This window comes from Streptomyces sp. DI166, assembly GCF_900091315.1.
GTDB lineage: Bacteria > Actinomycetota > Actinomycetes > Streptomycetales > Streptomycetaceae > Streptomyces > Streptomyces fuscus.
Genome location: NZ_FLSP01000017.1, coordinates 57672 through 107306, shown reverse-complemented (window position 1 = coordinate 107306; position 49635 = coordinate 57672). Strand labels below are relative to the sequence as shown.

Here is a 49635-nt window from a genome sequence, read left to right as displayed (position 1 = left end):
ACCGCATGACCCCCGAGCCCACCGGACGCCTCGTCCCCACTGCCACTGGCCACGACCTGATCCTCGCCCGCACCTACAAGGCCTCCGCCGACGACGTCTGGGCGAGTGTCACCGAGCCGGAGCGCACCGCCCGCTGGTTCGGCCCCTGGCGCGGCGAGGCGGCGCCCGGCAACACCATTGAAGTGCAGATGCTGTTCGAGGAGTCGGAACCCTGGTTCGCCGTGCGGATCGAGGCGTGCGAACCGCCCCGCAGACTCGCTGTCGTGACGCAGGACGAGGCGGGGGGCTGGTTCCTGGAACTGCTGCTCACCGAGACCGACGGCACCACCGAACTGCGCCTGGTCCAGCACCTCACCTCCACGGAGCAGCTCGGCGAGATCGGCCCGGGCTGGGAGTACTACCTGGACCTGCTCACCACCTCACGCACGGGCGGTCCCCGGCCCGCCTTCGAGGACTACTACCCGGCACAGCAGGCGTACTTCGAATCCCTGGCCTGAGCCCGTCGAGCACGAATGTCAGTGCCCCCTGGCATGGTTGCGATCATGCTCGACGGACTTCACGACATCGACTGGGCGTCGATGGACCACGCGTACGGATCGGCCGAGGAAGTACCGGCCCTCCTGGCGGCGATGCGCTCCCCGGACGCGGCGGAGCGCCGCGCGGCCTTCGACCGTTACTACAGCGCCGTTCACCACCAAGGCAGCGTGTACCCGCCCACCGCGGCCAGCCTGCCCTTCCTCTTCGAACTGGTCGCCGACCGGGCCACGCCCGACCGGGCCGCCGTCGTCACGCTGCTGGTCAGCATCGGACGCGAGACCATGGAGTGGGCCTTCGAGGACGAGGACGAGGACGGCAACGAGATCGAGTACTGCCCGCCCATGGGGTACGGACAGGCCAGGACGTTCCTGCGTGAGCGGGGCGGGACCTTCGTCGAACTCGTCCGCGACCCGGACCCGGACGTACGCCTGGCCGCTATCCCCGGGCTCGGACTCTTCCTCGACGACGCCGACCGGGCCGCCGAGGTGCTCCGTGAACGGCTGACCGCCGAGCGCGGCACCCTGGCACGGCTGTGGATCGCGGACACGGCCGCCACCTTGGCACTGCGCCTGCCCGAAGCCGCGCAGCCCGTCAGAGCCTGGCTGGCCGGGATCGCGGCGGACCCCGCCCAGGACCCGACGACCCGCCTCGCGGCCCTGGTGCAGCAGTCCCGCTGCGCCCCGGACGACATCGGCGAGGACGTCGTACCCACCGCCGTCGCCCTTCTGCGCGCGACCTTCCGCGCCCTACCCGCGACGCCGATCCGGACCGTCCCGAGCCACCACTCGACCACGGCCTCCAACGACACGGTCCCACCTCAGATCATCGCCGCGTTCGAAGACCTCGACCGGCACAGTCGGGTCTACGCACTGACCCCGACGCTGCTGCGCACGTTCCACGAAGCACTGGGAGCACGGGTTCCCGAGCGCACCACAGTGCTGGCCGAGCAACTGCGCAGCCCTGACCCCGGCACGCGCCTGGACGCGGTCCGCATGAGCGGCGAGCTGATACGGGCCTGGCGAGGAGACCACACCCGCCTCCTCCTTCTGGTCGCCGACCAACTCGCCCTGGACGAGGAGGAAGTCGCCGCCGAAGCCGCGGCCGTCCTGGAGTCCTGCCACCTCGTCGCCGCCCCGGCCCGCGAAGCACTCGCCACACTGACGGCCGCCCAACGCGCGGCCCACGGCCCCGATGTCTGGGCGGCTCCGGACGCACGCCTGCGCAGATGCCACCAGCAGGCGGTCCGAGCCCTGGCACGCCTCGGTGACGCACGCGCCCTGCCGAGCCTGCTCACGGCGCTGGACAGCGGCGTGGACGCCTGGCGTGCGGTGGAGGTCGTGCGGCATCTGCCGCAGGCGGCGGACCAGTTGACGCCGCGGCTCAACGATCACCTGCGCCGTGTCGACCTGTCCCAGGAGCGGGACGAGATGAGCGCCAACGCCCTCCTGTCCGCGCTGGCCGGGCTGGGCGATCCGGCCGCGATACCGGTGGTGCTGGACACGCTCCGAGCTGCCGTGCTCCACAACCGGCACGGCGTCACACGGTCGGCCCTCCAGGCGCTGCGGGCGTTCGGTCCGGCGGCGGCCGACGCGCGGGACACGATCCGGGCGCTGACCACCAGCACCGACGCGCAGGTAGGACCCGCCGCCGTCGCCGCGCTCTGGGCCGTGGGCGGAGACCGGGCCGAAGCCATGCCCCATTTGCTCCGCATGCTCGACGACTGCATCACCTTCCATGTCAGCGACGCGGCGGACCTGCTGGCCGAGATGGGCCCGCCCGCCTCCGCCGCCCTGCCACGCCTGCGTGAACTCCTGACGCACACCTACGAATGGGTGCGGGTGCATTGCGCGTCAGCGCTCTGGGCCATCGGCGGCGAGACCGAGGCTTCGGCCGTCCTCGAAACCCTCCTCCAAGCCATGACCCAGAACCCCGCGACGGCGAACCACGTCGTGAACTGCCTGGCCCGCATGGGCACCCACGCGGCACCCGCCCTACCCGTGCTCCACGAAGCCATGGCCCAGCCCCGCCGCGGCGGCAGGTTCCAGAACATCGAACACGACGAGGAACTTCAGCGCGTCAGCCGTACGTTGATCACCCGGCTCGACCCATCGGTGTCGGGCTGAGCCGGAGCACAGGTCTCAGTCCTCCGCGGGCATGACGCGAGTCACGTTGCCCTTCAGATCGGCGTCCAGGTAGCCGGTGTCGTGTTCGTCGCCCAGGTACACGGCCAGTCCCAGAGGGGTGTCGAACGTTTCCGAGGCCGCGCGGACCAGGACGTATCGCGAAGTCGGCTTGTCGACGTTGAGTTCCTTCTCCGCCTTCCTCAGGAGGGCGGGGACGACGTCCCAGTCGAAGTCGTCGAAGGTGAACGGCCGGTTGCCGGAGAAGATCGTGCTGCTGATGATGCCCTTCTCGACGCCACGACCGAGGCGGTAGGTGTAGCTGTCGTACTTCGTGTCACTGCCCTCGACCATGAGCTGCACGTTCACGTAGTCGGGATAGATCGTGAGGTCTCCCGCACGGTTCCGGCCGGTCTCCTCCTCGATCGCCGCCAGCGCCATGCGGATGCCGTCCGGCGTGAGCAGTCCGTTCTTCGCGTCGATCTTGTCGGCCGAAGCGGAGCGGCTCGCGTCGGGCTTCGCCGTGGACGTGGGGGACGAGCCCGACGTCGTGGGGGAGGAGGACTTGCGTGCGTCGGGCGTGGACGTCCCGGGTGAGCCCGCCGAGGAGTTGTCGGCCTTGCCGTTGTCGTCGGGGAGGAAGTTCCACACCAGCGTTCCGACCAGCAGCACGCCCGCGGCGGACGAGGCGACCGCGAGTCCGCGCTTGCCCCGCCCACCGGGTCGCGGTGCCGTGGGCTGGACGGTCGTCGTGCCCGGACTCGGCGTCCAGCCGCCGGGGGTGACGGTCTGCGCGGGCGGCCCGAAACCGGTGGGCGGCGGTCCGAACCCGGCAGGCGTGGCAGGCGTCACCGGCGCGGAGGGGCCGGGCGGCGGAGCCAGAGGGTACGACGTCGCCGGGTGCCCCGCCTGCGGGCCCGTGGCCTCGGCGGCGGCCGCGAGCATCCGGTCCGCCGTCTCGGTGTCCGGCCGCCGCGCCGGGTCCTTGGCGAGCATGGCGTTGAGGAACGGCGTCAGCGGTCCCGAACGCTGGGGCGGGGGCAACTCCTCGCTCAGCAGGGCCGCCAGCGTCGCCAGCGTGGTTCCCCTGCGCAGCGGGTGGTGCCCCTCGACGGCGACGTACAGCATCATCGCCAGCGACCACAGGTCGGAGCCCGGGCCGCCCTCGCCGCCCGAGATACGTTCGGGCGCCATGTAGTCGGGCGTGCCGATGAGGGAGCCGGTCATGGTCAGGACCGTGGACTCCCTGATCGCCGCGATGCCGAAGTCGGTCAGGACGGGACGCCCGTCGGGCCGCAGGAGCACGTTGGCGGGCTTCACATCGCGGTGCTGGATACCGACGTCGTGCGCGGCGCGCAGCGCGGCCAGCACCTCGCGGCCGATACGCGCCGCCTCGACGGGCGTCAATGGGCCCTGTTCGAGCCGGTCCTGGAGGGAGCCCCCGGTGACCAGTTCCATGACGATCCAGGGGTAGGCGTGGTCCCCTCCGTCGACCACGTGGTGGATGGTCACCACGTTGGGATGGTCGACGCGGGCCAGCGCCCTGGCCTCGCGCAGCACGCGGGCCCGGAGCGTGGCCGCGGCCTGCGGATCGTACTCGGCCAGCCCCGGATCCGAGGGCCGTACCTCCTTGAGTGCCACGGCCCGGTCCAGTACCAGGTCGCGCGCCCGCCACACCATGCCCATACCGCCGCCACCGAGCCGCGCCTCCAGCTCGAAGCGCCCGTCGATGACCCGTCTGCCGGATACCCCGTCGTTCATGGCGAGGAGCCTACGAGACACCGGTGACAGGCGCTCGGGTGAGGGGGCTTTAACGTCTCCCTGGAGAGCCACGGGGAGGGGTATGTGCGCATGGCCTACGTTCTGCAGGCTGTGATCGCCGCCGACCGGGTGCTGCGCACCGCCGCCCGGGATCTGCCGGCCGCCCGCCCGGCACCACTGGCCCAGGGCCTGTCGCTGATGCCCCTGACGGACGCCCTCCGGGATGCCCTGGCGGGCGGGGACAACGCGGGCACGGAAGGGTTTTGGCGGCTGCCGGCCGGTCTCGCCGGGGCTGCCTCCGCGTGGTCCGCCACGGGGCCGGTGGCCTACGTGGAAGCCGAGTATTTCGGCGGCACCGGTGAGCAGCACGCCGTCGTATGGGACCGCGGAGCCCTCGCCCTGGGACCGCTCCACGTGGAGGAGGGGCAGTCGACGCCCGCCGTCGGGAGTCCGATCTCCCAGGCCTTGCGACGGCTGGGGGTGGTGGTGGGCGGGGGCGATGAGGACGAGTTCGCGGCCGTCGGACTGGGACGGCGCCGGAGTACCTCCGCCTGGCTCGCCTGACGGCGGCTACCGGCCCGCACGTATCCGGGCGATCCGCCCGCAGAGGGCCTCAACCCGGCACCCCCGCCCGTGAATTGGTCCAGACCTGACTGGTCTACACCCTTGACTGGTACAGACCAAAGCGGTTGAGTGGTGTGGCACAACCCCCCACCACGGCCGCCCCCACGCCGTGTCCGGTCAACCGGTGCGTGCGGTGCGGGCTCGCTGCGTGCTGCCCCGAGGAGCGGCCGTGCCCCGCAAAGGAGTTGATTCAGTGTCGAGACGTCGTGTCTCCGCCGTCGTGGCCGTCCTCGCCCTCGCCGGCGCCGCCCCGGTGCTGCTTCCCGCCACGAACGCCGCCGCCGCGGCGTGCTCCAGCTACCCCGGCTGGGTCGCCGGCCAGTGGTACAACGCCGGTGACATCGTTCGCTACACCGACGGCAAGGCGTACGTGGCCGAGCACGCCAACCCGGGTTACGACCCGACCGTCAGCACCTGGTACTGGGAGCCGTACGCCTGCGACAACGGGCCGGGCAACCCCGACGCGCGCTTCGTCGTGTCGGAGGCGCAGTTCAACCAGATGTTCCCGAACCGGAACTCCTTCTACACCTACAGCGGCCTCACCGCGGCCCTGAACGCCTACCCCGGTTTCGCCAACACCGGCAGCGACACGGTGAAGAAGCAGGAGGCCGCCGCCTTCCTGGCCAACGTCAGCCACGAGACCGGCGGACTGGTCCACGTGGTGGAGCAGAACCAGGCCAACTACCCGCACTACTGCGACTGGAGCCGGCCCTACGGCTGTCCCGCGGGACAGGCCGCCTACTACGGCCGCGGCCCGATCCAGCTGTCCTGGAACTTCAACTACAAGGCCGCGGGCGACGCGCTCGGCATCGACCTGCTCAACAACCCCTGGCTGGTGCAGAACGACGCGGCCGTCGCCTGGAAGACGGCGCTGTGGTACTGGAACACCCAGACCGGCCCCGGCTCCATGACCCCGCACAACGCCATGGTCAACGGCGCCGGATTCGGCCAGACCATCCGCTCCATCAACGGCTCCCTGGAGTGCGACGGCAAGAACCCGGCGCAGGTGCAGAGCCGCGTGAACACCTACCAGCGGTTCACGCAGATCCTCGGTGTGTCCCCCGGCGGCAACCTGTACTGCTGACGGCGGAACCCGAGCACGGCGGCACGTGGAGTGTCATGCCCCTGACCGGCAGGTAGGCATCCCGCGTGCCGCCACCCCAAGGCGCGGCAAGGTTCAGCGGCTCCCGCGCCGCGCCCGGACGCTCAGCGCGACGACGGATACCAGGAACCAGAAGGCACCGAAGGCCGAGTACCCGGCCACGGTGGACAGCGCGCTCGCCGCCGAGCCGGACGTGCCCGCGATGACGGCCCCGGCGAGCACGGACTGCCCGCCGCTGACGATCATGGGCCACTGGGCGCCGACGGTCCGGCGGCGCCGCAGCGCCACGACGAGCTGCACGGCCCCGGCGAGCAGGGCCCAGACCCCGAACACGAGCAGGGCCGCCCTGACGGTGGAGAAGGCGGCCACGGCCATCCCTGCCGCGGTGGCGAGCCCGAGCCCCACATTGACGGCGCCGACACGGTCCAGGGACCCGGTTCCGGCCAGCCGGCGCTCCAGGATCGTGGACCCGGCATCCCACAGCGGGTAGACGACGAGCAGCACGCCCGCGATCGCCGTGACCCTGTCCGGTGACTCCAGCGAGGCGGACGTGGTGAGCACGAGCGCCACCCAGACGAGGGAGAACGCCACTCGGACGAGGTGGAGCGAACGGAGCCCGGAGGACGTCGTACCGGCAGTGGACGCGGCCGTGGACGCGGCAGTCGGATGTGCGGCAGCGGTCTGAGTCATCGCATGTCCCAAAGTGATCGTTTCGGAGTGAGACGGTCGCCTCGGTCAGGAGTCTCATCGGCCGGGGGCGGGGCCGCGTACTACGTTCGAAGTACGTCGTCGCCGCAGGTCTGGACGAGAATCGGGCCATGGTCAAGGCACAGAACAGTCCCGACGGGCCCGCGGTCCCGCTGTGGGTCCGCCGCCCCGAGGCGCTGAACCTCGCCGCCTACGCGGTGGCCGCGCTGGTGTTCACCGGCCAGATCGTGGCCGTGGTCCTGCGCGGCTCCGACTGGCCCACGGCCCTCTCCGTGCTCCTCGCCGGCGGCGGTGTCGCGCTGTCGTGGTGGCGGCCGTGGGCGGGACTGTTCGTGGCGAGCGCGGCGTCCTTCGCCGTCACAGCCGTGGGCCACGACCCGCTGTCGGTGTGGATGATGGCGGTGCTCGTCCTGTTCTCGGCCACGCTGAGGGGCAGACAGCCGGTGGCCGCGACCGCCCTGGTCGCCGCGTTCTTCCTCGGGGCGTTCATGACGCTGGGCGGATTCCGGGGCGGCGCGATCACGGGCGCCGCCGCGCTCTTCTCGGCCATCGCGGGAGGCGCGACCGGGGCCGCCCTGCGCATCCACCGGGAGCACTGGCTCATCCTGGAGGAACGCGCCGAGACCGCCCTCGCCACCCGCGAGATCGAAGCCACCCGCCGGGTGACCGAGGAACGGCTCCGCATCGCCCGGGACCTGCACGACGTCATCGGCCACCAGGTCGCCTTGCTGAGCATGCACCTCGGCGCCGCGGAGATCGGCCTGCCCGAGGACGCCGACGACTCCCGGCAGGCCCTCGTCTCGGCGCGCTCCAGCGCCCGCACCGTCGTCGTCGAGACTCAGCGCATCCTGGAGCTCCTGCGCCTGCGGGACACCGTCACCGACGACGAGGCCCTGCGGCCGACCCCGGCTCTCAGCGGTCTGGAAGCCCTGGTCGCCTCCTTCGAGAGCATCGGCCTCGACGTACGGCCCACGCTCGACCTGCCCGCCGGTTTCGTGGAGCCGAGCGTCGGCGTGACGGTCTACCGGGTCGTGCAGGAGGCGCTCACCAACGCCTACCGGCACGGCGAGGGACCGGCGACGGTGGAGGTGCGCGAGTACGGGGGAAGGATCCGCGTCACCGTGGAGAACCGTGTCGCCGACACGTCCCCGGACTCCGGACCGGGCTCCGGCCTCGGCCTGGTGGGGATGCGCGAGCGCGTCGAGTCCTCCCACGGGCGGCTGACGATCGACACGCACGACGGCCGATTCCGGGTCCGCGCGGAGTTCAGCCCCCTGGGAGCGGCCGTATGACGCCACGGACCAGGATCCTGATCGTCGACGACGAGCCCGGGATCCGGGCCGGTATCAGGGCGATGCTCCGCCTCGACCCCGGCCTGGTCGTCGTGGGCGACCTCGCCGATGGGCTCCAGGTCGCCCCCTTCCTCCGCGAGCACCCCGTCGACCTGGTCCTGATGGACATCCGCATGCCCGGCATCGACGGCGTGGAGGCCACCCGCCGGATCCGCGCGGAGCACCCGCCGGAGAAGCTGCGGGTGATCGTGCTGACCACCTTCGACCAGGACGACATCGTTCTCGGCGCCCTGCGCGCCGGCGCCAACGGCTTCCTGAGCAAGACCGTCAGCCCCGCCGAACTCGTCGCCGGAATCACCGAGGTCATGGGCGGAGGCGGCGCCCTGTCGGCCGCCGCGACGGCCGCGCTCATCGGACACGTGGCCGACAGCCGGACCCCGGTCGTCGACCGCGAACTCCTGCGCCGCTTCGACGCCCTGACCCCCAGGGAGCGGGATGTGGTCGTCCTCGTCGCGAGCGGACTCGGCAACGACGAGATCGCGGCCCGGATGTCGGTGTCCCCGTTCACCGTGAAGACCCATGCGGTACGCGCCATGACCAAGGTCGGCGCACGCGACCGTGCCCAACTGGTCTCGTTCGCCTTCCGCGCCGGGCTCTACCCCTGAACTCCCGCACCGCGAAGCGGTGATGAGCGCCCCGCCGAAGCCCGTCAGGGCAGCCGGTCATTGTCAGTGGCTGATGGCAGGATCACCGCATGGCTATCGTACGGACCACTCCACCGCGGCCGGTCGACGTGCCCGCGGTCTTTCCAGAACTCGCCTCGCTGGCGCGCCCCGCGATCCGGCTGCACCCTCGCCCCGGTGAACCCTCGGTCAAGGAGAGTTCCGTCGGGGGACCCCTGCTGTGGCCGGCGGACGAGCCGTGGCCGCACTGCGAAGGCCCCCACGTGGACGCCGGGTTCCGCAGGCCGCCGGCCGAAGTGCGGATGGAAAGGCGCAGACGGGCGCGGCTGCACCGTGACCCCGAAGGCCCCGCCTGCACACCCGAGGAAGCGGCCGTCAAGGAGCAGGCCGCCGCAAGGCTGAGCGAGCGACTCGACTCCGCACTCCCGCGGCCTGCGGACAGCCCGGTCCCCATGCTGCCCGTGGCCCAACTGTATGTACGCGACATACCGCTGCTGCGTCCGCCGGGCCAGGCCGACCTGCTCCAGATCCTTTGGTGCGCCTACGACCACGAACCGAACTACAAACCCGCGACGGCCCTGTTCTGGCGCTCCGCCGCCGAGGTGGTCGACATCCTCGACGCACCGCCGGAACCGTACGAGGCGGAGTACGACGGCTACGTTCCCCAGCCCTGCCTGTTGGCACCGGAAACCGTCACCGAATACCCCAACAGCCTCGATCTCGGCCCGGAGTTGAGCCGGGTGGTGGGGGACTGGAGCCGATGGCAGGCGGCCGGCGCAGCCGTGGACGACGCGTACGCGGAGTACCCGGCGGAGTTCTACGACAGCGACCTGGCCGATTCCCCGGGCTGGAAGGTCGGTGGCTGGCCTCCGTGGGGCCGCACCGACCCGCACCCGTGCTACTGCACCGTGTGCGAGGCACGGATGGTCCCGCTGCTGACCATCGCATCCTTCGAATGGGACGGCGAGACGGACGGCTGGGTACCCTACGAGGACCGGGCCGCGGCCGCATCCGACTACCCCGCCGGCCTGAGCCCCGCCCAGCCGACGGGAGTCGAGGTCGGCAGCACGGACAACATGCAGCTCTATGTCTGCCCGGAGTCGCCGGAGCACCCGCATACCGACTTGATCCAGTGAGCCGTCGCTGAATCCGGATCGTCCAGGGGGACGAGGACACTGCCCGTGCGGGCGCGGACGACCTCGGCGACGCCGTCTGTGCGTGGGGGTTCGTGGTGGGGGAGTGGCACGCCGCTGCGGCGGCGACGCGGGACCGGAAGCGGGACACGAGCTGTGAGCGCCAGATCGGCTGGGAGGTGGCCGCGAAGGCAGCCGTGCGCGCCGGTCGGCCGGTGATCGAGGGGCCGGCCTCCTCCGTGCGGCCGGAAGAGGCCGGGCCCGCCCGGGAGTTGCTGCGGGTGATGGACGGGACGCCGCCGTTCCCCGAGCTGTGAGCCGTCATCACGCAGACACGAACGGCTCCGACAAGTGCGGTGTCGCCAGATGCAGCGTGGTGGCGGCCGGGCGGTCGAGCATGCGCTGCCTTGAGAGCCTGGCCGTCTCGGCGTCGGCCTCGTGTGCGTAGGCGAGTCGGGGATGCAGGAGCTGGAGCGCGTGGACGAGGAGGTCGCCCGTGACGAGGGCCTGTTCCCGTCCGTCGGCGATCAACACGCTCTGGTGGCCCGGCGTGTGACCCGGCGTGGCGACCACCCGGCCCGTGCGCAGCGGCGTGTCACCGTCGAGGAGCCGGAGTTGGCCGGTGGCCGCGAGCACATCGGTCAGCGTCTCGCGAAGCTGCGGGTTGAGGGCGTCGAGCGCGTCGAACTCGGCCCGCTGAAGCAGGTATTCGGCGTGGGGGAAGTAGGGGCGACGGCCGCTGCCGGTCCCGCCCGCCTCGGTCACGACCGCCCATCCGACGTGATCGGTGTGCAGATGCGTGAGCACCACGGTGTCGACCTCGCCCGGCTCGATCCCCGCCGCGGCGAGCGAGTCGGGCAGTACGCCCGGCACCGGCGCCCACGCCGCGGCGGGACTGTCCGCGGGACCGATTCCGGCGTCCACGAGGGTGACGCCGTGGTCGTCCCGGATCGCGAACGCCCGGAACCGCAGCAGCCAGCGCCCCTCGGCGTCCACGGCGCCGGGGTCGTAGGCATCGGCCTCCGCCCACTGGGCGGCGGTGGCCCCGGGGAACGCCTCGGCGCGCGGGGTGAAGAACGGGCCCTCACCGTCGGGGAGGGCGATGATCTCGGTCGAACCGATCCGGAGACGGGGAAGGCTGGGTGACATGGCCGTGATCCTTCCACGTGGGGCGGGATCAAGGGCCTGTTCAGGGTGCCGAGTTGCAGACCCGCGCCACGGCAGACCCACGGGGCCGACAGCGGTTACGCGCCGTCGGCCCCGCGTCCCGAGGGATCAGCAGCAGCGGCTCATGGGCTGACCCTCCCGCTGCCTGGCCTGCTGCTCGTCGAACTCCCGCCGGGTGGGCGCCGGAAGGTGGGGGTGCAGTTCGCGGTGCCGGGCGCAGTAGCGCTCGTACTGCGCCTCACCAGTGAGCTCCCGGAGATACCAGCGCACGGTGCGCAGCATCCGTACGGCCCGCGTCCTCATGACCGGGTCCCCACCAGCGCCTCGTCGGAGGTCTCCGGCGCGTCGAGGCGGGACTCGACGTACGGCACCTCCGAGGTCGGCAGCGGTTCCGGCGTACGGACCGCGCGGACGCACACCACCGCGCAGTTGACCAGGACGATGAGGACCAGCAGGAGGAAGATCGCCATGAGTACGCCGTCGACGGTGTTGTTGAGGACGATGGTGTGCATGTCGTCCATGTTCGCGGCGCCGGGCAGCAGTTCGCCCTCGTCGATGGCCTGGGAGTACTTGTCGCGGAGGGCGAAGAAGCCGATCTTCGGGTCGTCGGAGAAGATCTTCTGCCAGCCCGCGGTGAAGGTGACGGCCACGTCCCAGGCGAGCGGGATGCCGGTGACCCAGGCCCAGCGCAGCTTGCCGTGCTTGACGAGGATCGTGGTGGTGATGGCCAGGGCGACCGCGGCCAGGAGCTGGTTGGCGATGCCGAACAGCGGGAAGAGCTGCTTGATCCCGCCGAGCGGGTCGGTGACGCCGGCGTAGAGGAAGTAGCCCCAGGCGCCGACGACCAGGGCGCTGGTGATCCAGATGCCGGGCTTCCAGGTGACGCGGCCGATGGGCTTCCAGACGTTGCCGAGCATGTCCTGGAGCATGAACCGGCCCACGCGGGTACCGGCGTCGACCGTGGTGAGGATGAACAGCGCCTCGAACATGATCGCGAAGTGGTACCAGAACGCCTTCATCCCGGCGCCGCCGAACACCCCGGAGAAGATCTCCGACATGCCCACGGCCAGGGTCGGCGCACCGCCGGAGCGGCCCACCAGCGTCTCCTCCTCGACCGCCTTGGCGGCGGCGGTGAGCTGGTCGGGGGTGATGGTGAAGCCGATGTTCTTGACCGCTTCCGCCGCCGTGTCCACCGTCGGGCCGAGCAGGGCGGCGGGGGCGTTCATGGCGTAGAACAGGCCGGGTTCGAGCACGCAGGCGGCGATCAGCGCCATGACGGCCACGAAGGACTCCGTGAGCATGGAGCCGTAGCCGATGAGGCGGACCTGGGACTCCTTCCGGATCAGCTTCGGGGTCGTGCCGGAGGAGACCAGGGCGTGGAAGCCGGACAGGGCGCCGCAGGCGATGGTGATGAACAGGAAGGGGAAGAGGGAGCCGGAGAAGACGGGACCCTCGCCGTTGGAGGCGAAGTCGGTGACCGACTCGGCCTTGAGGTTCGGGGCGGCGACGAGCACGCCCACCGCCATCAGCGCGATGGTGCCGACCTTCATGAAGGTGGACAGGTAGTCACGGGGCGCCAGCAGCAACCACACCGGCAGGACGGAGGCGACGAAGCCGTAGCCGATCAGGCAGAAGACCAGGGTCTCCGGGCTCCAGATGAAGTGCTCGGCGAGGGAGGAGTCCTGGACCCAGCCGCCGCCGACGATGGCGAGCAGCAGCAGGGCCACGCCGATGAGGCTGGTCTCCACGACCTGGCCGGGGCGCAGGTAGCGCAGGTAGAAGCCCATGAAGAGGGCGATCGGGATGGTCATGGTGACCGAGAAGGTGCCCCAGGCGGACTCGGCGAGGGCGTTGACGACGACCATGGCGAGCACCGCGAGCAGGATGATCATGATGGCGAAGACGCCGAGCAGCGCGGCGGCTCCGCCCACCCTGCCGATCTCGTCGCGGGCCATCTGGCCGAGGCTCTTGCCGTCGCGGCGCATGGAGAGGAACAGGACGATCATGTCCTGGACCGCGCCGGCGAAGATCACGCCCGCGATGATCCAGATCGTGCCCGGCAGATAGCCCATCTGCGCGGCCAGGACCGGGCCGACCAGCGGGCCGGCGCCGGCGATCGCCGCGAAGTGGTGGCCGAAGAGCACCCGCTTGTCGGTGGGGTGGAAGTCGACGCCGTCCTCCAGCCGCTCGGCGGGCGTGGCGCGGGTGTCGTCCACCTCCAGGACGCGGCGCGCGATGAACCGCGAGTAGAAGCGGTAAGCGATGGCGTACGAGCCGAGCGCGGCCACGACCAGCCAGACGGCCGAGATCTCCTCGCCCCGGGACAGGGCGAGCACGGCCCAGGCGATCGCTCCGACGAGTGCGACGGCGCTCCAGATGGCGACGGACTTGGGCGACATCCGTGAGGTGCCTGGAGCCTTGCCGTCGGATACGGGCGGGGCTGATGTGGGCATGACGACTCCCGATCTCAAAAGGTGAGCAACGAGGCGAATCAGTACGGGGAACTGCGGCTCAGCGATGTCGGTGCGTCAGTACGTACGCGGCCAGCAGACACAGGCAGCACCCCGGCACCCAGGCGAGCTGGTACCAGTAGAAGAAGGGCGTGCCCGCCAGCCGCGGATCGGCACCGGCGTACAGCGGAACCCCCAGCAGACCGGCCGCGGGTGCGAGCAGCAGGGCGGGTATCACGACGCGCCGTAGCCGGTTGTCACCCCTGCGTGCCATGACCTGCCCTCCCCTCCCGTCAGCTGTGGGTTTGTGCAAGAGTTGCCGACCGACCGGAGACGGTTGACAGCGTATGTCGAGAAAATGTCGCGGAAATTTCCCGCCGTCTCCTGTCCTCCGAACGAGGGACTCGCGCAACTGCGTGAGTGAGGGCACTTGCACACCAAGGACGGTGAACCATGGCGGACGGCGCCATGACCACGACGTTCCTCGCCGTGATCGGCGGAGCGTCGCTGCTCGCCGTCACCGCCCGCCGCCTGCGCCCGACCGACCGGCTCCCCTCCTTGGAGGGCTGGGCGCTCGCCGACCGCAGCCTCGGCCCGGTCTGGACCTGGCTGCTGCTCGGCGGCACGATCTTCACCGCGTACACCTTCGCCGCCGTCCCCGGCCTCGCCTACGGCAACGGCGCGCCCGCCTTCTTCGCCGTGCCGTACACGGTGATCGTCTGCCCCCTGGCCTTCGTCCTGCTCGCCCGCCTGTGGACCGTCGCGAACCGGCACGGCTACGTCACGGCGGCCGACTTCGTGCGCGGCCGGTACGGCTCGGCGCCGCTCGCCCTGGTGGTCGCGCTCACCGGCATCCTCGCGACCATGCCGTACCTCGCGCTGCAACTGCTCGGCATACGGGCCGTGCTGGCGGCGGGCGGCCTGTACCCGGGCGGCGTGACCGGGGACGCGCTGATGGTGGCCCTCTTCGCGGGCCTGGCCATCGCCACCTACCGGCACGGACTGCGCGCCCCGACCGTCATCTCGGCCCTCAAGGCCATCGCCGTGTTCGTCTCCCTCACCGCGGTGACCTGGCTGGTCCTCGACCGCCTCGGCGGCCCCGGCCCCGTCTTCGACGGCGCGGCCGAACGCCTCGGAGGCCCGGCCCTCCTCCTCACTCCGGAACAGCAGCCGGCCTACGCCACCCTCGCCCTCGGCTCGGCCCTCGCCCTGCTGATGTACCCGCATGTGCTGACCGCGGGCTTCGCCGCCGACGGCCCGGAGACCCTGCGCAAGGTCTCGGTGGCCCTGCCCGCCTGGACCGGACTGCTCGCCCTCTTCGGCTTCCTCGGCATCGCGGCCCTCGCGACCGGCGTGCAGGCCCCCGAGGGCGGCGCCGAGGCAGCAGTGCCGATGCTGGTGGACCGCCTGATGCCGTCCCCGCTGGCGGGCCTGGTCTTCGGCGCGATCACCGTAGGAGCGCTGGTCCCCGCGGCGGTGATGTCCATCGCGGCCGCCACCAGCTTCGTACGCAATGTGTACGTCGAGTACGTCCATCCCACGGCCACGCCCAAGCGCCAGGTACGGGTCGCCAAGCTCGTCTCCCTCACCGCCAAGGTCGGCGCGGTGGCGTTCGTGTTCGGGCTGCGCGACCAGGACGCGATCAACCTCCAGCTCCTCGGCGGGGTCTGGATCCTGCAGATCTTCCCGGCCGTCGCCGTGGGCCTGTACACCGGCTGGCTGCACCCGCGGGCGCTGCTGGCCGGATGGGGCGTGGGCATGCTCGCGGGCACCGCCATGGTCGTCCGGGGCGGGTTCTCCTCGATCGTGCCGCTCGGCTCCGGCCCCGAGATCTACGCCGGACTGGCCGCCCTGCTCCTCAACATGACCGTGGCTGTGGCCGGCACCTTCGTGCTGAGCCGCCTCGGCGTCCCGCGCGGCGCCGACCTGACCGACCTGCCGTCACGCCTGCTCGCCAGGCGGCACCCCGAGACGGGAGCCAACAACGCATGAGACAGCATGTGAGACCCGAGCGCGGCACGGCGGTGTCCGCCGTGCCCCTGCCTCCCGCGGCGAGCGACCCGGCGGACGCGGAGCGCGAGGCCGGGGTGGCCCGCCTGTTCGAGGCGCACTACTCGTCGATGCTGCGTCTCGCCGTCCTGCTCGGCGCCGACGACCCGGAGAACGTGGTCGCGGAGGCGTACTACCAGATCTACCGCAAGTGGCGCCGCCTGAAGGACACCGCCGCCGCGGAGGCCTACCTGCGTTCCACCGTCTGCAACCTGACCCGCATGCGGATACGGCACCTGCAGGTGGTCCGCAAGCACGTGGAGAAGCCCGCCGACGAACTCGTCGCCTCCGCCGAGAGCACGGCGATTCTCCGCGACGACCAGCGCGTCCTCATGGACGCGCTCCAGCAGTTGCCCGCCCGCCAGCGCGAGGCCCTCGTGCTGCGCCACTGGCTCGGACTGAAGGAGAGCGAGATCGCCGCCGCGATGGGCATCTCCTGCGGCTCCGTCAAGACCCACACCTCACGCGGCCTCGCCGCCCTGACCCAGGCGATGGAGGCCCGGCGATGAACAACACCGGTGCGGACCGCACGGAACAGGAACTCCGCGAGGCGCTTGCCGCCCTCGCCGACGGCGTCCAGGCCGCTCCCGACCCCGACGTCTACCGCACGGCACGCGGCGAATGGCGCCGCCGCGAACGACGCCGCCGCCTCGTCCTCGCGGTCCTGATCGCGGTCGTCTTCACCCTGGCGACCCTGCTGGGCCTGTGGGTCCTGAACCAGGCCCCCGAGAAGCCGGGCGTGATCTTCTCGGGGAACGGGACGGTCGTGGGGATGTCGACGGAGGCGCCGCCGGCCGGGGACGACTAACCGGGCGTCGCGACGATGTCAGTGGGTCCTGCGAGGCTGTCCGTCGTGGACGAACTCGTGGAACGCGTCGACGCGGCAGACCGGGTACTCGGGGTGGTCAGCCGGAGGCAGGCTGTCAGAGAGAACTGGCTGCACCGGATCGGCGTGACGGTGTGCCGCGACGAGCACGCCCGCTACCTGGTCCATCGACGTGCCGATCAACTGTCCCGCTTCCCAGGCCACTACGAACTCGGGATCGGGGGAGCGGCGGGTGTCGGCGAGTCCTACGAGCAGGCCGCCGCGCGCGAACTGGCCGAGGAGCTGGGGATGTCGGCGCCGGTGCGCTTCCGGTTCAAGTTCCTCAACCGGCGCGGGCTGAGCCCGCATTGGCTCGGCGTGTGCGATGCCGAGCTTTCGCAGACCGGCACCCCCGACCCCGGTGAGGTGTCCTGGCACGGCTGGCTGACCGAGCCCGAGCTGCGACGGGCTCTGGGCCAGTGGACCTTCACTCCTGACAGCCAGGAGATATTCGATCGGTACCGTCACTGACTGCCCGTTACAGTGCTCGGATGTGCGTCTACGCCATGGCCTCCTACAAGCTGCATTACGCCTGCCTGTCGTGCCGTGTCAGCTTCAAGCGGCATGCCGATCCGCGGCGGGAGCACATGTGCCCCAATTGTTCCGGCCCCCTCACCTGCGCAGGCCACGACTTCGCTCCGCCGCGCAGGCGTGATGTCCGTAAGTGGGCGGCCGTGGCAGCGGTGTTGGGGGAGGGGCTGCGTTACGAAGGGCGGACGGCGTGCGGGTGCGGCAAGGAGCCCAAGTACCGCCCGCGGACACGAGCCGAAGTCCGGGTACGCCGGACGGTCGCCGCGAGGGAGGGACTCGCGCTGTCCGAGGCGCTGTCCAGGCCGGATCCGCTGACTCCGCTGATGGATTGACCGCTGCCATGAACCGCCTGCTGCACCTCGACCGCACGCTCGACGAACTCGACCCGCCCCGCTGGGAGGAGTCGGCCGCCTCGGAGGCAACCCCCTTGGTGCGCAAGGTGCATGCGCTGCGGCGGATGCGCCTCGGGGAGCTCACACCGGCGGATCTGCGCACCCTCGTGTCGCAGCAGGTAGGTCTGCCGTTCGTGCTTCCCCTCGCGGTGCGCCTGCTGCTCGACGAGCCCTTGCTCGATGCCTACTTCTACGAGGGTGACCTGTTGTTCGCCGTGGTGAGCGTTCCGGAGTCGTCCTGGGCCGTGTTCCCGGACCTTGCGGGCTCATTGCGCACCGTCATCCTGGCCCTGCCGGACAACGCGGTGGACAGCATGCCCCCCGGCGCCGCCGAGCAACTCGCCCGCTTCGCCCACCGCCAAGTGGGCCACTGAACCCGACCCGTCCTCCGTGACTTCACCTCCCGGAGGAGGAGGCCAATGTCAGACCCCTCGCCTAGGCTGGCGCACAGATTCGATCAAGGAGTGGGAATCGTGCGGATTGAGCGTCACCAGGTGGGCGAGGCGGCCGTGTCGGCGGCACGTGAGGACTTCGCCAATCGCATCGGACGTCTGGTGAGGTCCATGTCGAGGGCGGACCGGATGGCCGTGTACGAATGGCAGTCGATAGCCGAGGAGTTCCTCGGCTACTTGGGCGCCCTGTCCGTCGCGACACCCGACCTCGACACGGCGGAGGCCAGAGCCGTCCTCAAGGACGCCTCCGAAGCGGCGGCCGGTGCGGTCGCCTACGCCGCGTACCACCCGCACTGCAGCTTCCAAGTCACGTTGGACTACGTGAACTTCGGCATGGGCTACGACCCCGGCTCGGACGCCCCGGAGGACAGGGTCACGCCCGGCGAGTGGATCGACGCGCTGTGTCTGACCGTCCTGCGGGACAAGGCGAAGTGGCACGGCGAGGCCTTCCACTTCGCGCGGGAGAAGTTCGCCGAGGGGGCGCAGGGGACGCCGGCCGGGGAACTCGCCACGGGGTTCATGGCCGTAGTCCTGGACGACACCGGCGACGACGAGGAGTATCCGCCGAACGCCCAGGCCAAGATCGCCGCCGTCGACGCGGCCCTGGGCCGGATCCAAGCCCGTGCTCAGGAGATCGGGGAGCCCCTCCTGGACCGCCCTCACAGCGTGGCCCTGCAGACACTGCGGGCCCTGGCCGCAGAGGACCGCAAGGGCTTCGACGACGGGCTGGCCGACCTCCTCGACCGGCACCGGACGCTGCACGGTTCGTCGGCCGACCCGCGTCATCTCCTGCCGTTGGTCCCCCTTGCCCTGACCGCGCTCGCGTACCGGACGCTCGGCTGGGAGCCGGCCGTGCGCACCGAGTATCTGCCGCACGCGCTGATCAGCGGATTCGAGTCCCGCGGTCCGCGGGTCGGCCCGTTCGGCCGGAACCGGCGGCGCGACGCGGTCGCCGCTATTGCCGCAGGCCCCGTCGTCGTGGAACGCCCGTCCCGCGAGTGGCAGGAGAGCGAGGAACTCGACGCGCGGGACCAGAAGCGCGTCATGGAGGCGCTCACCCCCGTCGACGGTGAGCCGCTCAGCGTGCGGGCGCTCAGTGATGTCATGGCTCACCAGGCCCATCTCTTCACCTGGCGGTCCGCGGTCTCCTCGGACGTGACAGACGCCCAGCTCGGGCACCTCCGCCTGGGCTCCCAGGCCGCGGGCGCCCTGTTCCGTATCGCCATGGCCGAGCCCGGCACCGAGGTCGAGGTGACGGTCGACGGCCGCGAGCTCCGCTACACGGCCGTGCGGAACGACGCGGCGGGCGCCTACGCCTGGCACATCGGTACGAACCTCGCCCTCATCACCGGCGTACGCGAGGACCTGGCGCCGCTGGTGCTCGCCGGTCCCAACCACGCCGACGCGGACGGTTCCGCGTTCACCCAGTACCGGCAGGCCCTGCACGCCTACCTGAAGGGCGATGACCCCGAAGGCGCCGCGGAGCGTGCGCTGCAGCAGGCGGAGCGGGCCAAGGACTGGGGCTTCGCCATGCCGCCCGCCGTACTGCTCTCGCAGCTGGTGGAGGGCGACGAGGAGAGCTTCAACCTCGCCCTGCTGGACGCGCTGGAGGCCCACCGTGACTACTACAGCGTCGCCGACCGCGTCGACGACGCGGACGGCTCCCTCGACCTGAACATCCTCGCCCTGACCTGCCACGCCCGCCGACGGGGCTGGGACATACGCGTCGAGTCCCCGTACCTTCCGCCGAGCCTCCTGGCGGCCGCCGAGCGGATCTAGTGCGGCCCCGCAGGAGCGGGGTGCCCCTCCGGCACCGCCCCATAAGGTGTGCCCCATGCCTGCGAAAGTGAGTGCGGCGAAGTCTCGTGCCGCGTTGCACATATCGGCGCGTGTGTGCGCCGAGTTGCTGTTGGTTTTGGTCGCGGTCGCCGTGGCTCTCTGGCTGCTCGACAGGATGTGGTCGGTGGTGTGGCCGCTGACCCTCGGTCTGTTGCTGACCACGTTGACCTGGCCGCCGACGCGGTTCCTGCGGAGGCGAGGGTGGCCGCCGGCCCTCGCCGCGGGGCTGGTGACCGTCCTGTTCCTGCTCGTCGCCGCAGGCGTCGTGGCGTTGATCGCGGTTCCGGTGGCGTCGCAGTCGGGGGAGCTGACCGACGGCGTGGTCGAGGGTGTGCAGCGGCTTCGGGAGTGGGCCGCGGGCCCGCCGCTGAACATCGGTCACGCCGAGATCGACCGGGCCTTCGACAGTGGGGTGGACCGGGCGCAGGAGGGGCTGGGGAGTGCCGTCAGCGCCCTGGTGTCGGGAGTGAACACTGTCGTCAACGGCGTGATCACCGCCGTACTGGCCCTGTTCCTGATGTTCTTCTTCCTCAAGGACGGGCCGCGGTTCCTGCCCTGGCTCTCCCGTCAGCTGCCCGGCCGCCTCGCCACCGACATCCCCACCGTCGCCGCGCGCGGTTGGAACACCCTGGGCTCGTTCGTCCGCTCCCAGGCCGCCGTCGGCCTCATCGACGCCGTGCTGATCGGGATCGGCCTGTGGATCCTCGACGTGCCGCTGGTGCTGCCGCTCGCGGTGCTGACGTTCGTCACCGCGTTCGTACCGATCGTGGGCGCGCTGTTCGCCGGTCTCGTCGCGGTCCTCATCGCCCTGGTGTCCAACGGCCTGACCGACGCGCTGATCGTGCTCGCCATCATCGTGGTCGTGCAGCAACTGGAGGGCAATGTGTTCCAGCCCATGATCCAGAGCCGGGGTCTCGGCCTGCACGCCGCCGTGATCCTCCTGGCGGTGACGCTCGGCGGCAACATGGCCGGCATCGTCGGCAGCCTCCTCGCCGTCCCGGTCACGGCCCTGATCGCGGTGGTCTGGGGCTACGTACGCGAGCAACTCGCCGAGCCACCGGCGGAGCCGGAGGACGACGGCGAACCGGAGGACGACGGCGAGCCGATGCCCGGTGCCGCCCTGCCGTCGTAGTGCCGTCGCTACGCCGCGCGCCGCGGTGACCGGAGCCCGTCCTAGTGCCGTTGCTAGCCGTGCGCTGCGGTGACCGGAGCCCGTCGTAGTGCCGTCGCTACGCCGCGCGCCGCGGTGACCGGAGCACGAGCAGGGTGATCTCGCTGGGGGCGAAGACCCGGAAGGGCGGGCCCCAGAAACCGGTGCCGCGGCTCGTGTAGAGGAGGGTGCGATCGCCGTGGCGGGTCAGTCCCGCGAGCGCGGGCTGGTCCAGCCGCACCAGGTAGTGGAAGGGCCAGATCTGGCCGCCGTGCGTGTGGCCGGAGAGCTGGAGGTCCACGCCGCCTGCCGCCGCCTCGTCGACGAACTTGGGCTGGTGCGCCAGGAGGAGTACGGGGTGGTCGGCGTCGGCGCCCCGCAGGGCCCCGGCGAGGTGCGCGCCGTGTCCGGCCAGCCCGGAGGACTCGGCGGTGACGTCGTCCACACCGGCGACCACCAGGGTGTCGCCGCCGCGTTCGAGCAGCAGGTGCCGGTTGCGCAGGGGCTCCCAGCCCAGCTCGTCCATCAGGTCGACCCAGCCCTGGGCCTCGCTGTAGTACTCGTGGTTTCCGGTGACGTAGACCCGCGCGTGGGTGGCCCGCACGGTGCCGAGCGGGGCGGCCTGGGCGCGGCGGCGTTCGGCCGTACCGTCCGCGATGTCGCCGGTGTGGCAGACCAGGTCGGCGTCGAGGGCGTTCACCTTCTCGCACACCCGGGCCGACCACCGCGCGCGGTCCAGCGGGCCATAGTGCGTGTCGGTGATGAGGGCGACGCGCAGTCCGTCCAACCCGGCGCCCAGGCGCGGAAGTCGCACCTCGACTCGGCGGACCCGGGGGACGCGGCGGGCCTCGGCGTACCCCCAGGCGAGCAGCAGGGCCGTTACGGCGAGGACGGCCCAGGTGACGATGCGCGCGCGGTCCTGGCCTTCCCCCACACCGGCCACGGTCAGGGCGATGCGCGCCGGAACGCCGAGCAGAACCGTCCAGGTGAACAGGACCCAGCTCCCGCCCAGCAGGGTGTCACCGATGATCGCCGACCGGTCCTCCTGCCGTCGGCCGTGCCCGCGCATCATGGCGTACGGCATACCGACGAGGCCGAGGGCGAACAGGACCGTGCCGATGAGCGTGACCGGCAGCGGCCAGTCCTGGCCGGTGTGGAGGAGCATCCCGCACGGCACCGCCCACAGCAGGACGGGTGTGATCAGCGGGAGGTAGCGCATCAGGCGGAGCACCCGGCTGCGTGGGCGTGGGGCTTGGGCCGCCGCGCCGTCGGCGGGTCGGGTGTCGCTGGTGTCGGTCACGCTACCCCTCACAAGCCAGGCTGCCGTCCCTGGCACTGTAACCGCTCGCCGACGCGAGGGGCCCCTGGGGCGGGTGGCCCCGGTTCCGGTCAGAGTGGAGCGGCGGCCCGCTCGGCCCGGCGGGTGCCGCGGGTCATCAGCAGCCCCCCGAGGGCGGCGACGGGGTTCATGAGGACGCCGTAGACGGCGGCCGGAACGGCCAGGCTGACGCTGCCGAGCACGCTGATGGCCAGCGTCATGGCGATGGCGCTGTTGTGCACGCCGATCTCCATGGAGCAGGCGATGGACTGGCGCTTGTCCAGCCGCGCCATCCGCGGTACCGCGTACCCGATGGCAAGGCTCAGCGCGCAGAACACCACCGCCGTCGGCCCCACGTCCGTGACGTAGCCGCCGATGTTGTCCCGCTCGGCCACCACCGCCCCGGTGATGATCAGGACGAGCACGGCGACCGACAGGATCCGGACCGGGCGGTCCGTGCGCCCCGCGAAATCGGGCGAGCGGCGGCGCACGGTGAGCCCGATCGCCACCGGCACCAGAACCAGGGCGAACACCTGCAGAACCTTGCCGAACTGCAACCCCATGCTCTTCTCCCCGATGTCCGGTTCGAAGTAGTCGAGGGCGAGGTTCGTGATGATCGGCAGCGTCACCACGGCCAGGAGCGCGTTGACCGCCGTGAGCGTGACGTTCAACGCCACGTCGCCGCCGAAGAGATGGCTGTACAGGTTGGCCGTCGTCCCGCCGGGCGACGCGGCCAGCAGCATCATGCCGACCGCGAGCACGGGGGAGAGACCGAAGGCGAGGACGAGCCCCAGGCACGCGCCGGGCAGGAGAAGGAGCTGGCAGGACATCGCCACGACAACGGCCCGGGGGTGGCGCCGCACCCGCCGGAAGTCGTCCACCGTCAGGGACAGCCCCAGGCCGAACATGATGACGGCGAGGGCGAGCGGGAGGAACACGGTGGCGAGAGGAGTGTCCATGCGCGGCTCCGTCTTCGGCGGCAGGGGTGGCGCGGCGGTGCAGAGTCGCGGCCAGAGGACACCCGTAGACGCATTTGCGTGCGCATGCAGAGGTGTTGTCCGCATCGCGCACAGTAGAGGCGGGTGTGAGCACGGTCAACACGGCCTGTTCGGCACCGATTTGATATGGCCCGGGTGGCAACGGGCCATGCGGCCCCGCATGTCCGCGCAGGTCGGGAACCGCTCCGTGACCTTCGGCGTCACTTGGACGAAGCGTTCTTGGGGTGCGGAGGGGAGCCATGGAGTCCGGCGGGCGCATCACGGAGCTGACTGCCGCGCAGGAAGCCATGGCCGTCCACGAGGGCGCGACCGCGTACATCCTGCACCCCGAGCACGGCGCCATGGGCCACGCCCCGGGGACGTACCTGGTACGCCGCCAGGTGGAGCTCGACGACCGGATCGTCCTGGACTGAACGGCTCGCGGTCAGCCGAGCAACTCCAGGAGCCGCACCGCCTGCTTCTCGGCCGTGCCGACCGGGTTTCGCGGATGGTCGGGATCGTCCTGCGCCAGCAGAAACAGCCAGACCAGTGCCAGCAGACGTCGACACTCGCGCAGCCGTGCCGTCTCCGCGGGGGAAAGCTCGAAGCGAGCCAGAAACCCGGCCACATCGACGGGCTGCTCGACCCAACTGCCGACGTGTTCGGTGATCTCCGCAAGCTCGTAGGCGCGGTCGCTGCGGCCCGAGTCCTCGAAGTCGACGACTTGGACGCGGGAGCCGTCCCACAGGTAGTTGGCGAGATTCCCGTCGCCGGGGCCGAACACATCCGGGAAGTCCTGCGGGTCTTCCGCGTGGAGCCGAGTGCCGGCCAGCCAGCGCAGCCCTGTGTCCATGGCCTGCCCGACGGGCCCACCGGTGCGCGACGACGGGCCGTCGACCGCCCACGCGTTGATCAGGCGGACGAGGTCGGGTGGGAGGACCGGCCGTGACGGGACTGTGCGGAGCGCATGGGGTGGTACGGCGTTGTGGAGTGCGGTCACGGCCTCGGCGAGCGCGTCGAGTTGCTGGTTCCCCATGACGGTGCCACGCAGAGGTTCGCCGGTGAGTCGGGACATCACCACGAAGGGCCTCTCGGCCGCCAGATCCGCTTCGTACGGTTCCGGAGCGAGCCCCGGAGCATGGGCGGCGAGGAGTGTCAGTCCTCGCCATTCGCGTGCGGCTCGGCCGTCGCTGCCGGACGCGAACCGTTTGATCACGCGATGCGCAGTCATGTCGATCCCATGGGTGCCCCAGTGGCGCGAACTCATGAGAAGAGATCCTGCCCCAGCGTGCTGTCAGTGGTGGGATCTAGGGTGCTTGCCGTGGCTGACATCTATGAACTCATGCTTGCTTTCGACCTCCGTGACGAAGTGTCGGAAGCCGAAGTCGCAGAGCTTCAGTGGCATTTGGGGCTGGGGCCCCAGCCGGCAGAGCTGAGGATCGTGACCGGGTTTCCGTTGGTGGTGGAGGTGGAGGGCGAGGCGGTCGAGGTCGAGGAGATGCCCGAGCCTCTGCTGAGTTGTCAGGGCGAGGCGTACAAGGTGGGGGGTGCGCTGTGCTCGGTCCTGCTGCGCAAGGAGAACGCGTGGCGCAGTGGCTGGGCCCTGACCGGTCGGCAGGAGATACACCCGGACGACTTCGACCGCATCGGCGTACTCCTGACCTGGTTGGCGGACAGGGCGCACGATGTCCATCGCGGGGCGGACGGGAGCGTAACCGTCGGGTGGACCCGGTTCTACGAAGACGTGCGGCCCGAGCCGTTGGTGGTGCGGGACGGCCTGGTCGTCTGGCCCTCGTAGCACGGCGGGTGCGCCCACGCCGCCCGTGAAAGTTCGGCAGCCCCGGTAATCGCCGTGCCGCGTCGGACACAAACAGTCCGCGAGCATCATCGGAAGGGGAGGCCGTGTGGGGGAGAGCGCAGACGACTGGTCTCGGTTCGAGGCGGAGTACCGCGACTCGTACCAGGCAGTGAGCAGGTACTTGAGACGCAGGTTGCCGCCGGACTTGGTCGACGACGCGGTCTCGGAGGTCTTCACGATCGCCTTGGAACGCTGGTCGACACGGCAGGGCGCCGCCCTGCCGTGGCTGTACGGCATCGCCCGGCGGGTCGCCGCGAACGCGCGCCGGTCGCTGGGGCGGGCGGACCGGCTGGCAGGCCGGTTGCGCGACGAAGAGGACCCCCTGGGCGGCGAACCCGGCGCGGACACCGAGGTCCTGGACCGCATGGGGGCCGCTCGCGTACTCGAACGGCTGCCGGAGCGCGACCGCGAGGTGCTGATGCTGGTGTCGTGGGACGGCCTGGATCCGCAGGAGGCCGCCCAGGCGCTCGGGTGCGGCAAGGCCACCTTCGCCGTACGGCTGCACCGCGCCCGCCGAAGGCTGGAGCGTGAACTCGCAAGGGAAATAACGGCGGTTGCCGACCAGGGCTCTATGACGGAGAGGACGGCGACGTGAAGCGAGACACGGAACGCGTACGAGCACTGCTCACCGCGGCCAACGATCCGGCCGGTGATCCGGGAGAGGGCACGGGCTCCCTGCTGACGCCTCATGCGCAGCGCACACTCCAGGCGTTGCGCGAGGCCCGACCTCCGCGGCGGGTCCGCCCGCGCCCGGCACGGCGCCAAGTGCTCCTGGGGGCGGGCCTCGTCACAGTCGGAGTCGCGGTGGTGGCCGTACGCGGCGACCTCGTCCAGGGCGACGCCGGGGCGCCGGTCGCCTACACCCCGCCCGTGCTGTCCCTCCACCCGGTCGAAGGGAAGTCGGCGTACGCGTATCTCCAGGCGTTCGCGCGGCGCGTCGAACGGCTCGAACCCGAGCCCGCGCACGGCACTTACCAGTACTCGAAGACTTGGGGATGGTGGCTGCACACCGCAGGCGACGTCCCCGGGGGTGTGGCGAACGCCGCCGTCCCGACGGTGACCGAGTCGTGGGTCGCCGAGGACGGATCCGGACGACAGCGCAGCGCCTACGGGGAACCCCTCTACCCCAACCCGGAGCAGCGCAAGGACGCCCAGGACGCCGGGCTGGTGGCGGACGCGGGGGTGAAGGACCGGAACTTCGGGCCCGGGGAGTTCCCCGCCCCGGAAGGCGACGACTGGGGCGGCGTGGCACCCTTCTCGACCGACCCGCGAGTCCTCGCACGACAGCTGACCGAGGTCAATTGGGAGGGCGGAATGATCGTCTACGGGGTGTACGACATGCTCACCTATGCGGGCAGGACCGGCCCCGTCGATCCGCGTCTGCGGGCGGCCGCCCTGCGCGTACTGGCCGACCGCACCGGCGTGACCGTGGCGACCACCACGACCTGGAACGGCCGCTCCGCGATCGCGGTGTCGCAGAGCGAGACGTACGACGGCAGCAGGCAACGGGAGACCGTGCTGTTCGACCCGGAGACGGGCTACCCGGTCGGTACGGAGTCGGCCCTGTTCGGGCACGCCCGGCGCCTCAATGTCTCCGTACCCGCCACCCTCACCGTGACCGAGACCCTCGGACGGGGCCGCGTGTCCACCACCCGTGAAAGGCCGTGAGATGGCCGAAGGCGCGGCGGAAGACGTCTAGGAAGGTGCTGGCGGAGGACCGGATGGCTGAGGGAGCCGTAGATGCCTCACATGTACGCGAAGTACCGGTCGTGCTGGGCCGACCAAGACCCGTCGCGTTCGCCGGGACATCGATGGCACCGTAGAACTGGCGTCCTGAGCCAGCGCGGAGTGGGACGGCCCGAAGCGTTTCTCCAGGGCACTCACCAGCCGGGCGAAACACTCCCGCGAAGTGTCCAGATCGAAATCCGCCGGACGTTCCAGGTGTTGAGGGTCGTCGTACGCCAACAGGAGAGCCCGGACCTGGTCCGCGGGGCAGTTGGTCCCTGCCGAGGACAGTGGCGCCGTGGAGTAGGGCGGGTTGTGTCCCGCTTGGGCCGCCCGGCGTTCGAGGTGGCGGTAGCCGAGACCCGACCACACCTTCAGTCGGTGGAGCGCGGCGACGAAGGCGGCGGCGTCGGTGCCCGCGGTTCGGGTGGCGCGACGGCCATGGCTTCCCCCTTGTTGATCTGGTCGTACAGAGCCTCGCACAACCTCGAACACCCCACGGCTTGAGACACGGTGAGGAACCTCCAACCTCGGTGCGCATTACCGAGGTTGGAGGTTCCTCACATGCATGCGACAAGCCACTGCCGCATTACTTCCCTCGCCGCCGCTGCTCTCCTGCTGCTGGGCGGATGTGATGCCGAGTCCCGGGGCGAGGAGCCCTCCGCGCGGGCCCCGAAGGCCAAACCCCCGCGCCCGGGAGTCCGTCGCGGACTTTCTGCGCCGTACCTTGCCGTCCGGGCCCGGCCGAACCGTGATCGCCGCCCATGGCGACCAACCGTCAGGTCCGGAACCTTTCCCGGACGGGGAGCACGGCGCACCGCCACGATGTGCGCCCATGCCTGGGCGATCTCGCGGCGCAGCTCGTCCACCGCGGAGCGGACCTGGCCCAGCTCGGTGAGCATGCGCTCCTGGCGGCGCCGCAGTTCGCGGTTCTCCTCCCGCACGCCGGTCGTGCTGTAGGTGACATGCTCAAGAACCTTGCCGTGCCGGCTCTCCTGCACCTGGTGCTGCGCGATGAGCCCGGTGGTGGGGTCGGCCAGCATCCCCCTGATCTCGCCGATCAACTTCTCCATGTCCCGTCGTGTCACGCGCCCTCCCTTCGCGATGACCGGGACATCCTTTCCGTCCGCGCCTGGGCCGAAGCTGCTCTTTTCAGCCGTTTCGTACATGCCGGACGCAGCTGACACCCCAAGGCGCGCGCTCGGACAGTCGGCACGGCCGAGCGGCACACCCGCCCGGACTGGGTGATCCTGAGGGAGTGAAGGGTGCCCCGGCCCGCGCGTTCCCGGCCGCCCCCGCGTTCCCGGCTGCCTACGCCGCGTCCGGCCGCCGGGCCGTGCGTGTGGCGCTGGCCGCCGCGATCGGCTTCTACCTGTTCCGCTACGGACTCGACAATCCCGTCGCGGCCACCTACGCCCTCTTCGCCGTGGTGTCGCTCGGCGGGCTGTCGAGGATTCCGGGCACCGGGCGGCAGCGGGCGGCGACCATGCTGCGGGTGCTGCCGGTGTGCTGGGCACTGGTGGTCATCGGCACCTATCTCTCGGTACGCACCTGGAGCGCCGTACTCGGGATGCTGGCGGTCGGCTTCCTGCTGGCCTTCTCCGCCGTGGGCGGACCCCGCCCGGCGGGCGCGGCACCCGGGCTGCAACTGCTCTACATGCTGCCGTCGTTCCCGCCCTACGACCCCGACTCGCTCGGCGACCGGCTGGTCGGTACGACGACAGGGCTGGTGCTGCTGATCATGGCCGAGGCGCTGTTCCGCCCCGAACCCACCCCGGCGCCGTACGAGGAGCGGGCCGCGCGCGGCGCCCGGATCGCCGCCCACTTTGCGAGCACCCTGGCCGTGCCGCCGTACGCCCTGGCGGACGCCGACCGGGAGGCGGCCGAGCAGACGGGCCGTGGCCTGCGGTCGCTGATGGTGCCGGAGGCGGAGCGTCCGGCGGGCCCCGACGTGCGGGCGCGGGCCCTCGCCCACACCGGCCTCGCCGTCCGTACCCTCCTGAACCGCCTGTCGTGGCTCCCCGCCCCGCCCCGAACACCGGAGCCCGAGGTGACCGCCGTCCTGCGTGCCGTGGCCGACCTCGCCACGGCGACGGCCGGATGCCTGAGCGGCGGCTCCTCGCCGGTGCGGCAGTACGACGCGCTCTCCACGGCCCGTGCCGCGCTGGTGGCCATGCCCGCAGGCACCCCAGGGTTCCCGCCCGCCGTCCTGCGCGGGCACGCCGCCGTGCTGGAGATCGCCGACGCCGCGCTGGCGACGGCGGCGGCCGCCGACCGTGCCGTACGCGGGCGGCATGCCGAGGTGGAGGCGCCGCCGGAGCGGTTCTGGTACACCGCTGTCCCGCTCCCGGTGCTGTGGTGGCACCGGCTGCGCGGCCACGCCGGGCGGCGCTCGGTGCTCTTCCAGAACGCGGTGCGGATCGCGCTGGCTCTCACGGTGGCGCGGCTCGTCGCCGGGATCGACACGCTGCCGCACGGTTTCTGGGCCACGCTGGCCACGCTCAGCCTCACCCGGACCACCCTGGAGGCGACCCGGCGCACCGTCCGGCTCGCCCTCACCGGCACCCTGGCCGGGGCGCTGCTGACCGCCGCGATCCTGACCCTCGTGGGCACCCACACGGACGTGTACGCCGTCCTGCTGCCGCTGTGGATGCTCCTCGCCTTCACGGTCGGGCCGGTCAAGGGCGTCGGCTGGGCCCAGGGCCTGTTCACCGTGCTGGTGGCCCTGGTGTTCGCTCAGTTGGAGCCGTCCACCTGGCAGCTCGCCGAGGTGCGCCTGCTCGACGTGTTCGTCGGCAGCACCATCGGCGCGGTCGTCGGGCTGCTGGCGTGGCCCCGTGGGGCCCAGTCGGAGATGCGCCGCGCGGCCGCGGAACTGCTGCGCTCGGCCGCGGAGGTCGTGGTGGCGACCACCTCGTCCGTGGCCGGTGGGGCGGCCGCGATCGTGTCCGCGGTGCCGCCCGGACACCGGTCGCTGCACCACGCCGTCGTCCTCGCCGAGTCGGCCTACGCGCAGTTCCAGAGCGAGCCGACCAGCCTCACCGGCAAGGGGCCGTCGGTGGACTGGCAGGCCACGCTCATCGCCGCGCACCACACCCTGTGGGGCTCCGAGCGGCTGCTGACCCCGCCCGTCCCCGTGCCGGCCCCGGCGACCGCCCGGGCCGTGGGCGCGCTCGGCGAGCGGACGGCCGGGCGCATGCTGCTGGTCTCCGCCGCCCTGGACCCCGGCGCGGACACGCCGTCCCTGTCCGTCCCGCGGGTCGATCCGCTGTTCGCCGAGTTCAACCCCGAGCCCGTGGACGCGTCCCGGCAGTACTACGCCGTACTCGGCTGGCTGGAGTCCCTGGCGGCCGACCTGGCGCGGATGTCCCGCGGCCGCCCGGACAGCGGGACCGGGTGACGGATGGCTCGGTCAGGCCGGGTGACGGACAGCGTGGTCGGACCGGGTGACGGACGGCTCGGTCAGACCGGCTGACGGACAGCCCGGTCAGCCCATCTGTGCCGGCGCGGGCTCCTTGTGCTCCTCCTTGGCCGAGGCCACCGTGCCGCCCGGGTGCAGCAGCGCGAACAGGAACGCGATGCCGAGGGCGATGGCCATGCCGTAGAAGACCCACTGGTTGGCCTCGGCGAAGTCAGTCTGTACCGCGCCGACGATCTCCCGCAGCTGGTCGGAGCCCGGTCCGGTGCCCGAGGGCGGGTCGGCGTCGCCGCTGCCGGTGATGGCGCTGCTGACGCTGTGCGCCGCTTCGTGGGCCTCCTCGCTGGACAGGCCCCGCGCCTCCAGGGTGCTGGTGATGTTCGAGCGGGTGACGTGGGTGAGCATGGTGCCGAAGACGGCCATGCCGACGCTCGCCGCGTAGTTGCGCACGGTCTGCGTGATGCCCGTGACCTCGCCGTAGGACGGGCCGATGGCGCGGTTGACGGCGTCCGTGGAGGCCGGGGCCAGGATGAAGCCGATGCCCGCGCCCGCCATGGCCGCGTACGGCCACTGGTCGTGCATGTTCAGGTTGGTCAGCTCGCCCGCCCACAGCGCGAACCCGACACAGCCCAGGACGCCGCCGATCTTCAGCGCCGGACGCGCGCCCGTCTTGTCCAGGATCCGCCCGCCCCACTGCGAGGCGATGGCGAACCCGGCGAAGACGTACAGCAGGAACAGCGCGGCCTGGTTCGGCGAGGCGCTGAGCGAGACCTGGGCGTACACGGACGCGAAGAAGAACAGCGGGACGAAGGCGAGCATGGCGAAGAACAGCACCGCCGAGTCCACGGCGAAGCCCTTGTCCCGGAAGACGCGCAGGTCGATCAGGGGATGGCGGACGCCCCGCTCGTAGTGCACGAAGTAGCCGATGATCACCAGGCCGCCCGCGATGCACAGCCAGGTGGCGGGGTTGTCCCAGCCCCAGATGAAGGACTGCTGGAAGCCGAGCACGCTCAGGCCCATGCCGGCCGCCATGAGACCCGCGCCGACCAGGTCGAGGGTGCCGGGGCGGCGACGGTCGGCGATGTGCGCCAGCGCGGTCAGGATCAGCGCGATCACGGCCATGGGCACGTTGACCCAGAACACCGCGCGCCAGGTCCACGCCGCGGTGAGCCAGCCGCCCAGCAGCGGTCCCACGGCCGTCAGCGCGCCGGAGAGGCCGAAGAACAGGGCGAGGGCCCGCCCCCGGCGTTCAGGCGGGAACACCGCGACGACGACCGCGAGCGCGGCGGGGAAGAGCAGCGCCGCCCCGAAGCCCTGGACGGCCCGGAACGCGATGAGCCAGCCCTGCGCCACGTCCCCCTTGGGCACACAGCCGCACATCACGGAGGCGATGACGAACACGAGCGTGCCGATGACCACGATCCGCCGCGGGCCGTACAGGTCGGCCAGACGGCCGCCGACGGCGAAACAGGCGGCGAGAGCCAGCAAGTAGGCGTTGATCACCCACTGCATACCGGACGCCGACAACTCCAGTTCCCGGACGATGTCCGGGGCGGCGATGGAGACGATGGTCTGGTCGATGAACGTCATCGCGACCGCGAACATCATCGCCGCGAGTGCCAGCGTCTGCTGATGCGCCGAGCGAGGCGCGGGCGTGGTGTCACCACGCCCCAGGTGCGTGTCACTCACCTTCCCAGTCTGCGACGGACCGGGTCACCTCGCAGCGGGGACCGTCAGGCGGGCGGCTCGGCGGGGGCTCCGAGAGCTGCGGCGATGTGCCGCCAGATGGCGGCCACGGCCGACTCCGGGGTGACCGTCGGATCGCGCAGCATCAGACGGATGCCGTAGCCGTCGCTCAGCGACAGCACCAGCGTGCTCAGCTCGTCCACGTCGGTCGGGGTGAACTCGCCGGAGTCGATCCCGCGCCGGATCGCCCCCGACACCCAGCCGTGCAACTGCGCGTACAGGTCCACCGCGAAGACCCGCGTGGTCTCGTCCCGCAGCGCCCGCACCCACAGCTCCTGCCACAGCCGCCAGTCCTGGTGCAGCTGGGGGTCGGTGGGCAGCAGACTGCGCACGATACGGGCCAGGACGACCGCCGCCGGGGCCGTCTCCGCGTCCCGCTCCACGTCGACCGCCGTGTTGGCGAAGGAGTGGGTCATCGCCTCGGTGAACAGCTTCTCGCGCGTGTCGAAGTGGTAGTGGAGCAGGGCCGTGGACACCCCGGCCCGCTCCGCGACCATCCGCATCCGGATCTTCTCGAACCCGATGTCGGCGATGACCTCGCACGCCGCGGTCAGGATGCGCTCGCGCGTGTCTGCTGTGCGCACCTTGGTCGGCACGTTGCGGCTCCCCTCGTCCGGTGCCCGTGAGTCGTGACCATCTTCCCCCACGAAGGTCACGCCGGGGTCGGCGCGGGCCGGGAAGTCCCCTCGTCGTAGACGTGGAAGCCCCGGCCCGACTTACGGCCCAGCAGCCCGGCCTCGACCATCCGCGACAGCAGCGGGGGCGGCGAGTACTGCGGCTCGCGGAACTCCGCGTACAGCGACTCCGCGATGGCCCGCGTGGTGTCCAGGCCGATCAGGTCGGTCAGGGCGAGCGGGCCGAGCGGGTGCGCGCAGCCCAGGACCATGCCGCGGTCGACGTCCTCGACGCTGGCGCTGCCCGACTCCACCATGCGGATCGCGGCCAGCAGGTAGGGCACGAGCAGCGCGTTGACGACGAAGCCCGCCTTGTCCCGGGTGCGCACGACCTCCTTGCCGAGCACACCGGTCGCGAACTCCTCCGCGCGGGCCGCGGTTTCGGGCGAGGTGAGCAGTGACGGCACCAGCTCCACGAGCCGGAGCACCGGCACCGGGTTGAAGAAGTGCACGCCGATCACGCGGTCGGGGCGGCTCGTCGCGGCGGCCAGCCGGATGACCGGGATGGACGAGGTGTTCGTCGCGAGGATGGCGCGCTCGCCGATGACCACGGTGTCGAGGCGGGTGAAGACGTCGACCTTGAGGGCCTCGTCCTCGGCCACCGCCTCGATCACCAGGTCGTGGTCGCCGAGCGCGTCGAGGTCGTCGACGACGGTGATCAGGGACGCGACGGCGTCCCGCCGCTGCGCGCCGATCCTGCCGCCGGCGGCGGCCCGGTCCAGCGAGCGCTCGATGCGCAGCCGTCCGGTGCGGGCCGCCTCCGCGTCGCGTTCCACGACCGTGACCGGCAGATCGGCCCGGGCGCAGACCTCGGCGATCCCGGCGCCCATCAGCCCGCAGCCGACGACCCCGACGCGCTTGATGTCCGTCATCGATGTTCCTCTCCGTCAGGCGGTGGGCAGGTCCAGGACGCCCGAGCCGCGCTTGATCAGCTCATTGGCGATGATCAGCCGCTGGATCTCGGAGGTGCCCTCCCAGATCCGGTCCACGCGCAGTTCGCGGTAGAGCCGCTCGACGGCGTAGGCGCGGTCGTAACCCCGGCCGCCGTGGATCTGGAGGCAGCGGTCGATGACCCGGCCGGACGCCTCGCTCGCGGCGAGCTTGGCGATGGCCGCCTTGGCGTGCAGCCTCTTGCGGTCCTCCGGCGCGGAGTTGTCGACCTCCCAGGCCACCTGGTGGGTGTAGGCGCGGTTGACGGCGATGTCGACGGCGCTGTCCGCGAGCATGCCCTGGATGAGCTGGTACGAGGAGATGGGCGCCCCGAACTGCTCGCGCTCCACCGCCCAGTCCCGCGACAGCTCCAGGGCCCGCTCGGCGGCGCCGGTGGTCCGGGCGGCGATCATCAGGCGCTCCTCGGTGAACCAGGAGCGGGTGATGTCGTAGCCCTCGCCGATACCGCCGAGCACGGCGTCCTCGCCGACCTGGACGTCGGTGAAGGTGAACTCGGGGTGCTCGTAGACGAAGGTGTGCATGAAACGCGGGACGCGGGTCATCTCGATGCCCGGCGTGTCCTTGTCGACCAGGAACAGCGTGGGCGCGCGCTCCTCGCCCGCCGCCGCGAGCACGATCATGAAGTCGGCGTGGTCGCCGACGGTCACGAACCACTTCTCGCCGTCGAGCACCCAGCCCCGGTCGTTCCTGGTGGCGGTGGTGGCCAGGTTCTGCGGGTCGGAGCCCGCGCCGGGCTCGGTGACGGCGTAACAGTCGCGCCGCTCGCCCTTGATCACCGGGATGAGGAACCGCTCGCGCTGCTCGGGGGTGCAGAAGCGCAGCGCGTTCGCCGGCCGCCACACCATGTCCCACAGGGCGCCGGTCAGCCGCCCCAACTCTTCCTGCACGGTGACCTGTTCGGCGATGGTGAGACCGGCACCGCCCCACTCGGCGGGCATGTTGACGGCCTGGAGCCCGGCGTCCAGCACCGCGTCGCGGACCTTGGCGTGCGCGTCGGCGGGCAGGCCGTTGTCCTCCTCGCACTGGTTCTCGTAACCGGCGATGAAGTCGGTGAGGGCACGCGCGGCGCTCTTGAGCTCGACCTGGCGCGGGGTGAGGCGGAAGTCCATGAAAGTCCTCGCTGTACTAATCGGATGGGGATGTCAGTGCGTGGGCAGGGCCAGCGCCCTGGTGCCGCGCTTGATGAGCTCGTTGGCGATGATCAGCCGCTGGATCTCGGAGGTGCCCTCCCAGATCCGGTCCACGCGCAGTTCGCGGTACATGCGCTCGACGGGGTAGGTGCGGTCGTAGCCGCGTCCGCCGAAGATCTGCAGGCAGCGGTCGGCGACCCGGCCCGCGGCCTCGCTGGCGGCGAGCTTGGCGGTGGAGGCCTTGGCGTGCAGGGTCTTGCGGTCGGTGCCGGGCTGGTCGGCCTCCCAGGCGACCTGGTGGGTGTAGGCGCGGTTGACGGCGATGTCGACGGCGCAGTCCGCGAGCATGCCCTGGATCAGCTGGTACGAGGCGATGGGCGCCCCGAACTGCTCCCGCTCCACGGCCCAGTCCCGGGCGAGCTGGAGGCACCGCTCGGCGGCGCCGACCGTGCGGGCGGCGATCATCAGGCGCTCGTCGGTGAACCACTCCTTGGTCAGCTCGTAGCCGTTGCCGACCCCGCCGAGCACGTCCTCGTCGGCGACGAAGACATCGGTGAAGGTGAACTCGGGGTGCCCGTTGACGGCCGAGTGCATGAACCGCGGGACGCGGGTCATCTCCACGCCGGGCGCGTTCTTGTCGACGAAGAACAGCGTGGGCAGCTTCTCCGGACCGGCGTCCGCCTGCACCAGCAGGAAGTCGGCGATGTCGCCGCAGGTGACGAACCACTTCTCGCCGCTCAGCAGCCAGCCGCCCTCGGTGCGGGTGGCCGTGGAGGTGCCCGCGGACGGGTCGGAACCCGCGCCGGGCTCGGTGACCGCGAACGCGTCGAACTTCTCGGCGCGGATCACCGGCAGCAGATACTTCTCGCGCTGCCGCTCGTCGCCGTGGGCGAGGACGTTGGCGGGCCGCCAGGGGATGTCCCACAGGCAATTGGTGACCTTGCCGAACTCCTCCTCCACGATGACCTGGTCGAGCAGGCTCAGACCGGCCCCGCCCCACTCGGCGGGCATGTTGATGGCGTAGACCCCGGCTTCCATCGCGGCGCGGGTCAACTCCTCGACCAGCTCCTGCGGCAGCGGCCCGCCGGCCTCCTCGGACCGGTCCTCGTACCGCATCAGCAGCCGGGCGTACTCGGCGGCGCGACGCTTCAGGTCGGCCTGCTCGGGGGTGTAGCGCATGTCCATGGGGACCTCTTCTTGGGGTGGTCGGTCAGCTCGGGCGGGCCAGGACGGCACGGGAGTCCAGCGCGAGGGCTCCGTCGGGCCGTACGAGAAGGGGGTTGACCTCGATCTCGGCGATCTCGGGGTGGGCGGCGGCGAAGGTGGTGATCGCCTCCACGGCGGCTGCGGCGGCGTCGATGTCGACGGCCGGGCGCCCGCGCACTCCGTCGAGCAGGACCGCGGTGCGCAGTTGGCGCAGGAGGTGCGCGGCGCGGTCGGCGGGCACCGGGGCGAGGGTGAAGGCGATGTCGTGCAGTGCCTCGGCGAGCACTCCGCCCAGGCCCACCATGGCGACGGGGCCGAAGCGCGGGTCGCGGTTGACGCCGACGATCAGCTCGATGCCGTCGCTCAGGTCGGCCATGGCCTCCACCGAGTAGGAGGGGGCGCCCAGCCGGGCGTGCATCTTCCGGAAGGCGGCGAGCAGTTCGGCGGGTCCGGCCAGGCCGAGAGCCACGCCTCCGGCGTCGGACTTGTGCAGCAGGTGCAGTGCCTTGAGGACGTACGGTCCAGCGAATTCCGCGGCGGCAGCCAGCAGTTCGGTCTCGTCGCGGACCTCGCGTGCGGCGGGGAAGACGAGCCCGGCGGCCTCCAGGGCCCGGCGGGTCTCCATGTAGCCGGTCTCCCGCAGTGGCTCCGCCGGGCTCGGCAGAGGCGCCACGCCGGTGTGCGGTGCGCCCGGCGCGGTGGCGGCGAGGGCGCGTGCGGCGTCCTCGGTGGCGGAGAACACGGGTATCCCGGCGGCGGCGAGAGTGCGGCAGCTCGGTGACTCGGGGTACATCGACTGCACCACCAGGGGCTTGGCGGTGGCCCGGTGCCGGGCGGCGATCAGACGCGCCGCCTCCCGCTCCCCGTCCGCCAGCGCCGTACCGCCTCCGCCGAGACCGCCCTCGGAGGCCGCGTAGCCGCCGAAGTACCCGGTCATCAGCACCGCGTCGACCTCCTCGGCCGCCAGCAGCTCCTCAACGGTGCGCGCGTAGGACTGCGGGTCCTGCTCGCCCATGCCCGCGAGGTCCACCGGGTTGGCGACGGCCGACTGCTCCCACAGCGTGCTCCGCAGCCGCTCCTGGGTCGGCTCGCCCAGTTCGGGCACGGCGAGCCCGGCGGCCTCCACGGCGTCGGCGGCGATGACGCCGTGCCCGCCGCCGTCGGTGAGCACCGCGACCCGGCGCCCCGAGGCCCGGCGTCCGCCCTGCCGGGCGGCGAGCGCGATGGTCAACTCGCGTGGCGTGGCGACCAGTTCCACCCCCGCGTCCCGGCACGCGGCGGCCACCACATCGGCGGACGTGGTCAGCGCCCCGGTGTGCGACTGGGCGCTGCGCGCGGAGGCGTCCCCGCGCCCGGCCGTGAGCAGCACGACCGGCTTTCCGGCGTTGGCCGCCGCCTCGGCGAAGGCGCGTCCGTCGCCGAAGTCCTCCGCGTACACCGCGATCGCCTCGGTGCCCTCGTGCCGGGCGCAGTCGGCGAGCAGGTCGACGAGGGTGACGTCGGCCTGGTTGCCGAGCGAGACGAACCGGGAGAAGCCGAGTCCGTGCGGGCGGAAGCGGAGCTGGAGTTCCAGGGCGAGGTTGCCGCTCTGGCTGAGCAGGGCCACCCCGCCCGGGGTGAAGGTGTCGGAGGCGATGAAGAGTTCGGTGGTGTTGTCGGCCAGGCCCAGGCAGTTCGGGCCGACCATCACCGCTCCGGCGGCCCGTACGCGCTCGGCGACGGCCTCCTGCCGGGCGCGCCCGACGTCACCGGTCTCGGCGAAACCGGCGGTGATCGCGACGAGCGCGCGGGCACCGCAGCGCAGCGCCTCGTCGACGGCCTCCTCGAAACCGGCGGCGGGTACCGAGATCACGGCGAGGTCGACGGGCTCCCCGATCGCGCTCAGGCTGGGCGCGGCGGTGCGGCCGAGGACGGTGCCGCCGCGCCGGTTGACGAAGTGGACGGGGCGGCGGCCGTTCGCGCGGATCGCCTGGGCGGCGATGGCGTGCCCGTACTTGGCCGGGTCGTCGCTGGCCCCGACGACGGCGACGGAGACCGGGTCGAAGAGGGCGGAGAGGTCACGTCCCATCACTTCACCAGCCGCAGCGCGGAGTTGGGGCAGGCGGCGACGGCGGCCTCGGCGTCGGCCTCGCCGCCGGGCGGCACCTCGGTGACGCGGACGGAGGCGTAGCCCCACTCGTCGAGGTCGATCTGGTCGGGGGCGGGTTCCTGGCACAGGCCGTAGCCCTGGCAGCGGGTGGAGTCCAGCAGGAGTTTCATGAGGGGTCCTTTCGGGGCGCCGGGCGAGGGCTCAGGGCAGGGGGACGGTGAAGCGGCGTCCGTCGTCGGGCGCCGGCCGCGCGCAGGCGGCGCAGCCCGGACTTCGGTGGGCGTCGAGGACGTCGGGGAACCGGTCGAGGAGGGTGGCCACGACACGGGCGGCGGCGTCTAGCAGGGCGCAGGCTCCGCGGCCGGGGAGCCGGCTCGACCAGCGCCGCAGTTGGGGGAGTGTGTCCGCGTCGCCCTCGCCGCGGGCGGCCGCCGCGAGGGCCTTGGCCATCGCTCCGGTGCCGGAGACGCAGACCCCGCACTGGCGGGCGCTCTGCGCCCCCAGGTAGGAGGCGGCCTCGACGGCGACGGCGACCGGGCAGTCCTCGGGGCCGAGGAAGTGCAGTGCCCCGCAGCCGAGGGCCGCACCGGCGTCGCGCAGCCCGTCGTGGTCGAGGGTCAGGTCCCGCCAGCCCTCGCCGTACAGTCCGCCGAACATGCCGCCCAGCAGGACCGCTTCCGAGCGGCCGTGTCCGCACAGATCGGCGAGGACCTTCAGATGGGTGCCTGCCGGGGCCTCCACCAGCGCGGTGCCACCGCCGCCACCGGCAAGGGTGACCAAGTAGGCGTCCGCCGCGTCGGGACGGGAGTGCAGGAGGGCGATGCGGGCCAGCGTCTCCACATTGGCGACGAGGGTGGGCGCGCCGCCGACACCGCTCTCGAACGGCCGCGGGGGCTTGGCCGTCGGCAGCGCCGGGCCGCCGTCGATGCGCCGTACGACAGCGCTCTCCTCGCCGGCGACATACGTGTGCTCGGTGCGGACGACATCGACGGGCAGGCCGGGCCCGTGCTCGCCGAGTGCGCGGCGTACGGCCTGCTCGGCGGCGGGGTCGGAGACGTATACGTATCCGCGTTCCGCGTCGGTCAATGCGGCCGCCAGCCGCAGTCCGTCCAGCACGGTGTGCGGGCGGTGGCGCAGCAGCCAGCGGTCCTTGACGGACCCCGGCTCGCCCTCCTCGCCGTTGGCGACCACGACCCGGGGTCCCGTCGCGTCCCGGACGGCCCGGAGTTTGACGGCGGCCGGGAACCCGGCGCCGCCCCGGCCGCGCAGACGTGCCGCGTCGATCCGGTCGAGCAGGTCATCGGCCAGTGGCGCGTAGCCGCCCGCGGCGAGGTACTCGGTGCCGTGCGGTACGCCGAGGAGGCCGGTCCCGTTCTCGGGGAGGAGGGAGTACACCCCGGTCATACGGCGCTCCTGTACTCGGTGCGGGTGCGCAGGCGGGCCAGCGCCCGTTCCAGGTCCCGGCGCTGGGCGGCGGTGCGGTCGTAGCCGCGTCCGGGCAGGCCGATCAGCATGCGGTGGTGGTCGAGGACGACCTCGCCGGCCAGCAGGGCGGCGCCCCGGTCGGCGGTGCGGGACCGGGCGGCCTCGACGACCAGCTCGGTGACCTCGTGCAGATAGCGCAGCCAGGCCCGCTGGGTGCCGCGCAGTACCAGCCGCTGGACGCGGCGGCGCTCGGCGGCGACGAGGACCGAGGGCGGGCGGTCGTCCGGCGGGGAGCGCAGGGCGGCCACCGCTGCGGGCAGCTCCTGTTCGGGCTCGGGGGTGAGACCGAGCCAGACGAGACTTCGGCGAGCGCTCATGCGTGCCTCCGGGATGCTCCGCTCCCGGGGCAGGGGAACGGGGGCGGCGCGGCGATGACGGGGGGAGGGGGCTCCGGTGCCACTGAGAGGTAGGTGGGAGCCGTGGCGCGGACCGGGTCCGCGGGCGGTGCGGAGGGCTTCGGGAATCCGTCCGATTCCCCGGCCGACCGTCTGCCCTCGACACTAACTAACTAATTAGTCAGGCCACAAGTCTTGACTTGCCCGGCCGTCGACCTCACTCTGACTAATCAATCAGTCAGCCTGGTCGAGGCAGCTCCGCAGCCTGCCCCCGCACGGCAGGGCACCGGAAACCGACCTGCCTCCCGGCCACCCCTCACCGCCCATCGCCGCCCACGCGGCGCGGAGGAGGACCCCATGCACCCCCCGACGACTCGCCCGGCCGACGTCGACGCCACCCCCACCCCGCCGGTCCCGCCCCCCGAGCACCCGGGGACGGCCCTGGCGGCCCGCTACTACACCGACCCGGCCATCGCGCGGGCCGAGACCGAACGCATCTTCGCCAAGTCCTGGCAGCTCGCCTGCCACGAGTCCGACCTCCCCGGCCCCGGCGCCCGGCTGACCGCCACCGTCGCCGGCCGGGAAGTGCTGGTCGTCCGCACCGAGGACGGCGGCCTCGCCGCCCACCTCAATGTGTGCCGACACCGCGGAACCCGCCTGGTCACCGACCCGGAGCCGTCCGGCAAGGCGATCCGCTGCCCCTACCACGGCTGGACCTACAAACTCGACGGCCGTCTGGTCGGCGCCCCCGAGGCCCGCCGCATCCCCTGCCTGGACAAGCCCAAGCTGGGACTGCACCCGGTCAACGTCGAGTCCTTCCTCGGCTTCGTCTTCGTCAACCTCGACATGGAGGCCACCCCGCTCGCCGAGAGCTGCGCGGGGCTCGCCGAGGCCGTGGGCCGCTACGTCGGACCCGACCTGGTACCGATCGGCAAGCACCGCATCCACGACACGGCGGGCGGCGAGCACCAGAACGCCAACTGGAAGGTGATCGTCGACAACTATCTGGAGGGCTACCACGTCCCGGTCGCCCACCCCGCCCTGATGCGCCTGCTCGACTACGCCGCGTACAAGGCGGACGTGCGGGAGAACTACGTCCTGTTCGAGTCGCCCCTGCGGGACAAGCCCTCATCGAACTGGACCGAGCGGCTCTACCAGCGCCTCGCGACCCCGATGCCCGGCCTCACCGAGGCTGACCGGCGGGTTTGGCGGTACGCCGTGATCTACCCGAACACACTCATCGACTTCTACCCTGACCACGTGCTCGCGTGGACCGCCCTGCCCACCGCCCAGGACCGGGCGGCGATCCCCGGCGCCTTCTACACCCGGCTCGGCGAGGACGTCCGCACCCGGCTGGCCCGGCGCCTGAACATCCACATCGGCTGGATCACCAACGACGAGGACGCCGAACTCGTGGAGCGCGTCCAGGCCGGCCTGACCACCCCCGGATTCGAGCCCGGACCGCTCTCGCAGCGCGAGGCCGCCGTCGGCTGGTTCGCCCGCCGCGTCCGACAGGACCTGGAAGGGGCCGCCGAGTGACGCCCCAGCCCGCCGCACCCGCGCCCCTGACGTCGGCCATCGCCTTATCCCCCGCCCGCTGAGCCGCACCCCCGCCCTCCCCAGACCGGTCCCGCCTTCGGATTCAGGGCCCGAAGCGAAACGACCAGCCGGTCCAGCCCTGGACTTGTGCCGTTCCTCGACGGAGAGGACGCTCCATGTCCCCCGAGGTACCACCGCCGTCCCGACGCGCCCTTCTGCGGGCGGGCGCCTGCGGCCTGCTGGGCGCAGCGGTCGGCGGCTGCGGGTTCATGCCCGCCGACAAACCCGCCGCCGACCGGCTCGCTCCGCCCGAGCCGCGCGTCGACGGCGATCTCGTCTACTTCAACTGGGCCGACTTCGTCGACCCGGCCGTGTTCAAAGGCTTCGAGAAGGAGTACGGCGTCAAGGTCATCCAGTCGAACTTCGACTCGATGGAAGGCATGGTCGCCAAACTCAACGCCGGCAACCGCTACGACATCATCTTCCCCACCGCCAAATGGGCCCAGCGCCTGGCCCGCGGCGGCCGCCTGCGCCGTATCGACCACGCCCGGCTCAGCAACGCCGACGCCGTGTTCGGCACGTACACCTACTTCACCGACCCCTGGTACGACCCCGGCTCCGCGCACACCGTCCCCTTCACCGCGTACAAGACCGGTATCGGCTGGCGGCGCGACAAGATCGGTGACCTCACCGACTCCTGGCGGGACCTGTGGAACGACCGCGCACGCGGCAAGGTCTTCCTGCTCGACGACCGCGACGAAGTGCTCGGCATGGCCGCCCTCACCCTCGGCCTCGACGTCAGCACCGGCGACCCCGGCAACCTCGACCGCATCACGGATCTGCTGGGCGACCTGCGGCCCCGGCTGCGCGGCTTCTCCAGCGACAGCTACAACAACCTCCTCAACGGCAACGCCTACATCCAGCAGGCGTGGAGCGGCGACATGGCCGCGATGCTCAACCAGGCCGAGGACCCCTCGGTGTTCGGGTTCCAGGCGCCGAAGGAGGGCACCCCGATCAACTCCGACTGCTACGCCATCCCCTGGAACGCGCCCCACCCCGGTACCGCGATGCTGTTCATCGACTACATGCTCCGGCCGGAGAACGTGAAGAAGAACATCGAGTACATCGGCTACCCGATGCCGGTCGCGGGCTCCGAGAAGGTCTACGCCGACCTCGTCGAACCCTTCCCGGAGTGCCTGGTGACCCAGGAGGACCTGAAGGCCGACGCGTTCTTCCGCAACGGCGACCGCGCGGCGGAAGAGGCGCGCGACACCGCCTGGACCCATGTGAAGGCGGGCTGAGCCATGGCACTGCTGCGCAACTCCTCCCGCACCCGCCGCCGGGACACCTCCGGCAACCGGATCTGGGTCTGGTTCATGCTCCCCGGCACCCTGTGGATGGCCGGATTCCTGGTCGCCTCGCTGCTCCTGGTCGCCGTCCTCGCCGTCGGCACCACCGACGAACTCGGCAACCCCCGCTTCGGCTTCGACCTGTCCGCCGTACGCGCCCTCGCCGACCCCGCCTACACCGAGGTCCTCGCCCGCTCCCTGGGCTACGCCCTGCTCACCTGCCTGATCTGCCTGCTGATCGCCTACCCGGTGGCGTACACGATCGCCCTGTACGGCGGCCGCTACAAGCACGCGCTGATCGCCGCGATCGTGGTCCCCTTCTTCGCCAACTACCTGGTGCGGATGTACGGCTGGTCGGTGGTCCTCTCCGACGACGGCCCGCTGCTGCGCGCCCTGCGCGCGATCGGCCTGGCCGACGGGGGCACCAAGATCCTCAACAGCTCCTTCGGCGTCATCGCGGGACTCGTCTACGGCTTCGTCGTCTTCATGATCATCCCGTTGTACGCGGCCCTGGAACGCCTCGACGTCTCGCTCATCGAGGCCGGCCGCGACCTGTACGGCGGTCCCGTCCGCACCTTCTTCTTCGTCACCCTGCCCGCCACCCGGCAGGGCGCGGCGGCCGGACTTGTGCTGGTCTTCCTGCCCGCGATGGGCGACTTCGTCAGCGCACAGCTCATGGGAGGACCGGACCAGATCATGATCGGCAACCTCATCCAGGACAAGTTCTTCCAGGGCCAGAACTGGCCGCTCGGCTCGGCGCTCACCATGCTGCTGATGCTGGTCCTGCTGATCGGGATGCTCGGCTATCTGCGGCGCACCCGCAAGGACGAGGCGGAGGCCCTGCGATGACCCTCGTCAGCACCCCCACCGCCACCGCCCCGGCCCGTGAATCCGCCCGTACGGCCAAGCGCCGCCGAGGCCGCCGCAGGCCCCGCGTCCTCATCGCGATCACCACCCTGTTCTTCGCGCTGCTGTACCTGCCCATCGCGGTCGTGGCCCTGTTCTCCTTCAACTCCCAGAAGTCCCTGACCGTCTTCGACGGGTTCAGCCTGCGCTGGTACCGCGCCTTCGCCCACGACGACGTCCTGATCGCCTCCCTGGGAACCAGCCTGCGCATCTCCCTGGTGGCGATGGCCGGCTCGGTACTCCTCGGCGTCGCCCTCGCCCTCGGCCTGGTCCGCTGCCGCACCCGGCTGGGCTCACTGGCCGGACTGATCATGCTGGTCCCGCTGATCACCCCCGAGATCGTCACCGGCGTCGCCTCGATGCTGCTGTTCAAGGGCCTCGGCATCCCCCTGTCCACCTTCACGGTGATGCTCGCCGAGATCACCTTCTCCATCTCCTACGTCACCGTCGTGCTGCGCTCCCGCGTCGCCGCCCTCAACCCCGAGGTGGAGGAGGCCGCCATGGACCTCGGCGCCACCCGCTGGCAGGCGGTCCGCCTGGTCACCCTCCCGGCACTGCTGCCCGCCGCCCTGGCCAGCGCGGTACTGATCTTCGCCCTGGTCTTCGACGACTTCGTGCTCGCCTACTTCACCACCGGCGTCGACCCCCAGCCCCTGTCGGTGCGCATCTACTCCGCGATCCGCTTCGGCGTCCAGCCCACCATCAACGCGGTCGGCACGCTCATGCTCGCGGGATCCATCGCCCTGATCGCCCTGGCCCTGTTCATCCCGCGCCTCTTCGGCCGCCGCGGCGGCCTCGACCTCCTCTCCGGAGAGTGATCCCCATGGACGCGACCCCCGCCGTCCGGCTCGACGGCGTCTCCAAGCAGTACGCGGACTCCTACGCCGTCCACCACCTGGACCTCGACATCGAGTCCGGCCACTTCTTCTCCCTGCTCGGCCCCTCCGGCTGCGGCAAGACCACCACGCTCCGCATGATCGGCGGCTTCAGCGACCCCACTGAGGGCTCGGTGCTGCTGGCCGGGGAGGACGTCACCGACCTGCCCCCCAACAAGCGCAACGTGAACACCGTCTTCCAGAGCTACGCCCTCTTCGACCACCTCGGCGTCGCCGACAACGTCGGCTTCGGCCTCAAGCGCAAGGGCGTGCCCAAGACCGAGATACGCAAGCGGGTCGGCGAGATGCTCGACCTCGTCCAGCTCGGCGCGTTCGCCGACCGCAAGCCCCGCACCCTCTCCGGCGGCCAGCGCCAGCGCGTCGCCCTCGCCCGCGCACTCGTCAACCGCCCGGCCGTACTGCTGCTGGACGAACCCCTCGCCGCCCTCGACCTGAAGCTGCGCCGGCAGATGCAGGTGGAGCTGAAGCAGATCCAGCGCGAGGTCGGCGTCACCTTCGTCTTCGTCACCCACGACCAGGACGAGGCGCTGACCATGTCCGACCGGATCGCGGTGATGCACGCCGGACGCGTCGAGCAGTGCGGCACCCCCGAGGACATCTACGAACACCCCTCCACCGGCTTCGTCGCGTCCTTCATGGGCACCTCCAACCTGATGACCGGCACCTACCGCGACGGCAAGGTCTCCCTGGAAAAGGGCCCCGACCTGCCCGTCGGCACCCGCACCGGCATCTCCGACGGCACCGCCGTCAGCGTCTCCGTGCGCCCCGAGAAGGTCTGGCTGTCCGACTTCGAACCCGGCATGGCCAAGCTCAGCGGCGTCATCCGCGAGACCGTCTACAGCGGCCCCACCACCACCTACCTGATCGAACTCGCCCCGGGCGTGACCCTGTCGGTGCTGGAGCAGAACACGGCCCGCGCCCGCATGGAGGACCGCTGGAGCGGCGGCGAGACGGTCGAGTTCGCCTGGCGGCCCGAGCACTGCCTGGTCCTGGCCTGAGCCCCGAGCCCCTCGGGGCCTGGGCTGCTTGAGCCCAGGCCCCCGGGCCTACGCGCCCCCTGAGCCCGAGCCCCCTGGCCCCGGGGAGCCCGCGCTCCCTGAATCGCGAACGTGGGCCCGCGCTGCCCGACCCCGCGCTCCCCCTGACAGAAGAGAGCCCCACCCATGCACCACGACGTGATCGTGCTCGGCGCCGGTCTCGCCGGACTCGGCGCCGCCCGGGACCTCGCCGCAGCCGGCACCGACGTCCTCGTCCTGGAGGCCCGGGACCGCGTCGGCGGCCGGGTCGAACAGACCCGCGCCCCCGACGGCCGCACCGTCCAGCTCGGCGGCGAGGTCGTCGGCCACGCCCACACCGCCTACCTTCGACTCGCCGCGGAACTCGGCCTGAAGCTGGTCCCCAGCTACGTCGAGGAACCGGGCCGCATGACCCGCGCCACCCCGGAAGGCCGCTCGACGGGCGAACCACCGCACTGGTTCGGCCCCGGAGACACGGCCACCCACGAACGGCTGAGCAAGGAGTTCGCCGCCCTCGCCGCCACCGTCGACCCGGACGACCCCTGGTCACACCCCGACGCCACCGCCCTCGACCGGGTCTCCGTCGCCGACTGGCTGCGCTCCGGCGGGGCCGGCCCCGCCGTGGTCCGCCTGTGGGACATCGGCCAACTCGCCCTGGCGGGCGGCTCCTACGAGCGCATCTCCCTGCTCGCCGCACTGCGCAAGAGCGCCGCCGTCCCCGGCTCGGGCACCGGCGACTACGACTACGAGGACTGGGAAGGCCTGCGCCTCGCCGAGGGCTCCGCGACACTCGCCGAAGTCCTGGGCCGCGTCCTCGGCCCGCGCATCCGCCTCGGCTCGCCCGTCGCCGCCGTGGACATCCGCCCCGGTATCTGCACCGTGCGCCTGCGCACCGGCGAGGTCCTCACCGCGGGAGCCGTGGTGAGCGCCCTGCCCGTCGGACCGCTCAGGGACATCGCCGTCAGCGGAGTCAGCGACGAGCGCCTCGCCTCCCTGCACCGCCAACGCCAGGCCGTCGCAGCCAAGTTCGCCGCCGTCTACGACCGCCCCTTCTGGCGGGACGCCGGACTGAACGGCCTGTCCGAGACGGAGGGCGTCCTGGGCAGCACCTGGCCGCAGAACGAGGGCGTCCTGTCGGCCCTGGTCCCACCCGAGCGCTACGGCGTCCTCCTCGGCACCCCGCCCCACCTGCGCACCCCCGAACTCCTCACCGAGATCGCCGCCATGTTCGGCGACGAGGCCCTGCGGCCGACCGCCTGCCATCTGCGGCTGTGGGGCACCGACCCGTGGACCCAGGGGTACGTCACCCAGTGGACGCCCGGCGAGGTGATGGCCGTCGGCCCGCTGCACGGCCGCCACGAACCGCCGTTCTACGTCTGCGGCTCCGACCAATGGGTCGCCGGATACATGGAGGGCGCCGTCCGCACCGGCCGCGCCGCGGCCGAGGAGGCGCTGCGCCGTGGCTGACAGCGACCGACTCAACCACATCGGCGGCAAGGACGTTCCGGCCGCGTCCGGCGCCACCCTGCCGCTGATCGACCCGGCCACCGGGCTGCCCCACGCCACGGCCCCGCTGTCCGGCCCCGAGGACGTGGACGCGGCCTGCCGGGCCGCGGAGGACGCCTTCGAGAACTGGGCGTCGACAACGCCCGGTGAGCGGCAGACGGCACTGCTCAGGATCGCCGACAGCCTTGAACGGACGGCCGACCGGATCGCGGACGCCGAAGTGGCCGACACGGGCAAGCCGCGGTCCCTGTTCCTCGCCGACGAACTGCCCGCCATCGTGGACGTGTTGCGGTACTACGCCGGAGCCGCCCGCAATCTGCCCGGCTCGGCCGCCGCCGAGTACACACCGGGCCGCACCTCGGTCCTGCGGCGCGAACCCATCGGCGTCTGCGCGCAGATCACCCCGTGGAACTACCCGCTGATGATGGCCGTCTGGAAGATCGCCCCGGCCCTCGCGGCCGGCAACACGGTCGTCCTCAAACCCTCCGACACCACACCGTCCTCGGCCGTCCTCCTGGCCCGACTCGCCGCCGAGCACCTGCCGCCCGGCGTGCTGAACGTGGTGTGCGGCGACCGCGACACCGGGCGGGCCCTGGTCGCCCACCCGGACGTGCGCCTCGTCGCCGTCACGGGAAGCGTGCGCGCGGGCCAGGAGATCGCCGCGGCGGCAGCGGCGGACCTCAAGCGCCTGCACCTGGAACTCGGCGGGAACGCGCCCGTGTTGATCCACGCGGACGCCGATCTCGACGACGCGGTGGAGCAGTTGGCGTCACTGTCGTTCTACAACGCGGGCCAGGACTGCACGGCCGCGACCAGGATCCTGGTCGACCGGCGTATCCACGACACCTTCCTGACCCGGTTCACGCAGCGGGTGGCGCGTCTGCGCCCCGGGGCCCCGGACGACGGGCACGCGGACTTCGGCCCGCTGGCCAACGCGGCCCAACTCGCCGCCGTACGCGGCCTGCTGGAGCGTCTGCCGGCGCACGGGGAGATCGTCTCGGGCGGTGCGGTGGTGGACCGGCCCGGCTACTTCCACGAGCCCACGGTAGTCGCCGGAGTGCGGCAGCTGGACGAGATCGTGCAGCGCGAGGTGTTCGGGCCGGTCGTCACCGTCCAGCCCTTCACCGACGAGGCCGAGGCCGTACGGCTGGCCAACGGCGTCCCGCAGGGGCTCGCCGCGAGCGTGTGGACACGCGACCACGACCGGGCCATGCGCGCGACACGCGCCCTGCGCACCGGCATCGTCTGGGTCAACACCCACGGCACGACGGTCTCGGAGATGCCGCACGGAGGGGTGGGCCACTCCGGCTGCGGCAGCGATCTCTCCCTCACCGGACTGCTCGACTACACGCAGGTCAAGCACGTCATGCTGTGACGCGATCGGGGTGCGGCGACCGCGAGCATTGCGGACCGAAGCTGTCCGCAACGCCTCCTACGGTCGTCCCATGACCCAGACGCAGAACATCCTTGTCACCGGTGCCACCGGAACCGTCGGCCGTCAGGTCGTCGCCGAACTCCTCACCCGCGGCCACCGGGTCCGCGCACTGACCCGGAACGCGGCGAAGGCCGACCTCCCGGCCGGGGTCGAGGTGGTCGAGGGCGACCTGACGGACCCGGACACCCTGACCCCGGCCCTGGAGGGCGTGACCGGCCTGCACCTGATCACCTTCGGTGGCGCGTACTTCGCCCCGCTGCAGACGGGCCCGAGGATTCTTGAGCTGGCCCGCGCGGCCGGGGTACGCCGGGTCACCGTGCTGCACGGCGGCGAGGGGACCCCGCTGGAGGACGCCGTGCGCGCCGACGACGGCGTGGACTGGACCGTACTCATGCCGGTCGAGTTCATGGCCAACGCGTTGGAGTGGGCGGACGGCATCGTCAGCCGGGACGAGGTCCGGGAGCCGTTCGTCTCCCGCCTGAGTGCCATGGTCCACGAGGGCGACATCGGCGCCGTGGCCGCGGTCGCGCTCACCGAGGAGGGCCACGGCGGACAGGAGTACGTGATCACCGGCCCCGAAGTGCTGACCGTCGCGGACAAGGTGGCCGCCGTCGCGGGCGCGCGGGGGCGGGCGGTGTCCCTCGTCGAACTGACCGAGGAGCAGGCCGTCGAGCAGTGGCGGGCAGCGGGCCACACCGACGAGGTGATCGGCTTCCTGCTCGAAGCCTACGGAAACACCCCGGAGATCGGCCGCACGGTCACCGACACCGTCGAGAAGGTCACGGGCCGCCCCGCGCGGACCTTCCGCCAGTGGGCGCAGGAGCACGCGGAGGCCTTCGGGCCACACGCGTGACGAGGTCCGCGCGACGCGGACACCCTGGGCGGCACCTGAACGTCCCGCCCAGGGGACACCTCGCTCACACGCGCGGCGCCGACAGGCCTTCCAGGGCCCGTGCCGTGATCTCGGGCACCGGCCCGTCCGCGGGGACCGTCACGAGGAGGTCCGCGTAGTACGCGAGCAGCGGCGCGGTCTGCTTCTCGTACACCCGCTGCCGGTTGCGGATGACCTCCTCGGTGTCGTCCGCCCGGCCGCGCCCCAGCAGCCGCGCGACGACGACCTCCTCGGGGACCGAGAGCTCCAGCACCGCGTCGAGTGCCGTGCCGGTGCCGGTGAGCATCGCGGCGAGTTCCTGCGCCTGAGGGACCGTGCGGGGGAAGCCG

The 49635-nt window shown here is 71.7% G+C and carries 49 protein-coding genes (1 of these 49 cut by a window edge); 29 read left to right on the top strand and 20 right to left on the bottom strand.

From position 1 onward, the window contains the following. A partial coding sequence (locus tag GA0115233_RS11445) for an SRPBCC family protein (protein ID WP_255310143.1) occupies positions 1-497 on the top strand: 497 nt, incomplete at its 5' end. Positions 498-542: 45 nt separating this feature from the next. Beyond that, on the top strand, positions 543-2660 hold the full coding sequence (locus tag GA0115233_RS11440; protein WP_093720067.1) for a HEAT repeat domain-containing protein: 2118 nt from the start codon (positions 543-545) through the stop codon (positions 2658-2660). A 15-nt stretch (positions 2661-2675) separates the two neighbouring features. Here GA0115233_RS11440 and GA0115233_RS11435 read toward each other — a convergent pair whose 3' ends face one another. After that, positions 2676-4418 (bottom strand): serine/threonine-protein kinase, encoded by a 1743-nt coding sequence (locus GA0115233_RS11435; protein WP_093720061.1) that lies wholly within the window; start codon positions 4416-4418, stop codon positions 2676-2678. Positions 4419-4508: 90 nt separating this feature from the next. Here GA0115233_RS11435 and GA0115233_RS11430 point away from each other — a divergent pair, with 90 nt between their 5' ends. Then, on the top strand, positions 4509-4982 hold the full coding sequence (locus GA0115233_RS11430) for a hypothetical protein (RefSeq protein WP_093720060.1): 474 nt from the start codon (positions 4509-4511) through the stop codon (positions 4980-4982). A 253-nt stretch (positions 4983-5235) separates the two neighbouring features. Further along, positions 5236-6126 (top strand): glycoside hydrolase family 19 protein, encoded by an 891-nt coding sequence (locus tag GA0115233_RS11425; RefSeq protein ID WP_093720059.1) that lies wholly within the window; start codon positions 5236-5238, stop codon positions 6124-6126. A gap of 93 nt (positions 6127-6219) precedes the next feature. On the opposite strand, the gene GA0115233_RS11420 is transcribed toward GA0115233_RS11425, so the two are convergent. Next, positions 6220-6834 carry a DUF308 domain-containing protein gene (locus GA0115233_RS11420; RefSeq protein ID WP_093720058.1) on the bottom strand — a complete coding sequence of 205 codons (615 nt, stop codon included), beginning with the start codon at positions 6832-6834 and terminating at the stop codon, positions 6220-6222. A gap of 128 nt (positions 6835-6962) precedes the next feature. On the opposite strand from GA0115233_RS11420, the gene GA0115233_RS11415 reads away from it, so the two are divergent. The 4 genes from GA0115233_RS11415 to GA0115233_RS11400 all read left to right on the top strand — a co-directional run bounded on the left by GA0115233_RS11415 (position 6963) and on the right by GA0115233_RS11400 (position 10277). Further along, complete coding sequence (locus GA0115233_RS11415) at positions 6963-8144, top strand: sensor histidine kinase (RefSeq protein ID WP_093720057.1); 1182 nt, start codon at positions 6963-6965, stop codon at positions 8142-8144. Further along, complete coding sequence (locus GA0115233_RS11410; protein ID WP_093720056.1) at positions 8141-8809, top strand: response regulator transcription factor; 669 nt, start codon at positions 8141-8143, stop codon at positions 8807-8809. The genes GA0115233_RS11415 and GA0115233_RS11410 overlap by 4 nt, the downstream gene beginning before the upstream one ends. An 89-nt stretch (positions 8810-8898) precedes the next feature. Then, positions 8899-9963 carry a hypothetical protein gene (locus tag GA0115233_RS11405; RefSeq protein ID WP_176711734.1) on the top strand — a complete coding sequence of 355 codons (1065 nt, stop codon included), beginning with the start codon at positions 8899-8901 and terminating at the stop codon, positions 9961-9963. A gap of 95 nt (positions 9964-10058) precedes the next feature. Next, a complete protein-coding gene (locus GA0115233_RS11400) occupies positions 10059-10277 on the top strand; it encodes a hypothetical protein (RefSeq protein WP_255310141.1) in 219 nt (72 codons plus the stop codon). Between the two features lie 7 nt (positions 10278-10284). On the opposite strand, the gene GA0115233_RS11395 is transcribed toward GA0115233_RS11400, so the two are convergent. The 4 genes from GA0115233_RS11395 to GA0115233_RS11380 form a co-directional block, all read right to left on the bottom strand. Next, positions 10285-11109, bottom strand: coding sequence for an MBL fold metallo-hydrolase (locus GA0115233_RS11395; RefSeq protein ID WP_093720055.1), 825 nt, complete (start codon positions 11107-11109; stop codon positions 10285-10287). Positions 11110-11235: 126 nt separating this feature from the next. Then, positions 11236-11430 carry a CstA-like transporter-associated (seleno)protein gene (locus tag GA0115233_RS11390; protein ID WP_093720054.1) on the bottom strand — a complete coding sequence of 65 codons (195 nt, stop codon included), beginning with the start codon at positions 11428-11430 and terminating at the stop codon, positions 11236-11238. Then, positions 11427-13580 carry a carbon starvation CstA family protein gene (locus GA0115233_RS11385; RefSeq protein WP_093720053.1) on the bottom strand — a complete coding sequence of 718 codons (2154 nt, stop codon included), beginning with the start codon at positions 13578-13580 and terminating at the stop codon, positions 11427-11429. Before GA0115233_RS11385 ends, GA0115233_RS11390 begins: the two co-directional genes overlap by 4 nt. A 58-nt stretch (positions 13581-13638) precedes the next feature. Further along, a complete protein-coding gene (locus GA0115233_RS11380) occupies positions 13639-13851 on the bottom strand; it encodes a DUF3311 domain-containing protein (protein ID WP_093720052.1) in 213 nt (70 codons plus the stop codon). Positions 13852-14030: 179 nt separating this feature from the next. Between GA0115233_RS11380 and GA0115233_RS11375 the strand changes: the two genes are divergently transcribed. The 8 genes from GA0115233_RS11375 to GA0115233_RS11340 all read left to right on the top strand — a co-directional run bounded on the left by GA0115233_RS11375 (position 14031) and on the right by GA0115233_RS11340 (position 20837). Beyond that, entirely contained in the window at positions 14031-15569 is a 1539-nt protein-coding gene (locus tag GA0115233_RS11375; protein WP_093720051.1) for a sodium:solute symporter family protein, read from the top strand. Then, the gene (locus tag GA0115233_RS11370; protein ID WP_093720050.1) at positions 15566-16135 is read left to right on the top strand and encodes a sigma-70 family RNA polymerase sigma factor; all 570 of its coding nucleotides are present in this window, start codon (positions 15566-15568) and stop codon (positions 16133-16135) included. Before GA0115233_RS11375 ends, GA0115233_RS11370 begins: the two co-directional genes overlap by 4 nt. Then, a complete protein-coding gene (locus GA0115233_RS11365; protein ID WP_093720049.1) occupies positions 16132-16434 on the top strand; it encodes a DUF3040 domain-containing protein in 303 nt (100 codons plus the stop codon). The genes GA0115233_RS11370 and GA0115233_RS11365 overlap by 4 nt, the downstream gene beginning before the upstream one ends. Before the next feature lie 15 nt (positions 16435-16449). Next, on the top strand, positions 16450-16962 hold the full coding sequence (locus tag GA0115233_RS11360; protein WP_093720048.1) for an NUDIX hydrolase: 513 nt from the start codon (positions 16450-16452) through the stop codon (positions 16960-16962). Positions 16963-16982: 20 nt separating this feature from the next. Beyond that, positions 16983-17354 carry a hypothetical protein gene (locus GA0115233_RS11355; RefSeq protein ID WP_093720047.1) on the top strand — a complete coding sequence of 124 codons (372 nt, stop codon included), beginning with the start codon at positions 16983-16985 and terminating at the stop codon, positions 17352-17354. Between the two features lie 8 nt (positions 17355-17362). Next, positions 17363-17788, top strand: coding sequence for a contact-dependent growth inhibition system immunity protein (locus tag GA0115233_RS11350; protein WP_093720046.1), 426 nt, complete (start codon positions 17363-17365; stop codon positions 17786-17788). A 99-nt stretch (positions 17789-17887) separates the two neighbouring features. Next, the gene (locus tag GA0115233_RS11345; RefSeq protein ID WP_255310140.1) at positions 17888-19645 is read left to right on the top strand and encodes an immunity 49 family protein; all 1758 of its coding nucleotides are present in this window, start codon (positions 17888-17890) and stop codon (positions 19643-19645) included. Between the two features lie 55 nt (positions 19646-19700). Then, a complete protein-coding gene (locus tag GA0115233_RS11340) occupies positions 19701-20837 on the top strand; it encodes an AI-2E family transporter (RefSeq protein ID WP_093720044.1) in 1137 nt (378 codons plus the stop codon). Between the two features lie 97 nt (positions 20838-20934). On the opposite strand, the gene GA0115233_RS11335 is transcribed toward GA0115233_RS11340, so the two are convergent. Next, complete coding sequence (locus tag GA0115233_RS11335) at positions 20935-22155, bottom strand: metallophosphoesterase (RefSeq protein WP_093720043.1); 1221 nt, start codon at positions 22153-22155, stop codon at positions 20935-20937. An 89-nt stretch (positions 22156-22244) separates the two neighbouring features. After that, a complete protein-coding gene (locus GA0115233_RS11330) occupies positions 22245-23132 on the bottom strand; it encodes a bile acid:sodium symporter family protein (protein ID WP_093720042.1) in 888 nt (295 codons plus the stop codon). A gap of 278 nt (positions 23133-23410) precedes the next feature. On the opposite strand from GA0115233_RS11330, the gene GA0115233_RS40975 reads away from it, so the two are divergent. Then, positions 23411-23584, top strand: coding sequence for a hypothetical protein (locus GA0115233_RS40975; RefSeq protein WP_176711732.1), 174 nt, complete (start codon positions 23411-23413; stop codon positions 23582-23584). An 11-nt stretch (positions 23585-23595) separates the two neighbouring features. Here GA0115233_RS40975 and GA0115233_RS11325 read toward each other — a convergent pair whose 3' ends face one another. Next, positions 23596-24381 (bottom strand): phosphotransferase family protein, encoded by a 786-nt coding sequence (locus GA0115233_RS11325; protein WP_093720065.1) that lies wholly within the window; start codon positions 24379-24381, stop codon positions 23596-23598. Positions 24382-24471: 90 nt separating this feature from the next. On the opposite strand from GA0115233_RS11325, the gene GA0115233_RS11320 reads away from it, so the two are divergent. The 3 genes from GA0115233_RS11320 (at position 24472) to GA0115233_RS11310 (ending at position 26676) form a co-directional block, all read left to right on the top strand. After that, positions 24472-24948 (top strand): hypothetical protein, encoded by a 477-nt coding sequence (locus tag GA0115233_RS11320; protein WP_093720064.1) that lies wholly within the window; start codon positions 24472-24474, stop codon positions 24946-24948. A 106-nt stretch (positions 24949-25054) separates the two neighbouring features. Then, positions 25055-25603, top strand: a complete 549-nt coding sequence (locus tag GA0115233_RS11315; protein ID WP_176711731.1) for an RNA polymerase sigma factor — start codon at positions 25055-25057, stop codon at positions 25601-25603. Next, on the top strand, positions 25600-26676 hold the full coding sequence (locus GA0115233_RS11310) for a CU044_5270 family protein (protein WP_141689500.1): 1077 nt from the start codon (positions 25600-25602) through the stop codon (positions 26674-26676). The genes GA0115233_RS11315 and GA0115233_RS11310 overlap by 4 nt, the downstream gene beginning before the upstream one ends. 617 nt (positions 26677-27293) lie before the next feature. Here the strand turns inward: GA0115233_RS11310 and GA0115233_RS40970 are convergent. Further along, positions 27294-27821, bottom strand: coding sequence for a hypothetical protein (locus tag GA0115233_RS40970; protein WP_176711730.1), 528 nt, complete (start codon positions 27819-27821; stop codon positions 27294-27296). A gap of 170 nt (positions 27822-27991) precedes the next feature. On the opposite strand from GA0115233_RS40970, the gene GA0115233_RS11300 reads away from it, so the two are divergent. After that, positions 27992-30133 (top strand): FUSC family protein, encoded by a 2142-nt coding sequence (locus GA0115233_RS11300; RefSeq protein WP_176711729.1) that lies wholly within the window; start codon positions 27992-27994, stop codon positions 30131-30133. 87 nt (positions 30134-30220) lie between these two features. On the opposite strand, the gene GA0115233_RS11295 is transcribed toward GA0115233_RS11300, so the two are convergent. From GA0115233_RS11295 to GA0115233_RS11255, 9 genes are all read right to left on the bottom strand, one after another. Then, complete coding sequence (locus GA0115233_RS11295; RefSeq protein WP_093720038.1) at positions 30221-31759, bottom strand: MFS transporter; 1539 nt, start codon at positions 31757-31759, stop codon at positions 30221-30223. A gap of 125 nt (positions 31760-31884) precedes the next feature. Then, positions 31885-32493, bottom strand: coding sequence for a TetR/AcrR family transcriptional regulator (locus GA0115233_RS11290; RefSeq protein ID WP_255310139.1), 609 nt, complete (start codon positions 32491-32493; stop codon positions 31885-31887). A 56-nt stretch (positions 32494-32549) separates the two neighbouring features. Further along, positions 32550-33443, bottom strand: a complete 894-nt coding sequence (locus tag GA0115233_RS11285) for a 3-hydroxybutyryl-CoA dehydrogenase (RefSeq protein WP_093720037.1) — start codon at positions 33441-33443, stop codon at positions 32550-32552. Positions 33444-33458: 15 nt separating this feature from the next. After that, positions 33459-34631 carry an acyl-CoA dehydrogenase family protein gene (locus GA0115233_RS11280; RefSeq protein ID WP_093720036.1) on the bottom strand — a complete coding sequence of 391 codons (1173 nt, stop codon included), beginning with the start codon at positions 34629-34631 and terminating at the stop codon, positions 33459-33461. 33 nt (positions 34632-34664) lie between these two features. Further along, complete coding sequence (locus GA0115233_RS11275; protein ID WP_093720035.1) at positions 34665-35837, bottom strand: acyl-CoA dehydrogenase family protein; 1173 nt, start codon at positions 35835-35837, stop codon at positions 34665-34667. A gap of 25 nt (positions 35838-35862) precedes the next feature. Continuing rightward, positions 35863-37926 carry an acetate--CoA ligase family protein gene (locus GA0115233_RS11270; RefSeq protein ID WP_093720034.1) on the bottom strand — a complete coding sequence of 688 codons (2064 nt, stop codon included), beginning with the start codon at positions 37924-37926 and terminating at the stop codon, positions 35863-35865. Continuing rightward, a complete protein-coding gene (locus GA0115233_RS11265; protein WP_093720033.1) occupies positions 37926-38117 on the bottom strand; it encodes a ferredoxin in 192 nt (63 codons plus the stop codon). The genes GA0115233_RS11270 and GA0115233_RS11265 overlap by 1 nt, the downstream gene beginning before the upstream one ends. 31 nt (positions 38118-38148) lie before the next feature. Beyond that, the gene (locus tag GA0115233_RS11260) at positions 38149-39351 is read right to left on the bottom strand and encodes an NADH-ubiquinone oxidoreductase-F iron-sulfur binding region domain-containing protein (protein ID WP_093720032.1); all 1203 of its coding nucleotides are present in this window, start codon (positions 39349-39351) and stop codon (positions 38149-38151) included. Next, on the bottom strand, positions 39348-39749 hold the full coding sequence (locus tag GA0115233_RS11255; RefSeq protein ID WP_093720031.1) for a hypothetical protein: 402 nt from the start codon (positions 39747-39749) through the stop codon (positions 39348-39350). Before GA0115233_RS11255 ends, GA0115233_RS11260 begins: the two co-directional genes overlap by 4 nt. A 375-nt stretch (positions 39750-40124) precedes the next feature. Between GA0115233_RS11255 and GA0115233_RS11250 the strand changes: the two genes are divergently transcribed. From GA0115233_RS11250 to GA0115233_RS11215, 8 genes are all read left to right on the top strand, one after another. Continuing rightward, entirely contained in the window at positions 40125-41306 is a 1182-nt protein-coding gene (locus GA0115233_RS11250; protein WP_093720030.1) for an aromatic ring-hydroxylating oxygenase subunit alpha, read from the top strand. Positions 41307-41482: 176 nt separating this feature from the next. Then, entirely contained in the window at positions 41483-42607 is a 1125-nt protein-coding gene (locus GA0115233_RS11245) for a polyamine ABC transporter substrate-binding protein (RefSeq protein WP_093720029.1), read from the top strand. Between the two features lie 3 nt (positions 42608-42610). Beyond that, positions 42611-43504, top strand: a complete 894-nt coding sequence (locus GA0115233_RS11240; protein WP_093720028.1) for an ABC transporter permease — start codon at positions 42611-42613, stop codon at positions 43502-43504. Continuing rightward, positions 43501-44379 (top strand): ABC transporter permease, encoded by an 879-nt coding sequence (locus GA0115233_RS11235; protein WP_093720027.1) that lies wholly within the window; start codon positions 43501-43503, stop codon positions 44377-44379. The genes GA0115233_RS11240 and GA0115233_RS11235 overlap by 4 nt, the downstream gene beginning before the upstream one ends. Before the next feature lie 5 nt (positions 44380-44384). Continuing rightward, a complete protein-coding gene (locus tag GA0115233_RS11230; protein WP_093720026.1) occupies positions 44385-45455 on the top strand; it encodes an ABC transporter ATP-binding protein in 1071 nt (356 codons plus the stop codon). A gap of 165 nt (positions 45456-45620) precedes the next feature. After that, complete coding sequence (locus tag GA0115233_RS11225; RefSeq protein ID WP_093720025.1) at positions 45621-46940, top strand: flavin monoamine oxidase family protein; 1320 nt, start codon at positions 45621-45623, stop codon at positions 46938-46940. Beyond that, positions 46933-48354: an aminobutyraldehyde dehydrogenase gene (locus GA0115233_RS11220; RefSeq protein ID WP_093720024.1), complete on the top strand. Its 1422-nt coding sequence runs from the start codon at positions 46933-46935 to the stop codon at positions 48352-48354. Before GA0115233_RS11225 ends, GA0115233_RS11220 begins: the two co-directional genes overlap by 8 nt. Before the next feature lie 70 nt (positions 48355-48424). Continuing rightward, a complete protein-coding gene (locus GA0115233_RS11215; RefSeq protein ID WP_093720023.1) occupies positions 48425-49267 on the top strand; it encodes an SDR family oxidoreductase in 843 nt (280 codons plus the stop codon). Positions 49268-49331: 64 nt separating this feature from the next. Here GA0115233_RS11215 and GA0115233_RS11210 read toward each other — a convergent pair whose 3' ends face one another. Then, positions 49332-49635, bottom strand: partial view of an adenylate kinase gene (locus GA0115233_RS11210; RefSeq protein ID WP_093720022.1) — the 3' portion only. The gene runs 251 nt beyond the window's last position; 304 of the gene's 555 nt are visible here — the last part of the coding sequence; the start codon falls outside the window, past its right edge; its stop codon occupies positions 49332-49334.

Excerpts from the sequence above, each read along its gene's own strand:
- GA0115233_RS11440 (WP_093720067.1), top strand. The coding sequence starts at position 543 with ATGCTCGACGGACTTCACGACATCGACTGGGCGTCGATGGACCACGCG.
- GA0115233_RS11435 (WP_093720061.1), bottom strand. The coding sequence starts at position 4,418 with ATGAACGACGGGGTATCCGGCAGACGGGTCATCGACGGGCGCTTCGAG.
- GA0115233_RS11430 (WP_093720060.1), top strand. The coding sequence starts at position 4,509 with ATGGCCTACGTTCTGCAGGCTGTGATCGCCGCCGACCGGGTGCTGCGC.
- GA0115233_RS11420 (WP_093720058.1), bottom strand. The coding sequence starts at position 6,834 with ATGACTCAGACCGCTGCCGCACATCCGACTGCCGCGTCCACGGCCGCG.
- GA0115233_RS11415 (WP_093720057.1), top strand. The coding sequence starts at position 6,963 with ATGGTCAAGGCACAGAACAGTCCCGACGGGCCCGCGGTCCCGCTGTGG.
- GA0115233_RS11410 (WP_093720056.1), top strand. The coding sequence starts at position 8,141 with ATGACGCCACGGACCAGGATCCTGATCGTCGACGACGAGCCCGGGATC.
- GA0115233_RS11405 (WP_176711734.1), top strand. The coding sequence starts at position 8,899 with ATGGCTATCGTACGGACCACTCCACCGCGGCCGGTCGACGTGCCCGCG.
- GA0115233_RS11395 (WP_093720055.1), bottom strand. The coding sequence starts at position 11,109 with ATGTCACCCAGCCTTCCCCGTCTCCGGATCGGTTCGACCGAGATCATC.
- GA0115233_RS11390 (WP_093720054.1), bottom strand. The coding sequence starts at position 11,430 with ATGAGGACGCGGGCCGTACGGATGCTGCGCACCGTGCGCTGGTATCTC.
- GA0115233_RS11385 (WP_093720053.1), bottom strand. The coding sequence starts at position 13,580 with ATGCCCACATCAGCCCCGCCCGTATCCGACGGCAAGGCTCCAGGCACC.
- GA0115233_RS11380 (WP_093720052.1), bottom strand. The coding sequence starts at position 13,851 with ATGGCACGCAGGGGTGACAACCGGCTACGGCGCGTCGTGATACCCGCC.
- GA0115233_RS11375 (WP_093720051.1), top strand. The coding sequence starts at position 14,031 with ATGGCGGACGGCGCCATGACCACGACGTTCCTCGCCGTGATCGGCGGA.
- GA0115233_RS11370 (WP_093720050.1), top strand. The coding sequence starts at position 15,566 with ATGAGACAGCATGTGAGACCCGAGCGCGGCACGGCGGTGTCCGCCGTG.
- GA0115233_RS11365 (WP_093720049.1), top strand. The coding sequence starts at position 16,132 with ATGAACAACACCGGTGCGGACCGCACGGAACAGGAACTCCGCGAGGCG.
- GA0115233_RS11360 (WP_093720048.1), top strand. The coding sequence starts at position 16,450 with ATGTCAGTGGGTCCTGCGAGGCTGTCCGTCGTGGACGAACTCGTGGAA.
- GA0115233_RS11355 (WP_093720047.1), top strand. The coding sequence starts at position 16,983 with ATGTGCGTCTACGCCATGGCCTCCTACAAGCTGCATTACGCCTGCCTG.
- GA0115233_RS11350 (WP_093720046.1), top strand. The coding sequence starts at position 17,363 with ATGAACCGCCTGCTGCACCTCGACCGCACGCTCGACGAACTCGACCCG.
- GA0115233_RS11340 (WP_093720044.1), top strand. The coding sequence starts at position 19,701 with ATGCCTGCGAAAGTGAGTGCGGCGAAGTCTCGTGCCGCGTTGCACATA.
- GA0115233_RS11330 (WP_093720042.1), bottom strand. The coding sequence starts at position 23,132 with ATGGACACTCCTCTCGCCACCGTGTTCCTCCCGCTCGCCCTCGCCGTC.
- GA0115233_RS40975 (WP_176711732.1), top strand. The coding sequence starts at position 23,411 with ATGGAGTCCGGCGGGCGCATCACGGAGCTGACTGCCGCGCAGGAAGCC.
- GA0115233_RS11325 (WP_093720065.1), bottom strand. The coding sequence starts at position 24,381 with ATGACTGCGCATCGCGTGATCAAACGGTTCGCGTCCGGCAGCGACGGC.
- GA0115233_RS11295 (WP_093720038.1), bottom strand. The coding sequence starts at position 31,759 with ATGATGTTCGCGGTCGCGATGACGTTCATCGACCAGACCATCGTCTCC.
- GA0115233_RS11285 (WP_093720037.1), bottom strand. The coding sequence starts at position 33,443 with ATGACGGACATCAAGCGCGTCGGGGTCGTCGGCTGCGGGCTGATGGGC.
- GA0115233_RS11280 (WP_093720036.1), bottom strand. The coding sequence starts at position 34,631 with ATGGACTTCCGCCTCACCCCGCGCCAGGTCGAGCTCAAGAGCGCCGCG.
- GA0115233_RS11275 (WP_093720035.1), bottom strand. The coding sequence starts at position 35,837 with ATGGACATGCGCTACACCCCCGAGCAGGCCGACCTGAAGCGTCGCGCC.
- GA0115233_RS11270 (WP_093720034.1), bottom strand. The coding sequence starts at position 37,926 with ATGGGACGTGACCTCTCCGCCCTCTTCGACCCGGTCTCCGTCGCCGTC.
- GA0115233_RS11265 (WP_093720033.1), bottom strand. The coding sequence starts at position 38,117 with ATGAAACTCCTGCTGGACTCCACCCGCTGCCAGGGCTACGGCCTGTGC.
- GA0115233_RS11260 (WP_093720032.1), bottom strand. The coding sequence starts at position 39,351 with ATGACCGGGGTGTACTCCCTCCTCCCCGAGAACGGGACCGGCCTCCTC.
- GA0115233_RS11255 (WP_093720031.1), bottom strand. The coding sequence starts at position 39,749 with ATGAGCGCTCGCCGAAGTCTCGTCTGGCTCGGTCTCACCCCCGAGCCC.
- GA0115233_RS11250 (WP_093720030.1), top strand. The coding sequence starts at position 40,125 with ATGCACCCCCCGACGACTCGCCCGGCCGACGTCGACGCCACCCCCACC.
- GA0115233_RS11245 (WP_093720029.1), top strand. The coding sequence starts at position 41,483 with ATGTCCCCCGAGGTACCACCGCCGTCCCGACGCGCCCTTCTGCGGGCG.
- GA0115233_RS11240 (WP_093720028.1), top strand. The coding sequence starts at position 42,611 with ATGGCACTGCTGCGCAACTCCTCCCGCACCCGCCGCCGGGACACCTCC.
- GA0115233_RS11235 (WP_093720027.1), top strand. The coding sequence starts at position 43,501 with ATGACCCTCGTCAGCACCCCCACCGCCACCGCCCCGGCCCGTGAATCC.
- GA0115233_RS11230 (WP_093720026.1), top strand. The coding sequence starts at position 44,385 with ATGGACGCGACCCCCGCCGTCCGGCTCGACGGCGTCTCCAAGCAGTAC.
- GA0115233_RS11225 (WP_093720025.1), top strand. The coding sequence starts at position 45,621 with ATGCACCACGACGTGATCGTGCTCGGCGCCGGTCTCGCCGGACTCGGC.
- GA0115233_RS11215 (WP_093720023.1), top strand. The coding sequence starts at position 48,425 with ATGACCCAGACGCAGAACATCCTTGTCACCGGTGCCACCGGAACCGTC.